Genomic DNA, 57671 nt, shown 5'->3' with positions numbered 1-57671 from the left:
TCGTCGGACATGTCGCGCAGGTAGGCCCGCCGGGCGAAGAACGCGTCGACCTCCGACCCGGTGGGCGCCTCGTTGGCGCCGGTGACCTCCTCCAGAATCTGCTCGGGCGCCTCCCCGGGCCGCGGCACCCGCAACGAGATCATGCCCATGCCGACCCCGGCGATGCCCTGTTCGGTGAACCAGTCGAGCCACTGCCCGCCACGCAGCGCTTGGCGCTCCAGATCCTCCCCGGCATCGGCCAGCCAGAGCGATACGTAGCTGACCGGATCGGCCAGCTCACGTTGCACCACCCAGGCGTGCAGGCCGGTGCCGGCCAGCCAGCCGGAAACGCGCTCCCGCCAATCTGATCCGGAGCGCACGATCCAGTTGGCCATGATGTGCGCCGCGCCGCCGGGCAGCAGGTGATCACCCACCTGCTCGATCAGGTTCTGGCACAGGGCATCTCCGGCGATTCCGGAATCCCGGTAGAGGTAGTCCCGGGCACCGGAGCCCACCACGAACGGCGGGTTGGACACGATCAGGTCGAAACGCTCGCCGGCCACCGGTTCGAACAGGCTGCCGCACCGCAGATCCCACGACATGCCGTTCAGCCGTGCGGTCATCGCCGCCAAGGTCAGGGCCCGCTCGTTGGTGTCGGTGGCGACGATCTCGTCGCAGTGCGCGTTCATGTGCAGCGCCTGGATACCGCATCCGGTGCCGAGGTCGAGGGCGCGGCCGACGGGGTTGCGCGTGACCGCCCGGGCCAGTGACACTGACGCCCCGCCGATACCCAGCACGTGATCGTGGCGCAGCGGCCCGTTCCGCACCGCGGCGTCCTGGTCGGACACCACGTAGAAATCGCGCTGCCCGTCGCTGTGTGGCCGGATGTCCAGGGCCGCCCGTACCCGGTCACCGTTGACTTCCAGCACGCCGTTGCCGACCAGTGTCTGCAGGCTGCTCGACGGGAAGGCCGATTCGACCAACTCGGGGCTCTCCTCGGTGCCGAGCAGCATCAGCCGTACCACCACCGCCAGGCGACGGCTCTCGGCGGCAGCGGCCTGGGTGGCCCGCAGCGCCGGCCACCACACTCCGCGGCTCAGCGCGGCGTCGGCCTCGGCGCCCAGCAGGGCGGCCACACCGTCGGTGCTGTAGCCGGCCGATCGCAGATCGAGCCCGATCGCGTCGAGAAGGCCAGGGTCGACGCCTCCCTCAATCCCGGCTTCCGGAGCGCTCAAAACAATCCCATCTCTTCGGGCTCGGCCGGTTCGATGAGCTCGGGCCCGTTGTTGCGGACACTGTTGACCAGTCGCGACACCTCGCGCACGGCGATCCGGTCCAGATCACCGTGGCCACGCAGCAGCCCCTCGTCGATGGGGGCGTCGGGATCCATCCAGCGGTCCCAATCCGGGGCACTGATGGTCAGCGGCATCCGGTCGTGGATCTCGGCCAGCGGGCCGGCCGCGTCGGTGGTGATGATCGTGCAACTGAGCAGCGGCGGGGCGTCCTTGGGCGCGCCGGCCGGACGCCAGGTGGTCCACAACCCGGCCATGAACAGCAGTTCACCGTCGGCGCCGTACATGTAGTACGGGGTCTTCTTAGAAGAGCCGGCCTTCTTTGCGTCACTCCCCGGGTTCGGTTTCCACTCGTACCAGCCGTCCATCGGGATCAGGCAGCGCTTGTTCTTGGCGGAGTTGCGGAATGCCGGTGAGCTGGTGACCTTGTCGGCACGCGCGTTGATCAGCAGCGGGCCCTTGGTGTCGGGGCCGCCGTCCTCGGCTGTCTTCACCCAGGGCGGGATCAGCCCCCAGCGCATGGACCGGACGCGGCGGGTCGAGGAGTCCTCGGGCTCGCTGTGCCGTTTGACGACGCTGCTGATGGTGGAAGTCGGAGCCACGTTGTAGTTGGGGCCGGCACTGTAGTTGGCGGCGGGTGTACCGCCCGCGACATCCTTGTCCCCCGTGCTCGACGCGCTCTCGTCGATCGCCTGGATTTTCTGCGCCAGCAGCGCGGGATCGGTGGTCACCGCGAAACGTCCACACATAGAGCCCATGGTTGCAGAGTCGTGGGACAAGGCAGGATAGAGACCGTGAGTGCACGTGAGGAGCAGATGACGCACTGGCCGGCGCCGTCAGCGGCGACCCCGGTCGACGCCACCGTGACGGTGCCCGGGTCGAAGTCGCTGACCAATCGTGCGCTGGTACTGGCTGCACTGGCCACTCCGCAGGGCAGCTCGACGATCCACGGCGCACTGCGCAGCCGTGACACCGACCTGATGATCGACGCGATCCGCACCTTGGGCGTCACCGTAGAGCCGGCCGAACACGACGACACCGAGTTGACGGTCAGCGGCGGTATCGCACCGGCCACCGGTGCGCGGGTCGACTGCGGCCTGGCCGGCACCGTGTTGCGGTTCGTGCCGCCGGTCGCCGCGCTCAGCACCACCTCGGTGACGTTCGACGGGGACGAGCAGGCCCGGTCCCGGCCGATTTCCCCGCTGTTGGGCGGGTTGCGCGGGCTCGGCGTCGACGTGGCCGGTGACGGCCTGCCGTTCGCGGTGCACGGCCGCGGCGCCGTGGCCGGTGGCACCGTCGAGATCGACGCGTCGGGCTCCTCGCAGTTCGTGTCGGGGCTGTTGCTGTCGGGTGCCACGTTCACCGACGGGCTGACCATCGTGCATACCGGCACCTCGGTGCCCTCGGCCCCGCACGTGGCGATGACGGTGGCCATGTTGCGCGATGCCGGTGTGCACGTCGACGATTCGGTCCCGAACCAGTGGCGGGTGTCCCCCGGGCCGGTCGCCGCGCGGACCTGGAACATCGAACCCGATCTGTCGAATTCGACGCCGTTTCTGGCCGCGGCGATCGTCACGGGCGGAACGGTGCGGATCGCCGGGTGGCCGGACGTCAGCATCCAACCTGCCGACACCATTCTCGAGCTGCTGGCCAAGGTGAATGCCACTGTGCACCAACGTGGTTCACATCTAGAGGTCCGTGGCGCCGAAGGTTATGACGGGTTTGACGCCGACTTGCACGATGTCGGCGAGTTGGCGCCCACGGTGGCCGCGCTGGCTGCGCTGGCCCGCGACGGTGTCACCTCGCGGTTGCGGGGCATCGCCCATCTGCGTGGGCACGAGACCGACCGCCTGGCCGCCCTGACGGCCGAGATCAACGGGCTCGGCGGCGATTGCGCGGAGACCGAAGACGGCCTGCTCATCACCGCGCGACCGCTGCACGGTGGGACCTGGCGTTCGTATGCCGACCATCGGATGGCCACCGCCGGGGCGATCATCGGGCTACGGGTGCCCGGCGTCGAGGTGGAGAACATCGAAACCACGGCCAAGACCCTGCCCGACTTCCCGCTGATGTGGGTGCAGATGCTGGCGGGCGACCCGCCCCCGAGAGGGGAGTAAATCACCTTGGGAGCGCGGGAGTACGACGAGTCCGATGTCCGGATCAGACCGGGTAAAGGCTCTCGTCCGCGCACCAAGAACCGTCCCGATCATGCCGACGCCCGGTCGGCGATGGTGGTGACCGTCGACCGTGGCCGCTGGGGTTGTGCGCTGGACCGGGACCCGCATCATCGCGTGGTCGCCATGCGGGCCCGCGAGCTGGGCCGCACCCCGATCGTGGTCGGTGACGACGTCGACATCGTCGGCGATCTGTCCGGGCGGCCCGACACCCTGGCCCGGATCGTGCGTCGTGGTGAGCGCCGAACAGTTCTGCGCCGCACCGCCGATGACACCGATCCGACCGAGCGGGTGGTGGTGGCCAACGCCGATCAGCTGTTGATCGTGGTGGCGCTGGCGGACCCGCCCCCGCGCACCGGGTTCGTCGAACGCGCCTTGATCGCCGCGTATGCCGGCGGGCTGAAACCGGTACTGTGCCTGACGAAATCCGATCTGGCCGCACCGGAGCCGTTCGCCGCGCAGTTCGCGGATCTGGATCTGACGATCGTTACCGCCGGCCGGGAGGATCCGCTCGACGTGGTGGCTCCCATCCTGATCGATCAGGTCACCGTGTTCCTCGGCCATTCCGGGGTCGGCAAGTCCACTCTGGTGAATCGTCTTGTCCCAGATGCAGATCGGGCGACGGGCGAAGTGTCGGGAGTGGGCAAGGGCAAGCACACCTCAACCCAGTCGGTGGCGCTGCCGCTCGAGGGGGCCGGTTGGGTGATCGATACCCCGGGCATCCGCTCGTTCGGTCTGGCCCACATCCAGCCCGACGACGTGATCCTGGCGTTCTCGGATCTGGCCGAGACCATCGAAGACTGCCCGCGCGGCTGTGGACACATGGGGCCGCCGGCCGATCCCGAGTGTGCGTTGGACTCGCTATCCGGGCCGGCAGCCGCCCGCGTCGCGGCGGCGCGCCGTCTGCTGGTCATCCTGAAAGAGGCCTGACGATCGCCGGTTTGCCGGGCAGCGGCGCACTATGGTCGAGCCATGGCGACATATGTTCTCAGCGGTAGCGCCTCGGGGATCGGCGCAGCCACCAAGAAGCGACTGGAGTCCGACGGCCACCGGGTGATCGGCGTCGACATGCGCGACGCCGACGTGACCGTGGATCTGAGCACCTCGGACGGCCGCGCGGAAGCGATCGCGAAGCTCACCGAGCTCGCCGCCGACGGTATCGACGGTTTCGTGCCGTTCGCCGGGTTGGCCGCCGCGACGGGCCGTCCGGCCGATCTGCTCATTGCGGTCAACTACTTCGGCGCGATCGAGCTGCTGGAAGGCCTGCGCCCGTTGCTGGCCGGCCGGGAGACCGCGTCCGTGGTGCTCATCAGTTCGAATTCGACCACCACCCAACCCAATTGGCCGGTCGAGCTGGCCGAAGCCTGCCTGGCCGGCGATGCCGGCACGGCCAACACCATCGCCGCCAAGTACGGCGATTACGCAGCGCTGCAGGCCTATCCGGCGACCAAGGCCGCGCTGGCGTACTACGCGCGCACCAAGTCCGCGGAGTACATCACCGACGGCATCCGGCTCAACGCGATCGCGCCGGGACTCATCGACACCCCGATGACCCAGGAAGGGCGCAAGGATCCGCTGACCGGGGCGGGGATGGCGCAGTTCCTCAAGACCATTCCCGCCGGCCGGGGCGGACGGCCCGAAGAGGTGGCCGCGCTGGTGGCGTTTCTGCTGGGCCCGGAGGCGAGTTACTTCGTCGGTTCGGTGATCTTCGTCGACGGCGGCATCGACGCGGCGGTCCGCGGCAAGGACTGGCCGAAGGTCTGGGAAGTCGCCATGTGACGCGCGGCGAGGGTGCACGAAATGCCGGAAATCAGTGGCGTGTCGCCGGCAGACCCGCACGCTCGCGCAGCAGGGCGGCCTGCTGCTGTTCCTGCGCCTCGGCCGCCTTCTGCTTGGCCTCGGCAATGGCGGCGCGGCCCTCGGGGCTGGCCGCCGAGTTGCCCGGAGTCGTGGCGGTGGCCACCGCGGCGTTGCAGTTCAGGCTGAGCAGCTCGGTGTCGGTGACCGGGGAGAAGTCGTCGCCCTTGTGCCAGTGCGCCTTCTCCGCGTGGGTCACCACACAGTCGTCGTCGGACACCGAATCCCCCGAGCGGGCGGCGATCACGCCTTTCATCCCGGCATCGGCCAACTCCGATTCCACGTCGGAGTACTTCTGGCCGGCGTAGTCGTCGGCGGCGGCCACCCCGGTGGCCAGCACGCCCATCGGGGCGGCCGCACCGACCAGCACCACAGCCGCGGCAAGGATCTTCTTCACGAGCGAAAGCGTATGAACCCGGGCTGCCAGCTCCCTGGAAGCTTTCTGCCAATACGCCCAACGTGACGAAGGTGTCGAGAAATGAGTGATTTCTCGACACCTTCTTCACATTCGAACTGGGCTCAGCTGCGGCGCCAGCCCCGCACCGCCGCGATGGCCGTCTTCAGGCCGCGGCGACGCCCGGTGGTCGGATCGGTGACGCCGTACCCGTCGAGCGTTGTGAACATCCGCTCACTGCGGGTTTCCGGGGCGTTGTCGGCCGTGTCCTTCAGGAACCGGTCCGGCAGCGACAGTTTGGCGATGGTGCGCCAGGTCTTGCCGTACTGCACCAGGAACGGACCCGTGGTGTAGGGCAGGTCGTACTTGTCGCACAGCGCCCGCACCCGGATCGCGACCTCGGCGTACCGATTGCTCGGCAGATCCGGGAACAGGTGATGCTCGATCTGGTAGCTCAGGTTGCCGCTCATGAAGGCCAGCGCCGGACCTGAGTTGAAGTTGGCGCTGCCCAGCATCTGGCGCAGGTACCACTGGCCGCGGCTTTCACCGACCATGTCGGTCTTGGTGAATTTCTCTGCGCCATCGGGGAAATGGCCGCAGAAGATCACCGCGTTGGCCCAGACGTTGCGGATGACGTTGGCCACCGCATTGGCCTTCAAGGTGGACTTGAAGGTGGCACCGGGCGACAGCGACGTGAGCGCGGGCCACACCACGTAGTCCTTGGCCAGCTGGTGTCCGGCCTTGACGCCGAACTCGCGGACGCGCACCAGGGTGGCGTTGCGGTTGTCGCGGCCCTTGAAGATCTTGCCGAGCTCCAGGTGCTGCAGCCCCACGCCCCACTCGAAGCCGATCGCCAGCAGGGTGTTGAACAGCAGGTTGCCGTACAGGTTGAACGGCTTCCACTTGGCATCCCGGGTCACGCGGATGACGCCGTAGCCCACGTCGTCGTCCATGCCGAGGATGTTCGTGTACTTGTGATGCATGAAGTTGTGGGTGAACCGCCAGTGCTTGGACGCCCCGCTCATGTCCCACTCCCACGAGGACGAGTGGATCTCGGGATCGTTCATCCAGTCCCACTGGCCGTGCATGACGTTGTGGCCGATCTCCATGTTCTCGATGATCTTGGCCACGCCCAGGGTGATGGTGCCCGCCCACCACGCGGAACGCTTGGAGCTCGCCGCGAGCATCACGCGGCCGGCGACGTCGAGCGCGCGTTGCGCCGCGATGGTGCGGCGGATGTAGCGCGCATCGCGCTCGCCGCGGGAGTCTTCGATGTCTTGCCGGATCGCGTCCAGTTCTACGGCGAAATTCTCGATGTCGGCATCGGTGAGATGCGCGAATGCGGGAACGTCGGTTACTGCCATCGTCAGCCTCCTCTCAATGACCTACGGTAGCGTAACCTACGATCCCGTAGGTTACTAGCCAGTAAAGCTTACACATCCAGGACGCAGTCGCCGGAAGCGGCGGAAACACACGTCTGGATCCTGGTGCCCGGGTCGTGCTCGACGCCGGTGCGCAAATCGCGCACGTGCCCGTCGACCAGTCCCACCACACAGGACTGGCAGATCCCCATCCGACAGCCGAACGGCATCTGAATCCCGGCCTGTTCCCCCGCGTCCATCAACGGCGTCGCGCCGTCGACCGTGACCTCCTTGCCGCTGCGCTCGAACGTCACCGTGCCTCCGGCGCCGTGCGGAGCCGCCCGCGACACCGCGAACCGCTCCAGGTGCAGGTGCTCGGCGATACCGGCGGCCGCCCACACCCGCTCGGCGTCATCGAGCATGCCCTCCGGCCCGCACGCCCAGGTCTGACGCTCACGCCAATCCGGAACGACGTCGCCGAGGTGCGCCAGATCCAGCCTGCCTTCGGTCCGGGTACTGCGCAACAGCAGCCGGTAGCCGGTATGAGCATCGTGCAACTTGGCCAGCTCAGAAGCGAACATCACGTCGGATTCCGTTGGCGCGGAATGTACATGCACGATGTCGGTGATCTGGTCGCGGCGCGCCAGGGTGCGCAGCATCGACATCACCGGGGTGATCCCCGAGCCGGCCGTCACGAACAACACCGTCGCCGGTGCCGGATCGGGCATGACGAAGTTGCCCTGCGGGGCGGCCAACCGCACCACGGTGCCCGGGCGCAACCCGTCGACCAGATGCGTCGACAAGAACCCCTCGGGCATCGCCTTGACCGTGATCGCGATGGTGCGCGCCCCGGCTGCGGATGCCCGCTCCGGGGTCGAGGTCAACGAATAGGACCGCCAGCGCCAGCGTCCGTCCATCAGCACACCGATACCGACGTACTGGCCCGGCTGATAATCGAACGAGAATCCCCACCCCGGCTTGATCACCAGCGTCGCCGAGTCCGACGTCTCGCGCCGCACTTCGACCACCCGGCCACGCAGCTCCCGCGCCGACCACAGCGGGTTGGCCAGCTTGAGGTAGTCGTCGGGCAGCAGTGGCGTGGTCACCTGCGCGGCGATCCGGCGCAGCGCATGCCAGCCCGGGCGGCGCTCGGCACCGGCGATGGTGGGACGCACCGTGTCGGCCACACTGGCCGAGACCTTGATCGAGTTCTTGGCCATCAACCTACGGTACCGTAGGTTACCCGTCCGTAGCCAGTCGTACAGGCGACGCCGCAGGTCAGGGAGTCAAAGTGTTCTTGTAGGTGTGGCCGTCCTTCATGATCACGGTGAAATTGCGCTCCGGGTCGGCCACCAGGTCCAGGCGGGCCAGCGGGTCCCCGTCGACCAGCAGCAGATCCGCCAGGGCACCCTCCTCGACGACGCCGAGCTTGCCTGCGTACGGGCTGCGCTTGCCGGAGAGCGCCAACAGTTCGGCGTTGGTTGCAGTGGCCATCGTCAACGTCTCGGCCGGCGAGAACCACTTGCCCAGCCCGGCCAACAGCGCCCCCTGTTTCGGTGCCAGCTGCGGCGAGAACAGGATGTCGGTGCCGAAGGCCGTCTTGAGCTTGTACTTGCGGGCCAACCGGTAGACGTTGTCGACGCCGTCGACGATCTCCCTGGCCTTGGCGGCCTCATCGGAGCCCGGCGGGAACGCGCCGATCATCTCGGCCGGGATCGGTTGGGTGCTCAGCCAGATCTTCTTGTCCGCCATCTCTTTTGCCGTTGCCTCATCCATCAGATGGGCGTGCTCGATGCACGTGACCCCGGCGCGGATCGCCTGCTGGATGGTCTGCGGGGTGTAGGCGTGCACCGTCACATAGGTGCCCCAGTTGCCGGCGGCCTCGGTGGCGGCCCGCAGTTCCGGTTCGGTGAATGTGGTGACGTCGAGCGGGCTGTGCGGCGAGGACACCCCACCCCCGGCGGTCAGCTTGATCTGGGAGGCGCCCCGGAACAACTGCTCACGGGTGCGCAACCGCACCTCGTCGGGGCTGTCGGCAACCATGCTGCCGCCCATCTCCTCCTGCCTCGACGGCGGACCACCCGGACTGCGTGGCAGATCGGCCGGTTGCCGGAAGTCACCGTGACCGCTGGTGACGGTGATCATCGCGCCGGAGGGAAAAATCCGCGGCCCCTCGGTGACGCCCTCGTCGATCGCCTGCTTGAGACCGAAGCTCGGACCGCCCAGATCACGCACCGTGGTGAAACCTCGCATCAGGGTGTCGCGCGCCTCTGCGCCGGCCAGCAGATTGAGGTACCCGACATCGGAGGTCAGCAACTGCGACGCGGGCGGACGCACGAACATCGTGTGCCAGTGGTTGTCGATCAGACCCGGCATCAGCGTCCGACCGTCACCGTCGATCACCGTGGCCGCCGACTCTGCAGGCAGCGCCTCGGTCGAGATCCGTTCGATCCGGTTGCCCTTGATCCGCACGTTCGACGGTGCCGACAGCTGATCACTGTGGCCGTCAAAGATCCTGACGTTGCGGAAGTCCGTGACGGCCGGCCCCTGGCCCGGCGGTGCCGGCGGTGGAGCTTGCCGAGCCTGGCCCGGGACCGTCGACTCCGCGGGGGCGGCCGGAGAACCGTCGCCGGTCGAACACGACGCACACGCCAGGATCACGGCCATCGCGGCCAACAAGCCGAAGGTGCGCATGAAAATCCCTGTCGGTCAGAGCAGTTCGAGTAGGAAAGGCAGTTCCTGCGGGGCGTACCAGGCCAGGTCATGATCCTGGGCGTCGCCCACCGTGAGCCCCGCGTCCTCGTCCCCCAGATCCGCCTCGTCGATGGCGTCGACGGCCGCCAGCACCGCGGCCTCGGCGTCGGCGTTGTCGACGTACACCGCGACGACCGCGTCGATCGGCAGCGGCCCGGACAGCCGCACCACCGCGTCATCGAGATCGGGACGCAACGTCACCACAGCGTCCTCCCCGGTGTCGGCCACCACCACCGCGCGGCGCGGCGGCAGGCCCGAATCTGGCGGCACCCCGGCCAGCAGCCGCAGCGAGGCCAGCGCGGCCTCGCGCAACGCCACCTCGGCGAGTTCGTCGTCGTCGCCCTCCGAATAGGCCTCTCGCAGCGTCGGGGTGACCGCGAAGGCCGTCCCGTTCACGACGAGCAGATGACGGTCGGCGACAAGCTGTTGCAGGGCGACCAGGGTCGTCGGGATGTAGACGCGCACACCGCGAGGTTAGCCGCCGTCGGCGTCCTTTTTGGCTTCGGCCGGTTTCTCGTCGGCCCGTTTCTCGTCGGCCTGCGGGTCCTTCTCCACCGAGATCACGAAATCGTCGCCGTGCTGGGTGACGCCGCTGACCACCGCATCGTTGACCGCCTCCAGTGCGTACTCGCGGCGCACCACCAGCGGATCCCGGCGCAGATCACGGACCAGCGACACCGCCAGCCCGATCATCACCAGCACGAACGGCACCGCGACGATGATGGTGATCGACTGCAGCCCGTTGAGCGCGTCCGCCCCGCCGACCAGCAGCATCACCGCTGCCACCGCGCCCGTCGCGACGCCCCAGAAGATCACCGTGGGGCGGGTCGGCTTGATGGTGCCGCGCTCCGACAGCGAACCCATCACGATCGACGCGGCGTCGGCACCGGACACGAAGAAGATGGCGACCAGGATCATCACCACCACGCTGGTGACCATCGCGATCGGGTACTCGCCGAGCAGGCTGAACAGCTGCCGCTCCTGGCTGCCCATCCCGGCCAGGTCCACACCGTGCTCCTGCTCGAAGATCGCCGCACCGCCGAAGACGCAGAACCACACCACCGACACCACGCTCGGCACCAGCAGCACCCCGGTCACGAATTGCCGAATGGTCCGGCCGCGGGAGATCCGCGCAATGAACATGCCGACAAACGGAGTCCACGAGATCCACCACGCCCAGTAGAAGATGGTCCAGCTCGTCAGCCAGGTGCTGACCACTTCGCCTTCGGCGCCGGTCCGGGCCGCCATCTGCGCCAGCTGGTCCACATAGCTGCCGATGGAGGTCGGGATCATGTTCAACATGAACATCGTCGGTCCGACCACGAAGATGAACAGCGCCATCCCGACCGCGAGCACCATGTTGATGTTGGACAGCCACTGAATTCCACGTGCCACACCCGACACCGCGGACAGCACGAACGCGATGGTGAGGATCGTGATGGTGCCGATCAGGATGGCGTTACCGGTCTCCCCGATTCCGGCCACGATGTGCAGGCCGCTCCGGATCTGCAGCGCGCCCAACCCCAGGGAGGCAGCCGATCCGAACAGGGTGGCGAAGATCGCCAGCATGTCGATGACCTTGCCCCACGGCCCGTTGACATGTTTGCCGAGCAACGGTTCGAACGCCGCACTGACCAGCTGCAGCCTGCCCTTGCGGTAGACGCCGTAGGCGATGGTCAGGCCGACGACGGCGTAGATCGCCCATGGATGCAGCGTCCAATGGAACATCGTGGTGGCCATCGCGGTCTCCGCGGCCCGGGGGTTGCCCGGTCCCCCGGTCCCGGGCGGCGGCGAGGCGAAGTGCGACAGCGGCTCGGAGACCCCGAAGAACATCAGCCCGATGCCCATACCGGCGCTGAACATCATCGCCACCCAGGACACCGTGCGAAACTCGGGCTCGTCGTCATCGCGGCCCAACGGGATGTTGCCGTATCGGCTCATCGCCAGCCAGATCACGAACACCACGAACCCGGACGCGGTCAGGACGAACAGCCAGCCGACATTGGCCATCACCCAACCCAGGGCGTTGGACGACGCGGTCGCAAGTGACGCGGTGTCGACGAATCCCCAGACCAGGAACGCGATGGCGATCGCGGCGGTCACCCCGAACACCACCCAGTCCATCCCGGCGCGGCGGGTATACGCCTTCTGCTCGACCGGAACATCGAGCACAGGGTGGTGGGGCACCACATCGCCGGTCGGCGACTTCAGCGCCTTCTTCGTTGTTTCCTTGACTTCTTGCGTGTGCTTGTCAGATCTACTTTTTCGTGTCTCCGTGGCCATGGTGAATTCATCAGACCGCGAACCGAGCGCGAGGTCAAATACCTGGACTATTTGCCAGAGCCTGCCCAGAAACTACTTAGCCGCGTCCAATAACTCGTCGAGCGATTCGCGCAGCAGGCTGGGTAGCACGTCCACGTCGCTCATCGCGTCGCGGTCGGCGTTGATCCCGAAGTACAACATGCCGTCGTACGAGGTGACCCCGATGGCCAGCACCTGGTTCTGCAGCAGCGGTGGCACCGCGTACGTCTCGAGCAGTTTGGTGCCGGCGATGTACATCTGTTTCTGGGCCCCGGGCACGTTGGTGATCAGCAAGTTGAACAACCGTGCCGAAAACCCGGTGGCCACGCGAATACCCATGGCGTGCAACGTCGGTGGGGCAAATCCGGACAGCGTCACGATGGTGCGCGCATCCACCAGACTGGCTGCGGTGGGATGCGATTCGGTGGCGTGGGCGATCTGGGACAACCGCACCACCGCGTTGCCCTCCCCGACGGGCAGGTCGACCAGGAACGGCGACACCTCGCTGATGGCCTGCCCCGGACCGGTGGAGTCCAGTTCCTCCTCGGGGTAGACCGACATCGGCGCCATCGCCCGCACCGCGGTGGTCGGTGTCACCGGCTCGCCCCGGGAGAGCAGCCAGTTGCGCAGCGCCCCGGCCACCACGGCCAGGACGACGTCGTTGACGTCGCAGTGGTACCGGGCCCGGACCAGCCGGTAGTCCTCCAGCTTGTGCTGGGCGACCGAGAACCGGCGGTTGCGCGAAACCGTGGTGTTCAGCGGACTGCTGGGTGCGGTGCCGCGGGCCACCGTGCGGGCCACTTCAGCGACCCGACGCCCCACCGCTGCCAGCTCGCTGCCGCTGGTGACCACCTCGGTCACGGTGTCGCGCAGGGCGGCCAGCTGACTGGTCGGCCGGGTGATCCACTCCCCGATCGCGCCCAGGACCAACTGGCGGTCACTGGGTTCACGAGCCGGGATCCAGATGTCCTCGCCGAACTCCGGGGACTTCTGCGTGCGGTCGGCGATGACGTGTCCGATCTCGAGCGCGGACATGCCGTTGACCAACGCCTGATGGGTTTTGGTGTAGATCGCGATCCGGTTCTTCGCCAGCCCTTCGACCAGATACATCTCCCACAGCGGCCGGGTCCGGTCCAGCGGCCGCGAGCCCAGCCGGGCGATCAGGTCGTGCAGTTGGGCGTCGCTGCCCGGCGACGGCAGCGCCGAACGCCGGATGTGATAGGTGATGTCGAAATCCCGGTCGTCCACCCAGACCGGGCGGGCCAGGCCCAGCGTCACCTCACGGACCTTCTGCCGGTACCGCGGGATCTGCGGCAAACGCTGCTCGACGGTCGCCAGCAAGGTCTCGTAGCTCAGCCCGGCCCGGGGTTTGCGCAGGATCGACAACGACCCGACGTACATCGGCGTGGCGGTGTTCTCCAGGTGGTAGAACGCTGCGTCGGACGCCGACAGCCTGCTCACCATGCGGCGCCACCTTCCCCATCAGTCGCGTTGAACCCCGTCACGGTAACCGGCCTGCTCGTCGGTGCGCAGCACGGGTGCTGCCGCGCGTCAATTTCCGATGCGCTAGGCCGCTACGGCCGAGAGCTCCCACTGCCCACCGCCCCGCAACTGCAGCCGGGACCGGTGGTGATGGTCGATCGTGGACCGGTGTCCCACACTGACCACCACACACTCGGGTAACCGCTCACGCACCAACGCATACATGGCATCTTCGAGACCTTCGTCCAACGCGGACGTCGACTCATCGAGGAACACCACGGCAGGACGCACCAGCAGCACCCGCGCGAAGGCCACCCGCTGTTGCTCGCCCAGGGACAGCACCGACGCCCAGTCGGCCGCCTCCGCCAGCCGTTCGGTCAGGTGTCCCAACGCCACCGCGCGCAGCACGTCGCACAGTTCGCTGTCGGACACCTCGGCAACCGGAAGTGGATACCCCACCGCGGACCGCAGATCCCCGAGTGGCAGGTACGGCAGCTGGGGCAGGAACAGCGTGGCCCACCCGCCCGGATACCGCGCCGATCCCGTCGTCGCGGGCCACAACCCGGCAAGGCTGCGCAGCAGGGTGGTCTTGCCGCACCCCGACGGCCCCTTCACCACCACACTGTCGCCCGGGGTCAACAGCATGGTCAGACCGGTGACCAGCGGCCGGCCCTGCAGGTCGCTGACCTCGACGTCGGTGAGCGTCAGGATGTCCGCCGCGGCGCCGACGGACATCCTCGGGAGCGCCCGGGCCCGGCTGTCGCCCTCGAGCAGCTGGTCGATCCGCATCAGGGCCGCCCGGTAGACGGTGAATTCGTCGTAGCTGTCCCGGAAGAACGACATTGCGCCGCAGACGTTTCCGAATGCCGCGACGGTCTGCAGCAGACCGCCGAGAGTGATCTGTCCGGCGAAGAAGCGCGGCGCCTGCACGATGTAGGGAATCATGCCGGTCGTCACGTCACCGACACCGCGGTTCCAGCCGTTGAGCCGCAACTGGGCAAACACGATGCGCCACATGTTGGCGATGATCTCGGCGAACCGGGAGTGCAGCAGTACCCGCTCACGCTCTGCGCCCCGGTAGAACGCCACCCGTTCAGCGCTGTCGCGCAGCCGGACCAATGCATACCGGAAACTGGCACTGAACCGTTCGTTGAGGAAGTTCAGCCGCACCAGCGGACGGCCGATCCAGAACGCGATCACGGTCACGGTGATCGAGAAGGCGAACGCCACGAACACCATGGCCCGCGGAATCACCCAGTCGCCCAACTGCAATGGGCCCGAGAGTTGCCACAGCACCCCGGTGAACATCACGATCAACAGCGACTTGCTGACCGCCCCGATGCTGAGGTCCACCGACTTGGTGGTGAAGGTCTCGACATCGGTCTGGATGCGCTGATCGGGGTTCTCCACCGGGGGCTCCAGAAACCGGTTGCGATAGAACGCGTCACCGGTCGTCCAGTCGTCGACCAGCCGGGTGTTGAGCCAGATGCGCCATCGGATCGCGAAAACCCGGCGCAGGAAGAGGTCGACGACGGTGTACCCCACCGTGAGCGCCACCAGAATCCCACTGATCGCAAACGAGGTGAGGAACGCCTGGCGCGCGGCGTCGAGCTTGGCCGGGTCGTGGGTGGCCAGCGCCTCCGAACCGGCCTGTACCGCGTTCATCAGGTCGGCGTACTGATAGGTGAAGATCACCACCACCCGGGCTGCGTACACGGTGTGCCAGAGCATGAACGCCAGCAGCGCCCAGGTGCGCCAACTCGCGACGCCGGTGAAGAACGCCGCGTTGACCCGCCAGAACTGCCGGCCCCACCGGGTGTATCGCGCGATCAGCAGCGCCACCGCGAGGAACGCCACCAACGTGATCCCCCACGCCTGCAACGTCCACACCAGCGAGCGCAGCGGCTCGGCCGGCCAATCGATGCTGGGCTGAACCATCTGGTCACGCTAACCGCGATTGGTGCGGCCGAGGGCGGCGAATCCGTGCGATCATCGACAGGTCTGCACCTCTCCAGCGGATCCGTCCTGTCGTCGTTCACTGCTGGAGTTGTCGTGCCCACACCGGAAACCATCCCGACGCTGCTGCCGCTGACCGCCCCGGTCATCGACTGTGAGCCGCCCGCCGTCACGCTCGGGGCCATTGCCGCGCCGTCGGCTGCCGAATTGCCCGCAGGCCCAACCTGTCCGGCCCCGACGGTGCTGCACCGGCCCACCCCGCACCGGTCGCGACCGGCCGGGCAGGTGCCGGATCCGGAGTTACCGGCCGGCGCCGCGCAGTTCGCCGACGTGGCGTTGCGTCGTGTGCTCGAGGTCGTCGACCGCCGCCGGCCACCGGCACAGCTCAAGCCGTTGATGAGCCACTTGCTGCTCGACGCGGTGGTCTCCGCCGCCACGGCGCACCGCCAGCCCACCCCCACCCGGCTGCGCCGGGTGGGGCTACGTCGGGCTGCCCAGTCGGAAGCGGCCGAGGTGTTCGCCACCTACACCTGTGGCGTGCGGGTGCGTGCCATCGCCGCGCGTATCGAATTACGCAGTGGCCGTTGGCAGTTCACCGCGCTGCAAGTGGGTTAGCCCTTCCGGTGCGACTTCGACGGCCGGCCGGTCTTGGCCTGCTTCCGGGCCGCCTCGCGACGCTCCCGCCGGGTTCCGCCGGACGACGCCGAATGCCGTCCGCCGCCGCCGGAGCGCTGCACCTCGGCACTGCCGTCCTCGGCCGGGCCGGTGTAGGTCAGCGGCGGTGCTTCGTTGTCGATGCCCTTGGCCCGCAATGCCGGTGCCGGCCGCTCCTTGGTCGCCACCGCGCCCGACTCCCCCGCGGTGGCCGCGCCGGCCTGCGCTGCGGCGGCCGCAGCGAACTCGGCCAGCCCGCTGGGTGCGGCCACCGGTGCGACCTGGGCGCTGGGCGGTGCCGGAGCCGCCTCGACCTGAACGTTGAACAGGAAGCCGACCGACTCCTCCTTGAGCGCGTCGAGCATGCCGACGAACATGTCGTAGCCTTCGCGCTGGTATTCGACCAGTGGGTCGCGCTGGGCCATCGCCCGCAGCCCGATGCCCTCCTTGAGGTAGTCCATCTCGTAGAGGTGCTCACGCCACTTGCGGTCGATCACGTTGAGCAGCACGTTGCGCTCGAGCTGGCGCATGGCGCCCTCACCGGCGATCTCCTCGAGCTGCTTCTCCCGGTCGGCGTAGGCCCGCTCGGCGTCGGTGACCAGCGCGTCGAGCAGCTCGTCACGGGTCAGCTCGCCGGGCTCGCCCACCGCGTCGGAATCGATGAGATCGTGATGGTCGATGCCCACCGGGTACAGCGTCTTGAGCGCATCCCACAGCTTGGCCAGGTCCCAGTCCTCGGCATAGCCCTCGGCGGTGGCACCGTCGACGTAGGCGGTGATCACGTCGACGAGCATGTCGTGGGCCTGCTCCTGGAGGTTCTCTCCTTCCAGGATCTTGCGGCGCTCCTTGTAGATGACCTTGCGCTGCTGGTTCATCACCTCGTCGTACTTGAGGACGTTCTTGCGGACCTCGAAGTTCTGCTGCTCGACCTGGGTCTGCGCGCTCTTGATCGCGCGGGTCACCATCTTGGCCTCGATCGGCACATCGTCGGGCAGGTTCAGCCGGGTCAGCAGGGACTCCAGCGTCGCGCCATTGAACCGCCGCATCAACTCGTCGCCCAGCGACAGGTAGAACCGGGACTCGCCCGGGTCACCCTGACGGCCCGAGCGGCCGCGCAGCTGATTGTCGATACGCCGCGACTCATGGCGCTCGGTGCCCAGCACATAGAGCCCGCCGGCCTCGACGACCTTCTCGGCTTCCTTGCCGGCCTCTTCCTTGATGGCCTTGAGGGTGTCGTCCCAGGCCGCCTCGTATTCCTCGGGCGTCTCGACCGGGTCCAGGCCCTTTTCCCGCAGCCGCTTGTCGGCCAGGAAATCGGCGTTGCCGCCGAGCACGATGTCGGTACCGCGGCCGGCCATGTTGGTGGCCACGGTGATGGCGCCGAGCCGGCCCGCCTCGGCGATGATGTTCGCCTCGGACTCGTGGTACTTCGCGTTGAGCACGTTGTGCGGAATCTTGCGCTTGGTGAACTGCCGCGAAAGGTATTCGGACCGCTCCACGCTGGTGGTACCGATCAGGACCGGCTGGCCCTTCTCGTAGCGCTCCGAGACGTCGTCGACGACCGCGATGTACTTGGCTTCCTCGGTCTTGTAGATCAGGTCGGACTGATCGGCGCGGACCATCGGCTTGTTGGTCGGGATGGGCACCACGCCCAGCTTGTAGATCTCGTGCAGCTCGGCGGCCTCCGTCTCGGCGGTACCGGTCATGCCCGACAGCTTGTTGTACAGCCGGAAGTAGTTCTGCAGTGTGATGGTGGCCAGGGTCTGGTTCTCGGCCTTGATCTCGACGTGCTCCTTGGCCTCGATGGCCTGGTGCATGCCCTCGTTGTAGCGGCGGCCCAGCAGTACCCGGCCGGTGAACTCGTCGACGATCACGACTTCGCCGTCGCGGACGATGTAGTCCTTGTCGCGCTGGAACAGCTCCTTGGCCTTGATGGCGTTGTTCAGATAGCTGACCAGCGGGGAGTTGGCGGCCTCGTAGAGGTTCTCGATGCCCAGCTGGTCCTCGACGAACTCGACGCCCAGCTCATGCACACCGATGGTGCGTTTCCGGATGTCCACCTCGTAGTGGACATCCTTTTCCATCAGTGGGGCCAGCCGGGCGAACTCGGTGTACCAGTTGGAGGCGCCGTCGGCAGGGCCGGAGATGATCAGCGGGGTCCGGGCCTCGTCGATGAGGATCGAGTCGACCTCGTCCACGATCGCGAAGTTGTGGCCGCGCTGCACCATGTCCTCGGTGGAATGCGCCATGTTGTCGCGCAGGTAGTCGAAGCCGAACTCGTTGTTGGTGCCGTAGGTGATGTCGGCGGCGTACGCCGCCCTGCGCTCTTCAGGGGTGAGGCCGGAGAGGATCACGCCCACTTCCAGGCCCAGGAACCGGTGCACGCGGCCCATCCACTCGCTGTCGCGTTTGGCCAGGTAGTCGTTGACCGTGACGACGTGCACACCCTTGCCGGCCAGCGCATTGAGATAGGCCGGCAGCACCGCGGTCAGGGTCTTGCCCTCACCGGTCTTCATCTCGGCGACATTGCCGAAGTGCAGGGCCGCGCCACCCATGATCTGCACTTCGAAGTGCTTCTGGCTCAGCACCCGCCAGGCGGCTTCGCGGGCCACCGCGAACGCCTCGGGCAGCAGGTCATCGAGGTCTTCCCCCTCGGCGACGCGCTTCTTGAACTCGTCGGTCTTGGCTCGCAACTCGGCGTCCGAGAGCTTCTCCATGTCGGAGGCCTTGGTGTCGACATAGTCGGCGACCTTCTTGAGGCGCTTGACCATGCGGCCTTCACCGAGACGGAGCAACTTCGACAGCACGCTAATTTCCCCTGTGGGTTCGACGGATCCCGTGGGCGGGATCGCACGGGCTTGTTGGGCTCCATCGTAGGTGACCGGCCGAAGTCGCTGGTCATACTCACCCGTACTCGGCGCGGTAGGCGCCGCGTGAACCGAAAACGCACCCCGGATCGCTCCGGGGTGCGGATTCGCGTCGGCCGCCGGTCAGGCCAGACGGATCAACCCGTAGTCGTAGGCGTGGCGCCGGTAGACCACCGACGGCCGGTCGCTCTCCTTGTCGTGGAACAGGAAGAAATCGTGGCCGACCAGCTCCATCTCGTAGAGGGCGTCGTCCACCGTCATCGGCTTGGCCGGGTGTTCCTTGATCCGCACGATCCGGCCGGGCTCATGGTCATCGAGGCCGTCGGCCAGACCGGAATCGGCCGTCGCCGTCGGCTGGTTCTCGAACAGCGTCTCCTGGGCGGTTGCCTCGGCCAGCGAGACCGGCGTCTTGTCGCCGTAGTGGATCTTGCGCCGGTCCTTGCTCTTGCGCAGCCGGGCCTCGAGTTTGCCAGCCGCCGACTCCAGGGCGGCGTAGAAGCTGTCGGCGCAGGCCTCGCCACGTACCACCGGGCCGCGGCCCCTGGCGGTGATCTCCACGTGCTGGCAGTTTTTGCGCTGACGGCGGTTGCGTTCGTGGTCCAGTTCGACGTCGAACAGGTAGATGGTGCGGTCGAACCGCTCCAGACGGGACAACTTTTCCGAGACGTAGATGCGGAAGTGATCGGGAACTTCGACGTTGCGACCCTTCACCACAACCTCTGCGTTTGGCTCCGGGGTGGTGTCAGTGACCTGCTCGTCGGGGTCCACCACCATGGTGGCGCTTGAATCCGGGGAATGGGTTGACATACTCGGCAACTCGTTTCTCTCAGTTGTCACACGCGGTGCGCGTGCCGGACTACTTCAAGGAATCGCGACGATGGGGCTGCGAAAGTTTGCTCCACCCATCGGCGCAAGGTGTCGGATACTCACCTCCTACCGTTATGCGGTGAAGTGGCGCTCGTATTCGTGAGCGCTGCCGTGAGTCATTCACGGGTCGTTGCTGCCGACGGTAGTCCGTGTTCACCCACTCGTGCCACCGAATTCGCGGACGTGTTTTCAGTTCTTCATGTCGGTTTGACCACAGCGACACGTGTGCCCGTCACGCATGCGCAATCGCCAGCACCGCGGACACCTGCGCCCCGGCCTCGGTCAGCATCCGGACCGATTCGGCGGCGGTGGCCCCGGTGGTGACGATGTCGTCGACCAGGACCACTTCGCCTGCCACACCGCCGACCAGCCGCACCCGCCCGGCGATGTTGCGTTGCCGCGCGGTACTTGAGAGGCCCACCGAGTCACGCACCCACGGCCGCAACCGCAGCACCGTCGCCACACTCACGCCGGGCAGACCGTCCGCGGCCAGCGTCGCCAGCCGACGCACCGGGTCACCGCCGCGACGGCGGGCGGCGATCCGGCGGGTCGGTGCCGGCACCAGCGTCACGGGTGTGCCGACCATCCCCCAGACCAGCAGATGATGCAGGCCGGCCCGCAGCGCGTCGGCCAGCGGGGCGATCAGGTCGGCGCGGCCGCGTTCCTTGGCCGCGACGATGGCCTGCCGACGGACCCCGGCGTGGCGCCCCAGCGCGAACACCGGAACTCCCGGATCGGTGCGCGGAGTGAACAGATGCGGCTGATCGTCGGCCACCCGCAGCTGTGCCGCACACGAGGCACACCACCGGGTCGACGGGGCGCCGCAGCCACCGCACTGCAACGGCAGGATGAGGTCGAGCATGCCGGCAGTCTGCGCGTGCGGGGTGACATGCGCCGGCGCGCGTCAGCCGGGCAGCACCGGAAGCGAGCCCGGCACCATCAGCGGACGCACCTCGACCCACCCGGTGTTCTCGTCGGCCGAGGCCGACAGCTGCAGCACCCCACGTTGATCGGCGACATAGACTGTCGACGGATTGGCCGCCACCGTCCCCACCGGGCCCACGAGATTGCGGCTGGGGCCGTCCGAGTTCACCCCGTCCAGGTTGACGTAGGACACCGGATGGTCGGGATCGGTCCGGCTGACCACGATGTCGTCGCCGGTACGCCAGGACAGCGAGACCACGGAGTTGCCCAGACCGAACCCGAGGCGCCGCGGATAGGTGAGCAGGAACTGGCCCTCGGGAGTCCGCTCGACCCCGGCCAGGATCACCTGCCCACCGATCACCATGGCGGCGCGGGTGCCGTCGCGGGACAGTTGCAGCTCGGTGATCGGGCCCGGGAACCGGCTGATCACCGCGGCGGTGTCCACCGGGATGCGGGCCGGCACACCCGAGGCGTCGCGGATGGCGCGCACCACGTTGACGTTGTCGACCACCACCCACACCGCGGCATCCAACGACCAACTGGGCCGGCTCAGGGTGCGGCCCTCGATGGCCATGGCGGTGGGTCCGCCCAGCGGGCCCATCCACAGCGAGGCAGCGGTGGCCTCCGGCGCGTCCGGCAGCACCACGACCGAGGCCGCGTCCTGACCATTGCGCGATATCGCCGCCGACATCTGGTGCGGCGCCGAGCCGAAAGCGCCGGGCACCCTGGTGGTGCGCTGTCCGTCCACGCCCACCAGCGAGCCACCCACCAGCGCGTGCAGACCGGCCGCCGCACCGGGCACCGCGCCCGGATCGGCCGCCGCGACGTCGGAGGTTTCCCAGCCGTCGGCGAATCGGTCATCCAGTGGCGCGCCGTCGGCGTTGATCACGTAGGGGCCACCGATCCCGGCCCGGGACAGGGTCCAGATGATCTGTGCCGCAAGGAGTTGTCGGCTGTGCGGATCGGTCGTCGAGAGGTTCTCCAGGTCGATGCGAGCGCCGCCGTAGCCGCGGCCCACCCCGGTCTTGCCACCGTCGGCGCGGGTGACCGGCCCGCTCAACCGCAGCGGAGCGTCGAGCAGGTTGCGCACCGTCCTGGCCAGTTCCGGGCGCGGCCCGGCCACGAGTTTGGAGATCAGTTCGGTGGCCAACTGATCGGGATCGGAGACCGCGACATAGCGCGGATCGGGCACCACCGTGGTCCCCGTCGGGTCGACGAAGTACAGGGTGTTGCGCTTGTAGGTGGCCTGAAACTGTTGCCAGTCGAGGAAGACCCCGTTGGGCAGCTTGTCGATGCGCCAGCCGGCCGGGGTCTGGACGAGCTCGATGGGGCCCGGATCGGGCAGCGCGCCCTCCCCCGTCTCGAACACCCCGATGTCGGACAACGAACCGAGGATGTCTGCCTGCATGGTCACCGAAACCCGGTCGGAACCACGGGTTTCGACGAACACCACCCGGTCGATCAGCAGTGCGCTACCGGCGTCGTCCCACGAACTCGACGCCGACTCGGTGAGGAACTGCCGGGCGGCCAGGTGCCGGTTCGCGGGATCGGCTGTGGCCTTGAGGAATTCCCGCAGCAACACGTCCGGGTCCATGCCGGGCGCCGGCTTGGGCAGGTTCGGTGGCGCCGGCCGCTCTACCGTGCCGATCGCTTGCGGCGACGAGGAATTCGGAATTCCGGCGCATCCGGACACCACGATCAGCAGACCCACGAACACCACCGTCAGCAGGCGCTTCACGCGTTCTCCTCCGCCGGCTCCCGGTTGGACCGCCGCCGGGTACCTTGCTGCGGCGCAGCGGGTTTCACTGCCGGCTTGAGAGGCAGCGGGCTCGTCGTCACCTTATGACCACGCACCAGCGGAAGCGTCAACCGGAAACAGGCGCCCTTGCCCGGCTCGCCCCAGGCCTCCAACCGGCCCTGGTGCAGACGCGCGTCCTCGATGCTGATGGCCAGGCCCAGGCCGGTGCCGCCGGATCGGCGCACCCGCGACGGGTCCGACCGCCAGAACCGGCTGAACACCAACTTCTCCTCGCCGGGGCGCAGTCCGACACCGAAATCGCGCACGGTGACGGCGACGGTGTCTTCGTCGGCGGCCATCCGGATACGCACCGGTTTGCGTTCGGCATGGTCGATGGCGTTGGCGATCAGGTTGCGCAGGATGCGTTCCACCCGACGCGGATCGACCTCGGCGATCACCTCGGCCGCAGGCATGTTGACGTCGAGTTCCACTTCGGCATCGGCGGCCAGATGCCCGACGTTGTCCAGCGCGCTCTGCACCGTCGACCGCAGATCCACCGACTCCACCGACAACTCGGCCACACCGGCGTCGTGTCGGGAGATCTCCAGCAAATCGGCCAGCAGGGTTTCGAAGCGGTCGAGTTCGTTGACCATCAGCTCGGTGGACCGGCGCAGGGCGGGGTCCAGATCCTCGCTGTGGTCGTGGATCAGGTCGGCGGCCATACGCACCGTGGTCAACGGGGTGCGCAGCTCGTGGCTGACGTCAGAGGTGAAGCGGCGCTGCAGGTTTCCGAACTCCTCGAGCTGCTGGATCTGCCGCGACAGACTCTCGGCCATGTCGTTGAACGACACCGCGAGCCGGGCCATGTCGTCCTCGCCGCGTACCGGCATCCGCTCGGTCAGGTGCCCCTCGGCGAACCGCTCGGCGATCCGGGAGGCCGAGCGCACCGGCTGGACGATCTGACGGGCCACCACCAGGGCGATCGCCGCGAGCAATCCCAGCAACACCACGCCACCGGTCGCCATGGTGCCGCGCACCAGCGCGATGGTGCTTTCCTCGTTGTTCAGCGGAAAGATCAGGTACAGCTCAAGATTGGGCACAGACGAGGACGTCGGACTGCCGACGATCAACGCCGGGCCGGAGAATCCGTCGGTGGCGACCGTGGCGTACTGGTAGCTGACCTGGCCGGCCTTGACGAAGTCACGCAGCGCGTTGGGCACCTGCTGCACCGGCCCGGCCGCTGCCGCCTCACGTGGCCCGTCACCGGGGACGATGAGCACCGCATCGAACGCCCCGGCCACGTCGGCCCGGGCGTCGGCCTTGCGGTCGATCAGGGTGTTGCGGGCCAGCTGCAGGCTGCTGTCGAGCGACCGGCTCTCCTCACCTCCGACGATGCCGCCGACCGTGATGCGGGCCCGCTCGACCTCCTCGGTGGCCGCCTTGACCTTGACCTCAAGAATCCGGTCGGTGATCTGGCTGGTCAGCACGAAGCCGAGAACCAGGAGGACGGCGAGCGAGAGCCCCAGCGTCAGGGTGACGACCCGCAACTGCAACGAGCGCCGCCACACCAGACTCAGGGCCCTGCCGAGCGTCCCCAATCCGCGCAACACCGGGCCGGAACCGCCCCAACGCCCACGGATGCGTCGTCGAGAGCCGAAGATCACGGCCACCGCCGAGCGGGGTGCCATCTGATCACGGCGACGGCGTGCCATCTGATCACGGCGACGGCGAGCCGTCCGATCACGGCGGTCCGGCCTTGTATCCCACTCCTCGAACGGTCAACACCACCTGCGGGTTCTCCGGGTCCTTCTCGACCTTGGCCCGCAACCGCTGGACATGCACGTTCACCAAACGGGTGTCGGCGGGGTGGCGATATCCCCACACCTGTTCGAGCAGCACATCACGAGTAAACACCTGCCGTGGTTTGCGTGCCAGCGCCACCAGCAGGTCGAACTCCAGCGGTGTCAGCGAAATCTGTTCACCCTGACGGGTCACCTTGTGAGCCGGCACGTCGATCTCCACATCGTTGATCGACAGCAGCTCGGCGGGCTCGTCCTCGTTGCGGCGCAGCCGCGCCCGCACCCGGGCCACCAGCTCCTTGGGTTTGAAGGGCTTCATCACGTAGTCGTCGGCTCCGGATTCCAGGCCCAGCACCACGTCGACGGTGTCGGTCTTGGCGGTCAGCATGACGATCGGCACGCCGGAATCGGCGCGCAGCACCCGGCACACGTCGATCCCGTTCATACCGGGCAGCATCAGGTCGAGCAAGACCAGATCGGGCCGTAATTCCCGGACGGCGGTGAGCGCCTGGCTGCCATCGCCGATGACCGCGGTGTCGAATCCCTCGCCACGCAACACGATGGTGAGCATCTCGGCCAGCGATGGGTCGTCGTCGACGACAAGGATCCTTTGCCTCATGGTGTCCATGGTGTCACCCGATCGCGATAAAACCGGGCTACCACACGCGGGTTTCTCCGCTTTATGTGCTGTTGAGGCGTCCGGCCAAGGCGCTGGGGTCCACATCGGGGCCCGCGATGGCCCACCGGCCACACCAGTCGGCGGCCGCCAGTGCCGCGTAGACCGCGCCAGTGCGCTGTTGCAGCCCACCGTCACGCTCATAGGCATCCTTGGCGCGATCGGCCTCGGTGTTGGCCCGGTGCTCGGCCCGCCGGGCGGCCAGTTCGGTCGGGACGTCGAGCAGGATCTGCCAATCCGGGCGGGGAAGTTTGAGCCGGTCGTATTCGAGCTCGCGCACCCAGGCCACCGCAGCTCCGTCGGCACCCTGGTGCAACCGGGCCGCGCTGTAGGCGGCGTTGGAGGCGACGTAGCGATCGAGGATGACGACGTCGTAGGCGCCCTGCAGGTGCTCGATCTCCTCGCGCGCCCCGGCCCGGTCCAGTGCGAACAAGGCGGCCATCGCGTAGACCGAGTCGGCCAGGTCGCCGTGCGCGCCGTGCAGCGCTTCGGCGGCCAGATCGGCGGGCACCGATTGGTGGTAGCGCGGGAACGCCAGGGTGCCGACGGACGTCCGATCGGTTTCGAACGCCGCCCGCAGGCCGTTCGTCAACGTTCGTTTGCCTGCGCCGTCGACACCCTCGATCACGATGAGCACAGCAGCAGCGTAGATGGTTGCCAACCGCGGGGCCCGGGTCGCCGGGCGCGACGTCCGGCCGCCGTTTCGAGCGGACCCGGCAGTTCCGGCAAACATAACCCTGCTTATTTTTACTTCCGGTACCGTCGCTCGGTGCCCGAGATCGTTGACGGATGAGGTAGTGGGATGCACCAGGACACAGCGCCGACCGCGGAGCTCGCCGCAGCCACTTTGGTGGATCTGCTGCGCCGGCGCGCCGACGCGTATCAGGACAAGGTCGCGTTCAGCTTCTCCTACAACGGCGACGACGAGCACCGCACCCAACTGACCTATCGGGAACTGGACCTGCGGGCCCGGGCCATCGCGTCGGCCCTGCAACAACAGGGTGCGGCCGGCGAACGCGCGCTGGTGCTGTGTCGCCCGGGCCTGGACTCGATCGTCGGATTCTTCGGCTGCATGTACGCGGGCGTGATCGCGGTGCCCGTACACGAGCGGTTGGCCCCGCGGCTGTCGGCGGTTGTTCCCGACGCCCACGCCCGCTTCGCGCTGGCCACCGCCGAGACCCAGGACAAGATCAAGTCCGCGATCGACGAGCTCGGCGAGGGCCGCGACCTGCGGTGGATCCGCACCGACGAGATCGACGGCACCGGCGCGGCGCACAGTTGGGTCGCCCCCGAGGTCGACCGGGACGCCATCGCCATGGTGCAGTACACCTCCGGCTCCACGACCGCCCCCAAGGGCGTCGCCCTCACGCACCGCAACCTGCTGCACAACATGGAGTCGATCCGGCAGGTGTGGCACGGTGACGACACCGCGACCAGCGTTTTCTGGCTGCCGTCGCATCACGACATGGGGTTGATCGGCGCCATCTTGTCGATGCTGTACGTCGGCTGCACCACCCACCTGATGTCGCCGGCGGCCTTCGTCAAGCGCCCGCTGCGCTGGCTGGAGGCCATCTCCCGGCACCGTGCCACGTTCACCTGCGCACCGAACTTCGCCTACGACCTGTGCGTCGAGAACAGCACACCCGAGCAGCGGGCCGCGCTCGACCTGTCCAGCCTGACCACGGCCATGAATGGCGCCGAGCCGGTTCAGGCCACGACCCTGCAGGCGTTCGCCGAGGCGTTCGCGCCCGCCGGTTTCCGGCCCGAGGTGTTCTGCCCGGTGTACGGACTCGCGGAGGCCACGCTGCTGGTGTCCGGCGGGTCAGACTCGGCACGTCCGGTCGTCCTCCACACCAATCGCCTTGGGCTGCAAGATGATCGCGTCGTCGACGTGGCACCCGAACACCCGTCGGCCATCGCCTTGGTGAGCTGCGGCCGACCCCAGGGCGGTCAAGAGGTGGCGATCGTCGACCCGGTGACCCATCGTCGATGTGGCGCCGACGAGGTCGGCGAGATCTGGATCGCCGGCCCCAGTGTGGGCTGGGGTTACTGGGCACGGCCGGACGAGACCACCGAGACGTTTGCCGCCGTTCTGCCCGATGGCTCGGCCGGGGCGTTCCTGCGTACCGGCGACCTGGGATTCCTGCGCTCAGGCGAGCTGTTCGTCACCGGGCGCTGTAAGGATCTCGTGGTCATCCGCGGCGGCAACTACTACCCCAACGACATCGAACGCACGGCGCAGGCCTGTCACCCGGCGCTGGCCTCCGGCCGGGGTGCGGTCTTCGCGATCACCCCCGGTCTTGGCGCGGTCGAACAACTGGTGGTGGTGCAGGAGCTGGCGCGCGACCGGGATCCGGCGGCCGACCTGCCCGCCGTGGCCGGCACAATCCGGGCGGCGGTCGCCGAACGCTATGGGATCCAGCCGAATTCGGTGCTGCTGGTGGAGCACCTGTCGATCCCGACCACCTCCAGCGGCAAGATCCAGCGCGGCCGGTGCCGACAGCAGTTCCTCGATGGCGAGATCGCGCCGGTGGCGCACTGGCGCACCGCGTCGGCGCTCGACGACCTCGCCAAAGCGCAGGAGCTCGAAGCGGCGATCAAGATCGCTGATCTCCTGCAGGCAGAGGCAGCGCACCAGCAGCCCGTGCAGCAGGCCGGAGTCCACTAGCCCGACTAATCACCGTTTGCCACGGACACCCTCACACGAGGGCGTCCAAGTCCGCGGCAGCACCGTCGTCCGGCAGCCGATCACCAGACCGTCGGCCGGCTTCGCCATCGCGCACCGCGCCACGCCCGGCCACGCCGCGCGTCGGCGCAGGCAGCCGTGCGTGGCGGAACTCTTGTTGCAGCACAAGATATTTCGCGACAGAAAGCCCGCCACACGGCCATTTACCCACTCGGATACCACGGAGTAGAGGCTGAGTGTAGCCCACCGCCACCCGGGGTGGGCTACACGCCCCGGCTACCGCCGCGACGCCACACCTGAGCCAAACATGAGAAAAACCTTAAATATTTGCCGACTCACCTATATGGCCTAGATAACAGGCCTTTTACGGCACCCCGGAAGTTGCCCAGCGCACCTGGCGCTCAGCCCGCCAAAAAATTTGCCCGAATTTTGCTTACGCAACCACTTGCAAAGGTCTACTGTCTGGCCCAGTAATTTACAGATTCGAAAGGAGATGCCGTGCATCTCGCTGCTCAGCCCCACAACGACCGTGGTGCGAAGCAAGAAGTGACCCGCCAGTGGCTCACCGCCGGTGTCGTCATGGCCAGCGCCGCAATGATCGCCGCCACCCCGGGGCTCTCCCCCATTCCGGCCGGTATTCAGAACGACATTCACGCCGACGCCGTGCGCCTCACCGCCGGTTGGGACCCGCTGACCGCATGGCAGGCGGCGTTCGACACCGCTGCCGCCGGTGGCACCACCCTCGCCGACAACTTCCTGTTGGCCCCGGGCGTCGGGCTGCAGCAGGCGATCGTCAACCAACTGGGCTACGCCAAGCAGCTGTTCGATGACCCGGCGAGCTTCGAGGCGGTATCCCAGCAGTTCGCCGCCAACGCGATGAAGGTGATGACGGGCCTCACCCTGATCGGTGCGGACGACGACACCAAGGACGCGGTCCTCAAGCACACCCTCGGCGGCATGCACGGTATGGCGCTGGACATGTTCCCGTCATTCCTGGCCGAAGGTGTTGACGCCGAGGCCTTCTCGGCCGTCATGAGCGTCCTGGCCTCGCCGCTGAGCGGCGTCCTCATCGGATTGGCCGGCCCGGTGGCGAGCCCGGCGGTGGCCCTGCTCAACAGCGCCGTGGCGATTTCGGAGGCGCTGCAGGCCGACGACGCGACCACCGCGCTGTCCACCCTGCTGAACGTGCCCGCCGCGATGGTCGACGGCTTCCTCAACGGTGCCAATCTCAACCTCGACGCCCTGGCGCCGATGATCAACGACGCCGGCCTGATCAAGGACACCGTCACGATCGCCGGGCTGAACGTCGCATTCGGCGGCCTGCTCACCCCGGGCTCCACGGATCGCAGCACCTACGAGTACACCGACGAGGACGGCAACAAGGTCGAGATCCCCGCGGTCGGCGGATCGATCTTCAACAGCCTCGGCTTGGACGTCAAGCTCGGCACCCTCGGCATCTCGGTGGAGGGTGAGGCAGTCGGACCGATCGGGGCCCTGCAGGGCCTGTCGCAGACCGTCGGCGCATTGCTCGGCAACGGCTGGGACGAGTGGGACGGCAAGGGCAATGCCCCGGCGCCGAAGCCCCCGCTGTTCGGTCTGCAACCGCTCGCCGCCGGTGACATCTTCAGCGACACCGCGGAAAGCGCCGGCCTCACCAAGCTTCGCGACATGCTCAAGGGCGCCGCCATCGACAAGATCGTCAAGCAGCTGCAGGGCGTCGGGACCGAGGCCGAAACGGCCGACGCCGCGCCCGACACCGTCACGACCGACGAGGGTGCGGCGGCCATCAGCCCGACCTCCGACAGTGTCGCGGCGGCCACCGAGCTGACCCACGCGACGACGAACAAGACCGTGACCGTGTCTGTGCAGAAGCCGGAAAGTTCCACTGCCGCAGAGACCGTGGCCGCACCGGCAGTGGATGACGAGACGGACACCGCCGACGCCGCAACGGACAAGGTGGCAACGGCCGAGAAGTCGACGGCACCGACGGAATCGACGGATGAGGCCACCGACGACGACGCCGCTGCGACGACGCCGAAGTCCCAGGTTCGCGCGAAGCCCGATACGACCGAGACGAACTCGTCGCGCGGCGGCCAGCGTGGCGTGGTCAAGGGCTTCAAGGACGCTGCCAAGAACGTCCGGGGCGGATTGAGCGGGCACACCGGACGCAGCTCGACTGAATCCAGCTCCAGCTCAACCGGTTCCAGTGCCGGCAGCTCGAGCGCCCACAGCTCGCGCTCGGGTGCTTCCAAGTCGCACAGTGCGGCCAAGAACAACCGCAACAAGCACGACAAGGACTGACGCGCCATCCACGCCGGTGGGCTCCGCTACGGCGGGGCCCACCGCGCGGCTTTCCGGCTCAGGTGTCGTGCTCGGCAGGGTCGGCGACGGCTTCGGTGGAGATGGCGCTGGCCGGCAAACCGATATCGCGCCACGGTGGGCAGACGCGGAAGCGCCCGGAAACCGAGGTTTCCGGGCGCTTCGGCGTCTGCTCGCGCTACTGGGTTGGCTCAGTAGCGGTAGTGCTCCGGCTTGTACGGACCTTCCACGTCCACACCGATGTACTCGGCCTGGTCCTTGGTGAGCTTGGTCAGTGTGCCGCCGAGAGCCTCGACGTGGATGCGGGCCACCTTCTCGTCGAGGTGCTTGGCCAGGCGGTAGACCTCGTTGTCGTACTCGTCGTTCTTGGTCCACAGCTCGATCTGGGCGATCACCTGGTTCGAGAAGCTGTTGCTCATCACGAATGACGGGTGGCCGGTGGCGTTTCCGAGGTTGAGCAACCGGCCCTCGGACAGCACGATGATCGACTTGCCGTTGTCGAAGGTCCACTGGTCGACCTGCGGCTTGATGTTCAACCGGGTGGCACCCGAGCGCTCCAGCGCGGCCATGTCGATCTCGTTGTCGAAGTGGCCGATGTTGCCCAGGATGGCCTGGTCCTTCATCGCCTTCATGTGCTCGAGCAGGATGATGTCCTTGTTGCCCGTCGAAGTGACGACGATGTCGGCGTTGCCGATCGCCTCCTCCACGGTCACCACGTCAAAACCGTCCATGAGTGCCTGCAGGGCGTTGATCGGGTCGATCTCGGTGACCTGCACGCGCGCGCCCTGGCCGGCCATCGACTCGGCGCAGCCCTTGCCCACGTCGCCGTAGCCGCAGATCAGCACCTTCTTGCCGCCGATCAGCACGTCGGTGCCGCGGTTGATGCCGTCGATCAGCGAGTGCCGGGTGCCGTACTTGTTGTCGAACTTGGATTTGGTGACCGAGTCGTTGACGTTGATCGCCGGGAACGCCAGCTCGCCCGCGGCGGCGAACTGGTACAGCCGCAGCACGCCGGTGGTGGTCTCCTCGGTGACACCCTTGACCGACGCGGCGATCTTGGTCCACTTGTCCTTCTCGGTCTCGAAGCGCTTGCGCACCAGCGCCAGGAAGACCTTCCACTCGGCCGAATCGTCGTCCTCGGCGGGCGGCACCACTCCGGCCTTCTCGTACTGCGCACCGCGCAGCACCAGCATGGTGGCGTCGCCACCGTCGTCGAGGATCATGTTCGCCGGCTCGCCGTCCCAGGTGAGCATCTGCTCGGCGGCCCACCAGTACTCCTCCAGCGTCTCGCCCTTCCAGGCGAACACCGGGGTGCCCTTGGGCTCCTCGGGGGTGCCGTGCGGCCCGACGACCACGGCGGCGGCCGCGTGATCCTGGGTGGAGAAGATGTTGCAGGAGGCCCACCGCACTTCGGCGCCCAGGGCGGTCAGGGTCTCGATCAGCACCGCGGTCTGCACGGTCATGTGTAGCGAGCCCGAGATCCGCGCCCCTTTGAGTGGCTGCACGTCGTGGTACTCACGACGCAGCGCCATCAGGCCGGGCATCTCGTGCTCGGCCAGGTTGATCTCCTTGCGGCCGAACTCGGCCAGCGACAGGTCGGCGACCTTGAAGTCGATCCCGTTCAGGCTGTCAGCCTTCAACTCAGTCATGTAGAGCCCTCTTTCAGTCGTGATTGCTTGCCAGCGCACGCGGACGGCCAGCGGCAACGCCACATGCAGATACCTCTAGCCTGCGGGCTCGCGGGACAGGCGCTCATGCGTTTTCGACAGCGGCGGCGCACTGACAGCTAGGGGGTATCAATGACACCGTAGCGCTCGGCGTATGGCGTCATCAGTCGGGCCAGGTCACCGGCCACATCGTGGTCGGATTCCGGCGGCATCGACACGTAGCTCATCGCCAGCCGCACGATGGCCCGGGCCAGCACGCCGGCGTCCTCGTCGCTGGCCTTCATCCAGCTGTTCTGGAAGGTGCCGGTCAGCCGGGCCGAGCATCGGCTGATGATCGGCCCGCTGCCGGTGGTGATGATCTGCAGCAGGTCGGGCTTGGAGGCGCCGGTGAGCAGGGAGATCACCAGCGGGTCGGCGGCCGATTCGAGGAAGAAGGCCCGGAACCCCTCCAGGAAGGCCGCGTGCACATCGCCGACGTTGTTGTTGATGGCGTCGTCGACCGCGTCGACGAGTCGGTCGGCCAGCCGCATCGCGTAGCCCTCGGCCAGACCCTGCCGGGAACCGAACTCGTTGTAGATCGTCTGACGGCTGATCCCCGCGGCCTGGGCCACGTGCGAGAGCGTGATGGCCGACCAGTCGCGGGTCAACAGCAGATCGCGCATGCCGTCGAGGATCGAATCGCGCAGCAGGACCCGCGACGCCTCCGCATAGGGGATGCGTTGCCTGTCTCGCGGCCGACTCACACGCGCGACAATATCGTGTTCCGGTCCGCTTTCGAGCGCGTCGCCCGAAGCGGTCAAGGACGCGCGACCTCTACCATCTCGAAATCGGTCTTCGCCGCACCGCAATCGGGGCAGCTCCAGTCCTCGGGAATGTCGTCCCAGCGGGTACCCGGGGCGATGCCGTCCTCGGGCCACCCCTTGGCCTCGTCGTACTCGAATCCGCACTGCACGCAGACGAACAGCTTGTAGGGCTGGTCACTCATCGCTTTACTCCCATCGGTTCGAAATCGATCTTCTCCCGCACCGCGCAGTCGGGGCAGCACCAGTCATCGGGTACGTCGTCCCACCACGTTCCGGCCGGGAAGCCTTCGCGCGGAGCACCTTTCGCTTCGTCGTAGACGTAGCCGCACCCGGGACATTCGTACGCGCTCATGCGGCGTCACCGGCCCCGTAGCGTGCCAAGACTTTTTCCCTCAGCCGCGGCTGGATGTTCACCTTGGTGATGTCACCGTCGTAGTGCTCCAGCACCCGGTGGTCCATCACCTTGCGCCACAACGGCGGCAGGTAGGTGAGTCCGATCAGCGACGCGTATCCACTGGGGAGATTCGGTGCGCCGTCGATACTGCGCAGCGTCTGGTAGCGGCGTGTCGGGTTGGCGTGGTGATCACTGTGGCGCTGTAGGTGATAGAGGAACAGGTTGGTCACGATGTGATCGGAGTTCCAGCTGTGCACCGGCGCGCACCGTTCGTAGCGACCGCTCGCGGTCTTCTGTCGCAGTAGCCCGTAGTGCTCGAGGTAGTTCACCGATTCCAGCAGGCTGAACCCGTAGACGGCCTGGATGAGCATGAACGGGACGACACCCCACCCGAAGATCGCGATCAACGCACCCCAGAAGACCACCGACATCGCCCAGGCGTTGAGCACATCGTTGGACCAGTGCCACGGCGACTTGTTCTGCCGGCGCAGCCGCTGGGCCTCCAACTCCCAGGACGAGCGCAGGCTGCCGAACACGCTGCGCGGCAAGAATTCCCAGAAGGTCTCGCCGAAACGTGCCGATGCCGGGTCCTCGGGCGTGGCCACCCGCACGTGGTGCCCGCGGTTGTGCTCGATGTAGAAGTGGCCGTACCAAGTCTGTGCCAGCGTGATCTTGGACAGCCAGCGCTCCAGCGAATCGCGCTTGTGCCCCATCTCGTGCGCGGTGTTGATGCCCACACCGCCGAGCACCCCCACCGACAGGGCGATGCCGATCTTGGCCGGCCAGCCGAGCCCGCCGTCGAACCCGAGCCAGCTCAGGTCGGAGGCGGTGAACAGGTAGGCACCCATGATCACGCTCGCGTATTGGAACGGGACGTAGATGTACGTGCAGTACCGGTAGTACTTGTCGTTCTCCAGCTGTTCCATCACCTCGTCGGGCGGGTTCTGGCCGTCCGGCCCGAACCTCAGGTCCAACAGCGGTAGCAGCACGTACAGCAGGATCGGACCGATCCACAGCGGGGCCTGCGCGGCGAGATGCCAGCCGGCCTGGTTGAGCGCCCAGACCAGGGGCAGCATCACGAAGATCGCAGTCGGGGCGATCAGTCCCATGAGCCACAGATGACGCTTCTTGTCCCGCCATTGCCCGACGCCTGCGACGTCGGGTCCGCTCGTGAGTTCGGCCACCACGATGAGCCTCCTTGTGTGAGTGGTGTCACTGCAATGAGTTGACTATAAACGTCTAGATGTCGCCTGTCTAGACATTCAGCTATAGTTTGTAAACCCATCAGGGTGTGCGGGGTCACAACGCAGGCAGGGCGTTGTGTGCTGCGAGGGCAGATCGACGGTTGGAGGACGCAGCTTCGCCGCCGCGTCTGGGCGGCGTGGTGCTTAAACGGTGGCGACGTCCCGATTGGCCAGCACCGAATGCCGGCGGCCGTAGACGACATAGACGAGTACGCCGACGGCCATCCAGGCCAGGAACCGGATCCAGGTCAGCCCGGACAGGTTGAGCATGAGCCACAGGCAGGCCAGGATCGCCGCGACCGGCAACACCGGCACCCACGGCGCGCGGAAGCCACGCTGCAGATCAGGCCGCGTACGGCGCAGCACGATCACCCCCGCCGACACCAGCACGAAGGCGAACAGCGTGCCGATGTTGACCATCTCCTCGAGCCGTCCCATCGGGAACACCGAGGCCGCGATCGCCACCAGCACGCCGACGATCAGGGTGATCCGCACCGGGGTGCCGTGACCACCGGTGACGGCGAGTTGACGCGGTAGCAGCCCGTCACGCGACATCGCGAACAACACCCTCGTCTGCCCGAGCATCAGCACGATCACGACGGTGGTCAGGCCGGCCAGCGCACCGATCGAGATCACCTTCGCCGCCCAGTGCACCCCGTTGGCCTCGAACGCGGTGGCCAGGTTGGCGTGGCCGTCGGGCACGTCGCGCAGCACGGTGTAGGACACCATGCCCGAGAGCACCACCGACACCGCGACATAGAGCACGGTCACGACGCCGAGCGAAGCCAGGATTCCGCGGGGCATGTCGCGCTGCGGATCGCGGGTCTCCTCGGCCGTGGTGGCGACGACGTCAAAGCCGATGAACGCAAAGAACACGATCGACGCGCCGGCCAGAACGCCGTACCAGCCGTAGTGGCTTCCGGCCGCCCCGGTCAGCAGGGAGAACAGCGACTGGTCGGCCCCGCTGGTGCCCGCACCAGCCTCGTTCGGCGGGATGAACGGGGTGTAGTTGGCGACCTTGATGTAGAAGGCGCCGACGATCACCACCAGCAGCACCACCGACACCTTGATGATGGTGATCGCCAAACTGAAGTGCGCCGACAGCTTCGTGCCGACCGCCAGCAGGATCGTGACGAACACGATGATCAACAGCGCGCCCCAGTCGAGGGCCAAGCCGCCGAAATCGGCGATACCGCCGCCGAATCCGAACACCGTGCCCAGATAGCTCGACCACCCCTTGGCCACCACGGCTGCCGCGACGGCGAACTCCAAGATCAGGTCCCAGCCGATCACCCAGGCCACGAACTCACCGAAGGTGGCATAGGAAAAGGTGTACGCGCTGCCGGCCACGGGCACCGTCGAGGCGAACTCGGCGTAACACAACGCGGCCAGGCCGCACGCCACGGCCGCGATCACGAACGCGATCGAGATCGCCGGGCCGGTCAGGTTGCCTGCCGTGGACGCGGTGATGGTGAAGATGCCGGCGCCGATCACCACTGACACACCGAAAACCGTCAGATCCCACCACGTGAGGTCCTTGCGGAGCCGGGTCGACGGCTCATCGGTGTCAGCAATCGACTGCTCGACAGATTTGACTCGCCGAAGGGCAGACATTGTCGTTGCCTCTCATTTTGGCCCGGTTCAGGCCATGTTCCCATTGCGGCGTCGTCCGGCAGGCGCGACTCTCCCACATTGTCACGACGAGCCGGCGGTGAGTGGCAACGGCACCGGGACCAACCCGGGACGGATAACGGGACCGGCGGGATCAGTCAGGCTTGCGGAACGTGTACACCCGATACTGAGCAAAGCCGAGCTTGGACAGCCACTTCATCCAGCGCGTACCAACGACCATGGTCTTCCGGCTGTCAGGCGGCAGTTCCTCGCGAAAGAACTTGAGCAGGAAGGGGTACGTGGGCATCGTGTTCTTCCGGATGTTGCGATTCTCTTCGAGCTGGAGTCCCGCCCGCCTGCCCATGGAACGGTATGAGCGCAGCGGAAGGTTGCCCAACGTGCCGTAGGACTTGGCGATCCGGGTACGGATCACCATCCAAAATGGCGTCTTGCCGAAGAACGACATGGTCGGGACGAAATCCGACACCGCCAGGTAGCCGCCCGGCTTCAGCACCCGGGCGGCCTCGGAGAGAAACTTCTCCCGCGACGGAAAGTGGAAAATGCACTCGACCGCCAGCACCCGGTCAAAGGTGTTGTCCTCGAACGGCAGCCGGCAGGCATCCGCCTCGACCCAGCCGATCGTGTTTCCGTTGGCGCCTTCGGTCTGGGCTTCGGCGGCCGCCAACTGCCGTGCATCGATGTTGAGGCCGGTCAGGTCCATGCCGGAATGTTCGGCGTTTATCTGCTGGATGGTGCCGCCGAATCCGCAGCCGGCATCCAGCAATTTCTGACCGTCGCCGACCTTGGCGGCCTTCAACAGCTCCCGATTCATCTGCTCCATCGCGGCGACATAGTCGACCTGGGTACCTTCGGCAGTCCTCGGATTCTCCCAATAGCCCCAGTGCACCTGATTTTCCCACAGTGCACCGGCCGCACCGCCGTCCTGCCTTTCGTGGATCAACAGGTCGAAGTAGGGAAGCTCAGCCATTGGTAATCCTTACGTGTAAATTGTGTGGTCGTTTTCCGGGGCACCTGGCCGCCCTAGAGCGTCGGCATGAATTCGGCAAGAGAAATGATCATCAGCCAAACCAAGGCGAGTCCGATCAGTCCGCCGACTGGAATCATGACGATGCAGATCACCACCCAGACCAACAATCTCGGCCATTCGAAAGGCTGATTCCCCACAACGCCGCCAAGACGCTCCCGCAACGCGTGGTAACCCGCCCACAGGACCGCCGCAGTCGCCGCCACCGAGATGATCCGCAACCCGTCCGGGGTTGCGAAAAGAGCAACGCCGGCCATGATCGCCATGGCCGCCACCCGCAGCCAGACGACGGTCCGAGCGTCTACCAGGCGCGCCACCGGCGAGCTTTCCAACAATCGGTTCGGTTCGCTGCGATACCGCGGGATGCGGCCGTCGATGCCCAATACCCGCCAGATCCAACGTGACCATATTGTCCGAAGCCCGAGATGGTCGGCCACCCGCCGGGAGTCCGCCGCCGCCTCCGCCAACATCTGACGTGAGTAGCCACTTCGCCAATACGCCGATTTGAACGTCCGGCGCGGCACGCCGAACTGCCGGGCGAACGTCCTCGGCGGGGTGAGTATCTCCCCCATCAGCCAGCGCAGAAAAAGTGGGAACATGAGCGCATATGCGGCCCGCCTGAGGCGGCCAGCATCTCGCACACGCTCGACCAGATGATCATCGGCAAAGGTGATGTGACGAGCTTCTTCGGCCAAATGAATGTAGCTGATTTTGTTCAGCAACGGAGGTATCTGCTGAGCCCGACGCTGCCACAACGTCTGCTGAAAATGAATCGGTTGTTCTCCGCAAAGTACCGCGACGATATGCAGGACGCTGGCGTAGCCACCGATGAATCCCAATATCGGGCCGATCACCCGGGAAGCTCGCCGCATCCCGGGAACATCCTCACCGGTGCGGTTGACGAACTCCTGGAACATTTGGATGTGATTACATTCGTCGGTGACTTCGTGCATCAAATACTGAAAAACTGGATCAGAATTCGGCAGTTTTCCGGCATAGTGCACGACCCCACGAATCAGCATCATTTCGAACTGAATGCCGACCTTCGCAGTATTGGCGACGATCCAGCGGCCCATGTCGACACGCTTTTCCATCGGCTGCTCGGCGTACCAGTCAGTGGCGGCGAGCAGGTTCGTGTCCGGTTGCAGCTGCCAGCGAGGGTCGTTCTTGTCGAGGACGTACTCGGGAGCGTCCCAGTCGATGTCGGTGAACGGGTCGAACCGGCGCCGGACCGTCGCATGAGAGAGGGCCTCCACCTTCTCCCGGTAGAGGTCCTCTGGTGTGCCGTCCGTGTCGCTGACCGTCGTCATTGTCCGATCCGTGGTGTGATGTAGCTCGCTGAGGATACCAACACGAGAGCCACATCACAGCACCCTTGGGCGGCGATGTCAGGCAGGCATTCTGTCCCGCCCGAACAGCCAGGATCCGTCAGATCCCGACGGTCACCCGGAACAGTTTCGTCGGCTCGGCGGCGGTCAGCCGGATCGGACCGTCGGCGGCGGCCACCCAGGCCGCGGCACCGCGCTCCAGGGTCAGCTTGTCATCGTCGGCATAGACCACCGCGGCGCCCTGGGTGCACAGCAGCAACTGCGGACCGTCGTGATGGGAATGCACGTCGATCTCGTCACCGATCCGGTCGTCGTCGACCGACAGCACCGAGACGGCGAACTCCTGCGCCGGTGTCCGATAAATGGTTTCCGCAGCATCGGTGACGGTTTCCGGACGCAGCCGGTCTTCGGGCGTGGGAGTGAAGTCGAGGACCCGCAGCAGTTCGGGCACGTCCACGTGTTTCGGGGTCAGCCCGCCGCGCAGCACGTTGTCCGAGTTGGCCATCACCTCGACACCCACGCCGTGCAGGTAGGCGTGCAGGTTTCCGGCCGGCAGGTAGATCCCCTCCCCCGGCGCCAGGCTGATGCGGTTGAGCAGCAGCGAGGCCAGCACACCGGCATCACCCGGGTAACGCTCGCCGAGCTCCAGCACGGTCTTGACTTCGGCCACGAATTTCTTTGCCCCGGAACGGATGTAGTGCACCGCCCCGTCGAGAACAGCCGGTACCAGAATATCGAGGTCGGGCTGCGGCGCGGTGATCCAGGTGGTGAACAACGCCCGCAGCCCGTCGGCGTCGGACTGGTCCGAGAGCAGGTTGATGAACGGATCCAGGTCCGAAACCGCCAGCGCCCGCATCAACTCCACCGTGCGTTCGACCGGGCGGAACCCGGCCAGCGCATCGAAATGCCCTAGCGCAACCAATAATTCAGGCTTGTGACTGCGGTCGCGGTAGTTGCGGATCGGCGAGGTCACCGGAATCTCGAGCCGATCCTCGCGGTCGAACCCCTCGCGGGCCTGCGCAGCACTCGGGTGAGCCTGCAGCGACAACGGCTCGTCGGCAGCCAGCACCTTGACGAGGAAGGGCAGGGTGTCGCCGAATCGACCGATCGTCACACTGCCCAACTGCCCCTCGGGGTCCTCATGGACAGCCTGCAGCAATGACTCTTCGCCGTGCTCGGTCTGCAGCCAGGCAGGATCGCCCGGGTGGGCACCGAACCACAGCTCGGCCTCCGGATGGATTGTCGGACTGGGTCTTCCGGTGAAATCGGCGATGGCTGTACGCGAACCCCAAGCATAGGTCCGCACCGCTCCGCGTAGCAGATGCACTTGCTTATCCTCGAACCAGTTTCAAATACACGGCCGTCATCTCCACCCGGACCGCCAGAATCGCCAATTGCTGTTCGGGACGCCCCGGCTGCAGCGCCGTCCCGGCCGATTCTGGCACGTCCTCGGCGCCGACCACCGCGATGTCGTCGAAACCGCTGACCCGCGCCCCGACCGATTGCCGTTCGGTGTCGGTGACCAACACGAACGTTCGGGTGCGGCGCGGCAGCGGGCCGTCAATCTCCTCGTCGTGGAACAGCGATCGAGCCGCGGGGACACCGATCGCCCCGCTGCCCGTCGCAGCCAACACGTCGCCCACGCCGGCGGCGGCCATCACCTCGCCGGCCAGCCGCAGCATCACGGCCGAGCCGTGCCGGGCCAGCGCCAGGGTGGCCGGATTGTCGCCGGCCAGCACGACGGCACTGCCCGACATCCGCTCGGCCCAGGTCTTGGCCGGATTCGTGAACAGTTCCCGTCCGGCACTGTTGCGCAACGCTTCAGCGTCCAGCTCGTCGGCCAGCGCGGCCAGGTCCACCCGCATTCCGGGGTCCACCACATGCAGTGCCGCCAGGCCGGCGGCCAGGTATCGGGTCAGACCGAAGTCGTCGGGCACCCACAACCGCGGTGCCAACACCACCGCCCGACCGGCCGCGACGTCACGCAGCGGCCCTTCCTGGGGTGCCACGATCAGCACCCGCGCCCCGCGGCGCACCCCGGTGGCGGCCGCGTTCACCAGAGCCGGATCGCCCGGATCGTCGCCGGCCACGATCACGACGTCCAACGCACCCAGCCACGGCGGGGTCTCGGCGGCCACCACGATCGGTGCCGCCAGCGAGGCGCCGAGCGCGCCGGCCAAGATGGCACCGGCATGTTCGGCAGTGCCGCGACCGGCGACCCAAATCACCGTGCGCGGTGGATGATCGGCGCGCAACGGGTCCAGCATGCCCTCGGCCAGCGCCGCGGCCGTGGATCGAACCTGGGCGCCGGCCATCGCCGCGGCGCGGAGCAGACCGTTGCGATCAGCGGCGAGGAGTCCGTCACCGTCGTCCAGATCGACAGTGGCGTCCACGGCGTTCACGGCACCCGCTCGCTCACCGAACGAATCTGCGCCGACACCCGCTCGACGAGCGCGGCGACATCCTCGGTGGTGCGAGCCTCGACATTCAGTCGAAGCAGCGGTTCGGTATTGGAGGTCCGCAGGTTGAACCAACTGCCACCGCCGAGGTCCACGGTGACGCCGTCGAGGTGATCGATGGACTGGATGGAGCTGGCGAACGATCTGAGCACACTGTCCACACACGCCGGCGCATCGCTGACGGTGAAGTTGATCTCGCCGGAGGACTCGTAGCGTTGATAGTCCGCCATGAACTCCGAGAGCGGACGGTCCTGCTCGCCCAGCGCCGCCAGCACGTGCAGGGCCGCGAGCATGCCCGAATCGGCGCCCCAGAAGTCGCGGAAGTAGTAATGCGCCGAGTGCTCTCCGCCGAAGATCGCACCGGTTTCGGCCATCAGCCCCTTGATGTAGGAGTGTCCGACCCGCGACCGCACCGGAGTGCCGCCGCGCTCGACCACCAACTCCGGCACAGCCCGCGAAGTGATCAGGTTGTGGATCACGGTGGCGCCGATCTCGCGGGTGAGCTCCCGCGCAGCCACCAGCGCCGTCACCGCAGAGGGCGACACCGGCCGGCCGAGCTCGTCGACCACGAAACAACGGTCGGCGTCCCCGTCGAACGCCAGCCCGATATCGGCACCGGTGGCAAGCACGTGGGCCTGCAGGTCCACCAGGTTGGCCGGGTCCAATGGGTTGGCCTCGTGATTGGGGAAGGTGCCGTCGAGCTCGAAGAACAGCGGCAGGACGGTGGCCCCCGGAATGGGTCCGAGCACTGCCGGCGTGGTGTGGCCGGCCATGCCGTTGCCCGCGTCGACGGCGATCCGCAGCGGACGCAGCTCGCTGAGGTCGACCAGGGACCGCAGGAAGGTGCCGTAGTCGTCGAGCACATCGCGGTCGGACACCACACCCGACCGGCCATCGTGGGACGGCACGCCCGCGATCACCTCATCGGCGATGACGGACAGCCCGGTGTCCTTGCCCACCGGCTTGGCCCCGGCCCGGCACAGCTTGATCCCGTTGTAGGCCGCCGGGTTGTGGCTCGCGGTGAACATCGCACCCGGGCAGTCCAACTGGCCCGAGGCGAAGTACAGCTGATCGGTGGAGGCCAGCCCGATCCGGACCACATCCAGGCCCTGGGCCGTCACCCCGTCGGCGAACGCGGCCGCCAACGACGGCGAGCTGGCCCGCATGTCGTAGCCGATCACCACCTGCGTGGCGCCCTCGGTGCGCACCAAGCGGGCGAACGCCCCGCCGACCTCGGCCACGAATGCCTCGTCGAGTTGAGAGCCGACCAATCCGCGGACGTCATAGGCCTTGATGACACCGTGAACAGCCGCCGCTGGCCGAGACATATAGCTCCTTGTGAAACGGGATCGTTGGCGCCAGCCTAACCGTCGCGCGGCACCCACACGTTCACTACCAACGGCCGACCTGTTGTCTGGTCACCAGGTCTAGTCACTGGGATCTGGCAACACCCGCAGGTGACCGCGACGGCGCCCGTTGGTCTCCGACGGACGCGCCGGCGGCGCGATCACCGCGCTGGCGCCCACGCCGGCGCCGGGATCGGAAAAGCCGGCCACCACACCACCGCGCGGCGCCCCGCCGGGTTGGCCTTCGCGGACCGCGTCGGCCAGCGCCACCAGGTCATCTTCGTCGGGATGGGTGGGCAGCGGCTCGGCGTGGCGCACCAGCTCCCAGCCACGCGGTGCAGTGATGCGGCCGGCGTGGCCGACGCACAGATCCCAGGAATGAGGCTCGGACACCGTGGCCAGAGGTCCAACTACCGCCGTGGAGTCGGAGTAGACAAAAGTCAGCGTCGCCACGGCATAGTGCGGGCACCCGGGCCGGCAGCAGCGACGGGGAACATTCACGCAACAGAGATTACTGTGGACGCTCGCTGCGTGGTGCCGGACACGCGCAGCCGTCGGGTGCCCGATCCCGAACCGTTACGATCATCGCCGTGGCCCAGCGAAACCCATGGCGATCGCGGCGCGGCCGTGACCCTCGCGGGCCGCTGCTCCCCCGGTCGGTCCCGGGTTGGCGAACTCGGGCCGAACGGTTCGACATGGCGGTGTTGGAAGCCTATGAGCCGATCGAGCGCCGGTGGGCGTCACGGCTGCGCGAACTCGACGTCGCGGTGGATGAGATTCCACGGATGTCCCCGAAAGATCCGGACAGTGTGCAATGGCCACCCGAGGTCATCGCCGACGGGCCGATTGCGTTGGCGCGCCTGATACCCGCTGGGGTTGACGTCAGAGGAAATGCGACCCGGGCTCGAATTGTCTTGTTCCGCAAGCCCATCGAGCGCCGGGTCAAAGGATCCGATGAGCTGGCAGATCTGCTGCATGAAATCCTGGTGGCGCAGGTGGCCACCTATCTCGGTGTGGAACCGTCAGTCATCGACCCAACGATCGACGACGACTGACGCCGCGCGCCCGCTACCGGCGCTCCGCCGAGAACGTCAGATGATGCCGCGTTTGAGGCGGCGACGCTCCCGTTCGGACAGTCCTCCCCAGATGCCGAAACGCTCGTCGTGCGCAAGCGCGTACTCCAGGCAGGCATCCTTGACTTCGCATCCCTGGCAGATGCGCTTGGCCTCGCGGGTAGACCCGCCCTTCTCCGGGAAGAAGGCCTCCGGGTCGGTCTGTGCGCACAGCGCACGTTCCTGCCATTGGTCGTCTTCTGATTCCGGATCAACATCAAGGTGTTCGGGAACCAAACTCAGTTGGGGACGTCCGGTATCCCCCAGCGGTGTCGGTGCCGTGTTGATGTGCGGTGCGTTGTCTACCGAGCCGAGTAGCCGGCTGTCAAACCGGACCACACGATCGAAATCGCCGCTCTCATAAGACATTATCCCCCGCCTCCTCACTCGGTCTCGTAGATCCTAAGTGGAGCCCCACTATTGTGATGTGCGGTCACCCCATTCGAACAGATGATCGAATCTCGGTCCGCGACACCGGAATCGGTCACCAACCGCGAAATGACACATCTGTGATTACACACGTGTTAGCTGCCACGGTCAAGCGCCAAGACGGGATTTCATACCATCTCGTAATGTCAAATCGGCGCGTCGCGACATCGGCGTGTCCTGCTCGTGACGACGTCGTTTCCATCCGCACGCCCTGACCGCTTAGGGTCGGACGTTGTGAAGATCACCGTTCTCGTCGGCGGCGTCGGAGGCGCCCGGTTTTTGCTGGGAGTACAGCACCTGTTGGGCCTCGGTGGCTTCGGCGGGACCGACAGCAAGCATGAACTCACCGCGATCGTGAACGTGGGCGACGACGCCTGGATGCACGGCGTCCGGATCTGCCCCGACCTCGACACCTGCATGTACACCCTCGGCGGCGGCATCGACCCCGAACGCGGGTGGGGCCACCGCGATGAAACCTGGCACGCGAAAGAGGAACTCGCCGCCTATGGCGTGCAGCCCGACTGGTTCGGCCTGGGCGACCGGGACCTGGCCACCCACCTGGTCCGCACCCAGATGCTGCGGGCCGGCTACCCGCTGTCCCAGGTCACCGAGGCGCTGTGCAAGCGCTGGTCACCGGGAGCGCGGTTGCTGCCGGTCAGCGACGACCGCAGTGAGACGCACGTGGTGATCACCGACCCCGGTCCAGGAGATCAGGCCGGGACCCGCCACGCCATCCATTTCCAGGAATGGTGGGTGCGCTACCGCGCGCAGGTACCCACCCACAGCTTTGCGTTCGTCGGTGCAGAGCAAGCAACCGCGGCGCCCGGGGTCACCGAGGCCATCGCCGAGGCGGACGTGGTGTTGCTGGCACCGTCGAATCCCGTCGTGAGCATCGGGCCGATCCTGCAGATCCCGGGAATCCGGGCCGCGCTGCGCTCGACCCCGGCCCCGGTGATCGGCTACTCCCCCATCGTCCACGGAAAACCGTTGCGCGGCATGGCAGATGAGTGTCTGCGGGTCATCGGTGTGGAATCCACGTCGCAGGGCGTCGGCGAGTTCTTCGGGGCCCGTTCCGGAACCGGCCTGCTCGACGGCTGGCTGATACACGAGGGCGATCATGCCGAGATCGAAGGCGTGCAGGTGCGCGCCGTACCGCTGCTGATGACCGACCCGTCCACCACTGCCGAAATGGTGCGCGCCGGTCTGGATCTGGCAGGCATCACACTATGACCTCCGTGGTGAATGCGGAGCACGGTTCGGCAGATCGGGTCGAAATTCTGCCGGTGGGCGGCCTTCCCGAATTCCGGCCCGGGGATGACCTGGCGGCAGCCCTCGCCGACGCGGCGCCGTGGCTGGCCGACGGGGATGTCCTGGTGGTCACCAGCAAGATCGTCTCCAAGTGCGAGGGCCGCATCGTGTCCGCGCCGTCGGACCCGGAGGAGCGGGACACGCTGCGGCGCAAGTTGATCGACGGCGAAGCGGTGCGGGTGTTGGCGCGCAAGGGCCGTACCTTGATCACCGAGAATGCCATCGGGCTGGTCCAGGCCGCCGCCGGCGTCGACGGCTCCAACGTCGAGGCGACCGAGCTGGCTCTGCTGCCGACCGATCCCGACGGCAGTGCGGCAGCCCTGCGCGAACAGCTGCGTGAGCGACTCGGCGTCACCGTCGCGGTCGTGATCACCGACACCATGGGCCGCGCCTGGCGCAACGGGCAGGCCGATTTCGCCATCGGCGCGGCCGGACTCACCGTGCTGCACGGCTACGCCGGCGCTCGCGACCGGCACGGCAACGAGCTGTTCGTCACCGAGGTCGCGGTGGCCGACGAGATCGCCGCAGCAGCCGATCTGGTGAAGGGAAAGCTCACCGCCGTCCCCGTGGCCGTGGTGCGCGGCCTGAACCTGTCCGACGACGGCTCCAATGCGGGCACGCTGGTGCGCTCCGGCGAGGAAGACCTGTTCTGGCTGGGTACTGCCGAGGCAATCCAGTTGGGCCGCAATCAGGCTCAGCTGCTGCGCCGCTCGGTGCGCACCTTCGGCGACGAGCCGGTCGAGCCCGCACTCATCGAAGCCGCCGTCGCAGAGGCGCTCACCGCTCCCGCCCCGCACCACACCCGGCCGGTGCGTTTCGTCTGGGTCCAGGACCACGCCGTCCGCCACCGGCTGCTGGACCGGATGAAGGACAAGTGGCGTACCGATCTCACCGGGGACGGCCGTGATCCGGAGTCCGTCGAGCGACGCCTGCGCCGCGGTCAGATTCTATATGACGCACCCGAACTGGTGATTCCGTTCCTGGTCCCAGACGGTGCGCACAGCTATCCCGATGCGGCCCGCACCCAGGCCGAGCACACCATGTTCACCGTGGCTGTCGGAGCCGCCGTCCAGGCACTGCTGGTGGCGCTGGCGGTACGCGAGGTGGGCAGTTGCTGGATCGGCTCCACGATCTTCGCCGGCGACCTGGTGCGCGCCGAGCTGGACCTGCCCGGTGACTGGGAACCGTTGGGCGCCATCGCGATCGGCTACGCCGCCGATCCGCAGCCGCCGCGTGAGCCGGTGCCGGTCGACGGCCTGCTGGTACGGAAATGACCGCCGAGAGCCTGCACGCGTCAGCCGTCGACCTTCTCACCGCGTGGCAGACCTCAGATCCCGGTCAGGACACCCTGCGCCACGCTGTGCTGTCGTTTCTGGCCGCCCGCCCCGATGCCTGCCTGCGCTCATGCGTGCCGGGCCACATCACCGCCTCGGCATTGGTGCTCGACCACACCGGAACCCAGACCTTGCTCACTCTGCATCCGCGCTTCGGCCGTTGGCTGCAACTCGGCGGACATTGCGAGGAGACCGATGTCGATGTGCGGGCCGCCGCCTTGCGTGAGGCCACCGAGGAATCAGGCATTACCGGGTTGCGTATCGACCCGCAGTTGGCGGCGCTGCACGTGCATCCGGTGACGTGCTCGCTCGGGGTGCCGACCCGCCACCTCGACCTCCAGTTCGTGGTGCGCGCACCGGCCAACGCCGAGATCGCCTGCAGCGACGAGTCTTTGGACCTGCGGTGGTGGCCGGTGGCGGCGCTGCCCGAGGGCACCGACTTCGGTCTCCAACAGCTCGCCGAGACCACGCTTTCTGCCGCAAAATCCACCGAATCCCGCCAGAAAGCGTAGTTTCGGCGCGGTTTAACCCGGGGCCTGCGTGCAGTACGCGCGCCGGGCGGCCTGCAGCGCCACCCTGGCCTGATCGGGTGTCGCGGCGTACTGGCCGGCCATCTGGTCGATCACCGCTTGTGCCGGTGTCCCGGTGTAGAGCAGCCGGCACATCTGCCGGCCGACGGACAGCAGCTGGTCATCATCGCCGGGGAAGACCCCGCGGGTGGCGTTGAGATAGCTGTTGTCTTCTGCCGTCAACGGCACCGGCCAGGCTGCCGCCTGCGGGGCGGTGGCCCCAAAAAGCGTCCCCAGCACCAGCGCCGCCGTGACCGGCACCATCCGTAATCTCATGGCCAACCCCTCCCGTTCGCCTCTACAGCGTAAGCGAACCCACTTTTTCGCACGCCGAGACGGCGAGAACTCAGACGTCAGTCGAGTACCGGATACCACCGTCGGGGATGGCCACCCCGGGCCACACCCGGGCGCCGCGCAACAGCTCGCAGCGGGCGCCGATGTCGGCACCGTCGCCGATCACGCCGTCGCGGATCAACGCTCGCGGACCGATGCGGGCGCCGAAACCGATGATCGAACGTTCGATCACCGCACCGGCTTCCACCCGTACCCCGTCGAAGATCACCGCACCGTCCAGCCGGGCACCGGCACCGATCTCGGCGCCGCGACCCACCACGGTCCCGCCGATCAACAGGGCACCGGGCGCGACGGCCGCACCCTCGTGTACCAGGGACTCACCACGCTGACCGTCCAGTGCCGGCGACGGCGCGATACCGCGCACGAGATCGGCTGAGCCGCGGACGAAGTCGTCGGGCGTACCCATGTCCCGCCAGTACGACGCGTCGACGTACCCGCACATCCGCAAGCCGCGGGAGAGCACCTCCGGGAAGATCTCGCGCTCGACCGACAACGCCCGCCCGCGCGGAATCTGGTCGATGACATCGCGATTGAACACGTAGCAACCGGCGTTGATCTGGTCGGTCGGCGGGTCCTGGGTCTTTTCCAGGAACGCGGTGACGAATCCGTCGGCGTCGGTGGGCACACAGCCGAACGCCCGCGGATCGCTGACCCGCACCAGATGCAACGTGACGTCGGCCTGATGGGTGTCGTGCGATTCGAGCAGGGCGCCCAGGTCCGCGGCCGAGAGCACATCCCCGTTGAACACCATCGCGGTGTCGTAGCGCAGCCGGTCTGCCACGTTGGCGATGGCGCCGCCGGTGCCCAGCGCCTCGGTCTCGGTCACGTATTCGATCTCGAGCCCGAGGTCGGATCCGTCACCGAAGGCCTCCTCGAACACTTCGGCCTTGTACGAGGTGCCCATCACGACATGCTTGATGCCGGCCACCGCGATCCGGGCCAGCAGATGGGTCAGAAACGGGACCCCGGCCGTCGGCAGCATCGGCTTGGGCGCCGAGAGCGTCAAGGGCCTCAGCCTGGTACCGCGTCCCCCGACGAGAACGACGGCATCGACCTCCGCGGGATTTATCACGTCAGCGCCCTTTCGCCTGTTTACGTCGAGAACTTCCGACCACCAGGCCCGCACGTGCCGCCAGCGCGCCCCGAATTGTCCACCGCAACGGCGCCTGCCAGGGCGCCGGGTACCGATCGGCGAGGAAAGTGTAGGTGCTGCGGTGATGGGCGGCCAAGTTGCGGGCCGGGTCACGGCCGGTGGAGTGGCCCTTGTGGTGCAGCACCTCGGCCGAGGGCACGTAGACGTTCTGCCAGCCGGCGCGGACGATCCGGTCGCCGAGGTCGACGTCCTCCATGTACATGAAGTAGCGCTCGTCGAACCCGCCGACCGCGTCGAAGGCGGCCCGGCGCACCAGCAGACACGAACCCGACAGCCAACCGACCTCGCGTTCACTGGGATCCTGGCGGTCCTGGCGGTAGGCCGCCGTCCACGGGTTCGACTTCCACAACGGGCCGACCACCGCGTGCATGCCGCCACGGACCAAGCTGGGCTGATGGCGCGCCGACGGGTAGACCGAACCGTCGGGGTCGCGGACCAACGGCCCGAGCGCCCCGGCCCGGGGCCAACGGTCAGCCGCCTGCAGCAGCAGGTCGATCGAACCGGGCCCCCACTGCACGTCCGGGTTGGCGACGACAAAAAATTCCGAGCACTCCGCATCCGTTATCTGCGTCGCGCCGCGGTTGACCGCGCTGCCATAACCCAGGTTGCTGCCGGTGCGCAGCAGCTGCACGTTCGGGTAGCGCTTTTCGGCCTGCTCGGGGGCGCCGTCGGTGGACCCGTTGTCGGCGATGACAACCTTCACCGGGCGGTCGGTGGCCAACGACAGCGAGGCCAGGAAACGGTCAAGATGTGGCCCCGGCGAATACGTCACCGTCACCACCACGAGCGGGCGGGCCGCATCCTCAGTCACGGCGTAGAGGGTAGCGGGCCGGGGGCGGACTCATTTCCCACCGCTGCCACCAGCGCTTCCCGCCAATCCCGCAGCATCCTCAGGCCGGCCTCGGCGGTGCGGTGCACCGACAGCACGGTGTAGGACGGCCGGGGCGCGGGCCGCGGATGGCGGTCGCTGCCCACCGGGCGAACCCGCTCCGGGTCGGCGCCAAGGGCCGCGAAGGTTTCCCGCGCCAGCTCGAAACGGCTGGCCGAACCGGTGTTGACGGCATGCAGCACGCCGGGCCGCACGCCGCCGTCGACGATCTGCAGCAGGGCCGACACCAGATCACCGGTGTAGGTCGGTGACCCGATCTGGTCGGCCACCACGTCGACCGGTCCGTCACCAGCCGCCCGCCTGCGCATGGTGGCGACGAAATCGGCCCCGTCGCCGCCGCGGTAGACCCAGGAGGTCCGGACCACGTGCGCATCGGGCTTGGCGGCCAGCACCGCGCGTTCCCCGGCCAGCTTGGTGTGGCCGTAGACGTTGACCGGCCCGGGCTGCTCGTCGATCTCGTAGGGCGTGCGACGCTGCCGGTCGGCGCCGAAGACGTAATCGGTGGAGATGTGCACCAGACCGGCGCCGGCCTGCGCGCACACGGCAGCCAAGTGACCGGGCCCCAGCGCGTTGACGGCGTGGGCCCGTGACTGGTCCGTCTCTGCCGCGTCCACCTGCGTGTATGCCGCACAGTTGAGCACCACATCGCCGGACTCCACGAAATGCCGTAGCGCGTCGGCGTCGGTGATGTCACATTCCGCTGAGGTCAGCGGCAGCACCTCGCGGCCCTCACGGCGGCTCTGATCAGCTAATTCGCGGCCGACCATGCCACCGGCCCCGGTAATCACAATCCGTTGCGCCATGCGCCGAGTCTGGCACGCCGGTCGGCGTTACCCGGCTCACGTCCGAGCCGCCAGTAGCCTGGGCGGGTGCCTATTCCCCTGCTCCGCTCCGTCGCTGTCGCCGCAGCGTCGGCCGTGGTGCTCGGAACAGGGGTGGCCTGGACCCAGATCCGCTCGTTCGAGTCCGGCATCAACCACATCAGCTCGTCGGCGCTCGGCGAGGGCGGTGAGGACGGCGCCATCGACATCCTGCTGGTCGGCATGGACAGCCGCACCGACGCCCACGGCAATCCGCTGTCGGCCGAGGAACTGGAGACGCTGCGCGCCGGTGACGAAGTCTCGACCAATACCGACACCATCATCCTGATCCGGATACCCAACAACGGGCGGTCGGCCACCGCCATCTCCATCCCCCGCGACTCCTACGTCGAGGCGCCGGGGTGGGGAAAGATGAAGATCAACGGTGTGTTCGGCGATGTCAAGCTGGACCGGATGAAGCAACTCGTCGAGGTCGAGGGGGAGGATCCGGCCACTGCCGAGCCGCAGGCCACCGAGGCCGGCCGCGAGGAACTGATCCAGACGGTCGCCGGGTTGACCGGTGTCACGGTGGATCACTACGCCGAAATCGGTCTGCTCGGTTTCGCCCTGATCACCGATGCGCTGGGCGGCGTCGACGTCTGCCTCAAAGAGGCTGTCTACGAACCGCTCTCCGGTGCCGATTTCGCCGCCGGCTGGCAGAAGCTGGACGGCCCGCAGGCGCTGAGCTTCGTGCGGCAGCGCCATGACCTGCCGCGCGGGGACCTGGACCGGGTGACCCGCCAGCAGTCGGTGATGGCGTCGCTGGCCCACGAGGTGATCTCCAGCCGGACGTTGTCCAGCCCCGCCACGCTCGGGCGGTTGCAGAGTGCCGTGCAGCGTTCGGTGGTGATCTCCGACGGCTGGGACATCATGGACTTCGTCAAACAGCTGCAGGAACTGGCCGCCGGCAGCGTGGCCTTCGCCACCATCCCGATCCTGCGTGAGGACGGCTGGAGCGACGACGGCATGCAGAGCGTGGTCCGGGTCGATCCCAGCGACGTCCAAGAATGGGTGGCGGGCCTGCTGCAGGACCAGGACGAGGGCAAAACCGAAGAACTCAGCTATTCACCGGGCAACACCACCGTCGAGGTCCTCAACGCCACCGACATCAACGGCCTGGCCGCCGCGGTGTCACAGGTGCTGAGCAACAAGGGGTTCGCCCCCGGCGCCACCGGCAATCACGAGGGCGTTCCGCCGACTGCCAGCCAGGTGTTGGCCGCCAAGTCCGATGACCTCGGCGCCCAGGCGGTGTCGAAGGATCTCGGTGGGCTGCCGGTCAACGAGGACTCGTCGCTGCCGCCGGGCGCGGTGCGGGTGGTGCTGGCCGCCGACTACACCGGTCCCGGCTCCGGACTGGACGGCAGCGATCCGTCCGTGGGCATCGTGGATCCGGCTGCGGCCGGCGACAGCTACGGCGACACCGGTGAAGAGTCCAGCCCGCCGCCGCCTCCGTCGCCGATCCTCACCGCGGGTTCGGATGATCCCAAGTGCGTGAACTGATCGCCCTCGAGTACAACCAAGGGCTATGAGCACACTGAGCGCTGCCGTGCTGGACCCGTTGTTGTCGACGGATCCGGCCGGGCCACGGATCACCTACTACGACGACGCCACCGGCGAGCGCATCGAGTTGTCCACGGTCACCATGGCGAACTGGGCCGCCAAGACCGCCAACCTGTTGCGTGACGAGATGGGCGCCGGCCCCGGCACCCGGGTGGCGGTGCTGTTGCCCGCGCATTGGCAGACCGCTGCGGTGCTGTTCGGGATCTGGTGGATTGGCGCTGAGGTGTTGTTGGGCAGCGGTTCCGACGTTGCCGCCGACGTGGCGCTGTGCACCCGGGACCGGCTCGACGAGGCCGACGACGCCGTATCCGGCGGCGAGGTGGCGGTGCTGTCGCTGGATCCGTTCGGCAAGCCCGCCGCGGATCTGCCCATCGGGGTCACCGACTACGCCACCGCGGTGCGGGTGCACGGGGATCAGATCGTGCCCGAGCGCATCCCCGGTCCGGCGTTGGCCGGCCAGGCGGTGGCCGAGGTCCTGGAGGCCGCCCAGAATGCCGCGGCCGCACAGGGTTTCACGGGTCGTGACCGGGTGCTGTCCACCGCGGCCTGGGACAGCCCCGACGAGCTGATCGAGAACCTGCTGGCGGTGTTCGCCGCGGGAGCGTCGCTGGTGCAGGTGGCCAATGCCGACCCGGCCGCGATGGACCGGCGCCGCACGACGGAGAAGGTCACCCGCGGCTAAACGACGGTCAGGGTGTCGGGCTCGAACGGTTCCCCGGCCGCTTCGGCGAAGGCGTCCAGCGCGCTGGTCACCCTGTCGCGGTCGTCGACCGACAGACCGCGCAGCACTTTCCGCACCGCGGTGCGCCGGTGCCGGTTGACGCGGTTGACGATCGAGCGGCCCTCGGCGGTCAGCGTCAGCGTGACCGACCGGCGGTCGTTCGGATCGTTCTGACGGTGCAGGAACCCGGCCTTGAGCAGCCGGTCACAGATCCGGCTCGCGTTGGGCGCGCCGGTATCCAAGCCTGCGGCCACCGCGCCGAGGTTCAGCGGCCCGCGAGTGGTGATCATCATCAGCACCCGCAGCTGTGGCAACGTCACCAGATCGTCCACCTCGGCGACCGACGCCGCGGCGATACCGACCAGCGCGCGCGACGCGCGCATCACCGCGTCGATCTGGGCACCTGAAACATTTTCGGCTTCACGGCCGGTCACCGACGTCATAACTGGATGATGCCGGTAATCGTTGCCCGGGAGCAACTATTTCCGACCGGTTTATTTTTGTTGCTTCAGGGCAACCATTTACCCGACACGACGATCTCTCCATCGGCCGGAAAGGGTGGTGACGCAGATGCGCGCCCTGACGATCGCGCCCATGCACGCGGATTCACTGGAGATTTCCGAGGTTCCCGAGCCCACGCCGGGCCACGACGAGCTACTGGTGGACGGGCTGGCGCTCGGTGTGTGCGGCACCGACAGGGAAATCGCCCGCGGCGAATACGGGTGGGCCCCGCCGCACCGTGACCGCTTGATACTCGGCCACGAGTCGTTGGGCCGGGTCTCCCACGCGCCGCCGAACAGTAACTTCGAGTCGGGTGACCTGGTGGTCGGGGTGGTACGACGCCCAGATCCGCAGCCGTGCGGCCCCTGCGCCCACGGCGAATTCGACATGTGCCGCAACGGTCGTTACACCGAGCGCGGCATCAAGGAGATCGACGGTTACGGAAGCCGGCAATGGTGCGTGGAAACCGATTACGCGGTGCGATTGGACCCCCGCCTGGAACCGGTCGGCATGCTGATGGAACCGACGACCGTGGTGGCCAAGGCCTGGGAGCAGGTGCACCGGATCGGTGAGCGCGCCTGGTTCGAACCCAAGCGCGTACTCGTCACCGGCGCCGGTCCGATCGGACTGCTGGCGGCCATGCTCGCCGTGCAGCAGGGTCTGGAGACCCACGTGCTGGATCGCCACACCGACGGACCCAAGCCCGGCATCGTCGAGGCGCTCGGCGCCAGCTATCACCACGACGACATCGCCGAGGTGGCCGGCAAGCTACAGCCCGATGTGGTGATCGAGGCCACCGGGGCCGGACCGGTCGTCTTCGGCGCGATCGCCAACACCGCGTCCTATGGCATCGTGTGTCTGACCGGGGTGTCCCCGGCCGGACGCACCTTGCGCATCGATGCCGGTGACGTGAACCGGGAAATGGTGCTGGAGAACGACGCTGTCGTCGGCTCGGTGAACGCCAATCTTCGCCACTACCACCAGGCCGCGGCCGCGCTGGCCAAGGCCGACCTGGATTGGCTGTCCAGTCTCATCACCCGCAGGGTTCCGCTGGAGCGCGCCCCCGAGGCGTTCGACACCGAGCCGGACGATGTCAAGGTGGTCATCGATCTCGCCACCGGGTCGTGAGCATGGCCCCGATCGAAGACTATGCGTTGCTCGGTGATCTGCAAACCGCCGCGCTGGTCAGCCGATTCGGCTCGATCGACTGGCTGTGTCTGCCCCGATTCGATTCGCCGGCCTGTTTCGCCGCGCTCCTCGAGGACGACGACCACGAAACGGACGCCGGCAGTTGGCTGTTGGCACCGGCAGCGGGCGGCGCGGCCACCCGCCGTCACTACCGTGACGATTCCCTGGTGCTCGAATCCGTCTGGGAGACAGCCGATGGCACGGTGCGGCTCATCGACTTCATGCCACCGCGCGGCATCGCCGCCGATGTGGTGCGCATCGTCGAGGGCGTGCGGGGCCGGGTCCCGGTGCGGATGAACCTCAAGCTGCGCTTCGATTACGGACACGTGGTTCCGTGGGTGCGCCGCCGGGGTGACGATCTGACCGCGATCGCCGGACCCGACGCGGTGTGGCTGCGAACCCCGGTAGCGCTGCGCGGCCAGGGTATGGCGACCGTGGCCGAGTTCGAGGTGGCTGCCGGCCAGCGAATCCCGTTCGTCCTGACTTATCAGCTGTCGCATCTGTCGAGGCCGGATCCGGTCGACGCCGAGAAAGCGCTGGAGGAAACCGCACGGTACTGGGCACAGTGGATGTCGCGGTGCAGCTACACCGGTCGGTGGCGGCCGGAGGTGCAGCGTTCGCTGTTGTTGCTCAAGGCCCTCACCTACGAGCCCACTGGCGGGATCATGGCCGCGGCCACCACGTCGCTGCCCGAGCAGATCGGCGGCCCCCGCAATTGGGATTATCGCTACTGCTGGTTGCGCGATGCGACGTTCACTCTGCAGGCCCTGCTGGGCACCGGGTTTGTCGAGGAGGCGCAGGCCTGGCGGGAATGGCTGGTGCGCGCGGTCGCCGGCGATCCGGCCGACCTGCAGATCATGTACGGCCTCGACGGCCGGCGCCGGCTTCCCGAGTTCGAGCTCGATTGGCTTGGTGGATATGAGAACTCGCAACCCGTGCGGGTGGGCAACGCGGCGGCCGCGCAGTTCCAGCTCGACGTGTGGGGTGAGATCCTCGACGGACTGCACCTGGCCCGGGAGGCCGGCATGGAGGCCGACGACACCGCCTGGGATGTGCAGCGTGCGCTGCTGGATTACCTCGAGGGCCACTGGCGTGACGCCGACAGTTCGCTATGGGAGGTACGGGGCCCGCGTCGACAGTTCGTCCACTCCAAGATCATGGCGTGGGCCGGAGTGGACCGCGCCGTACGCACCGTCGTCAACCATCACCTCGACGGTCCGGTGGACCGGTGGCGCGCGCTGCGCGACGAGATCCACCGCGACGTGTGCACCAACGGCTATGACGCCGACCGCAACACCTTCACCCAGTCCTACGGTGCGCCGGACCTGGATGCCGCCCTGTTGCTGATCGGCCGGGTCGGTTTCCTGCCATGGGAAGACCCCAGGGTGATCGGCACCGTCGAAGCGGTGCGTGCGGAGTTGTGCCATCACGGGTTCGTGCTGCGGTACCACCCACAGAAGACCGACGACGGCCTCCCCGGCGGCGAGGGCGTGTTCCTGGCCTGCAGCTTCTGGCTGGCCGACGCGCTGGCCGGGATCGGCCGCACCGACGAGGCGACCGAGCTGTTCGAACGGCTGCTGGCCCTGCGCAACGACGTCGGGCTGCTCAGTGAGGAGTACGACGCCGCGGCGCACCGTCAGATCGGCAACACTCCGCAGGCCTTCAGCCTGGTCGGACTGATCAACACCGCCCGCCACTTGAGCGGTCATCGCACCGCGACGTCGGCCCGCGGTCACGAACAGCACGTGCAGACCCATGAGCGGCCCGATTAGTTGATTGACAACAACAATTGCGTAGGAACAACGAGATCGGGTATCCGGATCGCATCACCCATTGGCGCAGAGGAGGAACCCATGTCTGAGCGAACCGTCGCCGATTACCTGCTGCAACGCCTACGGGAATGGGACGTGCGCGATGTGTTCGCCTTCCCCGGTGACGGCATCAACGCCATCTTGGCGGCCTGGGGGCGGGCCGAGGACTGTCCTCGCTTCATCCAGGCCCGGCACGAGGAGATGAGCGCGTTCGAGGCCGTCGGCTACGCCAAGTTCAGCGGCAGGATCGGCGTCTGCATGGCCACGTCCGGGCCAGGGGCGATCCATCTGCTCAACGGCCTCTACGATGCCAAGCTCGATCATGTCCCGGTGCTGGCGATCGTGGGACAGACCAACCGCAGCGCGATGGGCGGCTCCTACCAGCAGGAGGTCGATCTGGCGAACCTGTACAAGGATGTCGCCGGGGCCTACGTCGAGACCGTCAACGTGCCCGAACAGCTGCCCAACGTCATCGACCGCGCCATCCGCACCGCGCTGGCCGAGCGCGTCCCCACCGCGCTGATCATCCCGGCCGACGTCCAGGAACTGCCGTACACCCCGCCCACCCACGAGTTCAAGATGGTGCCGTCGAGCCTGGGGGTCGACTGGCCCGACATCGCCCCCGACGACGCGGCGATCATCCGGGCGGCCGAAGTGCTCAACTCGGGCACGAAGGTGGCGATGCTGATCGGCACCGGCGCCCGCGAGGCACACGCGGAGGTGGCCGAGGTCGCCGAGCTGCTCGGGGCGGGGGCGGCAAAAGCACTGCTGGGCAAGGACGTGCTGTCCGACGAGCTGCCGTGGGTCACCGGCTCCATCGGGCTGTTGGGCACCCGGCCCAGCTACGAGATGATGCGCGACTGCGACACCCTACTCACTATCGGCTCCAGCTTTCCGTACTCGCAGTTCATGCCCGAATACAATCAGGCCCGCGGCGTGCAGATCGACATCGACGCGAAGCTGATCGGCATGCGCTATCCGTATGAGGTCAATCTCGTCGCGGACGCGAAAACCGCGCTGCGGGCCCTGATTCCGCATCTGGAACGCAAGCCGGACCGGTCGTGGCGGGAAACCATCGAGAAGAACGTGTCCCGATGGTGGGAGACGATGCATCTACAGGCCATGGTCGGTGCGCACCCGGTCAATCCGCTGCGCCTGTTCGCCGAACTGTCCCCGTTGTTGCCCGACAACGCGATCATCACCGCCGACTCCGGGTCATCGGCCAATTGGTATGCGCGCCAACTGCGGTTCCGCGCGGGCATGCGTGGCTCGCTGTCGGGCAACCTGGCCACCATGGGCCCTGGGGTGCCGTACGCGATCGGAGCGAAGTTCGCCCACCCGGATCGGCCGGCGATCGCATTTGCCGGTGACGGCGCCATGCAGATGAACGGCATGGCCGAGCTCATCACCATCAAGCGCTATCACCACGAATGGTCGGACCCCCGGTTGATCGTCGCCGTGCTGCACAACAACGACCTCAATCAGGTCACCTGGGAAATGCGGGCCATGGCCGGCGCACCGAAATTTACCGAGTCCCAATCTCTTCCGGATGTCGACTATGCCGCATTCGCCGCCGGCCTCGGCCTGGAGGCAATGACGGTCGACAATCCCGACGAGCTCGGCGACGCGTGGCGTCATGCGCTCTCGGCGGGGAAACCCACAGTGCTCGACGTCCACACCGGCCCCGACGTACCGCCCATCCCGCCGCACGCCACCTGGGAGCAGTTCAAGTCGACCGCTGCGGCGGTGCTGGAGGGCGACGAGAACAGCTGGGGCTTCATCAAGGAGGGCATCAAGGCCAAGGCGCAGGAATTCGTTCCGCGCCGCGGCAATTGATCCGGGGATCGTCATGCACGGATCAGCCACACCGGTCACCGACCTCATCGCTGCCGCCTACACCATCCC

The 57671-nt window shown here is 67.3% G+C and carries 51 protein-coding genes (2 of these 51 only partly in view); 16 read left to right on the top strand and 35 right to left on the bottom strand.

Going from position 1 to position 57671, the window contains the following annotated elements; translation table 11 throughout:
• Together FR943_RS09380 and FR943_RS09375 are read right to left on the bottom strand one after the other, a co-directional pair.
• A protein-coding gene (locus FR943_RS09380) for a DUF7782 domain-containing protein (protein WP_218045470.1) crosses the window boundary here: on the bottom strand, positions 1–1214 show its 5' portion. 304 nt of this gene lie to the left of the window's left edge; 1214 of the gene's 1518 nt are visible here — the first part of the coding sequence; its start codon is at positions 1212–1214; the stop codon falls past the left edge of the window.
• Positions 1211–2020 (bottom strand): SOS response-associated peptidase, encoded by an 810-nt coding sequence (locus tag FR943_RS09375; RefSeq protein WP_217156182.1) that lies wholly within the window; start codon positions 2018–2020, stop codon positions 1211–1213. Before FR943_RS09375 ends, FR943_RS09380 begins: the two co-directional genes overlap by 4 nt.
• A gap of 66 nt (positions 2021–2086) precedes the next feature.
• Here FR943_RS09375 and aroA point away from each other — a divergent pair, with 66 nt between their 5' ends.
• Genes aroA through FR943_RS09360 form a run of 3 tightly spaced genes read left to right on the top strand, consistent with a single transcriptional unit; the run spans position 2087 to position 5224 of the window.
• Complete coding sequence (aroA, locus tag FR943_RS09370; RefSeq protein ID WP_217156225.1) at positions 2087–3388, top strand: 3-phosphoshikimate 1-carboxyvinyltransferase; 1302 nt, start codon at positions 2087–2089, stop codon at positions 3386–3388.
• A 6-nt stretch (positions 3389–3394) separates the two neighbouring features.
• Entirely contained in the window at positions 3395–4375 is a 981-nt protein-coding gene (gene rsgA, locus FR943_RS09365; protein WP_217156181.1) for a ribosome small subunit-dependent GTPase A, read from the top strand.
• A gap of 42 nt (positions 4376–4417) precedes the next feature.
• Positions 4418–5224, top strand: coding sequence for an SDR family oxidoreductase (locus FR943_RS09360; protein WP_217156179.1), 807 nt, complete (start codon positions 4418–4420; stop codon positions 5222–5224).
• Between the two features lie 31 nt (positions 5225–5255).
• Here the strand turns inward: FR943_RS09360 and FR943_RS09355 are convergent, their stop codons facing one another.
• The 8 genes from FR943_RS09355 to FR943_RS09320 all read right to left on the bottom strand — a co-directional run bounded on the left by FR943_RS09355 (position 5256) and on the right by FR943_RS09320 (position 15532).
• Positions 5256–5699, bottom strand: a complete 444-nt coding sequence (locus FR943_RS09355; RefSeq protein ID WP_217156177.1) for a hypothetical protein — start codon at positions 5697–5699, stop codon at positions 5256–5258.
• Between the two features lie 122 nt (positions 5700–5821).
• The gene (locus FR943_RS09350) at positions 5822–7060 is read right to left on the bottom strand and encodes a fatty acid desaturase family protein (RefSeq protein ID WP_217156176.1); all 1239 of its coding nucleotides are present in this window, start codon (positions 7058–7060) and stop codon (positions 5822–5824) included.
• A 68-nt stretch (positions 7061–7128) separates the two neighbouring features.
• Entirely contained in the window at positions 7129–8277 is a 1149-nt protein-coding gene (locus FR943_RS09345) for a ferredoxin reductase (protein ID WP_217156174.1), read from the bottom strand.
• Between the two features lie 58 nt (positions 8278–8335).
• The gene (locus FR943_RS09340) at positions 8336–9751 is read right to left on the bottom strand and encodes a metal-dependent hydrolase family protein (protein ID WP_246584937.1); all 1416 of its coding nucleotides are present in this window, start codon (positions 9749–9751) and stop codon (positions 8336–8338) included.
• 15 nt (positions 9752–9766) lie between these two features.
• On the bottom strand, positions 9767–10276 hold the full coding sequence (locus FR943_RS09335) for a DUF6912 family protein (protein WP_217156172.1): 510 nt from the start codon (positions 10274–10276) through the stop codon (positions 9767–9769).
• 9 nt (positions 10277–10285) lie between these two features.
• Positions 10286–12094: a BCCT family transporter gene (locus FR943_RS09330; protein ID WP_217156170.1), complete on the bottom strand. Its 1809-nt coding sequence runs from the start codon at positions 12092–12094 to the stop codon at positions 10286–10288.
• A 72-nt stretch (positions 12095–12166) separates the two neighbouring features.
• Positions 12167–13576 (bottom strand): WS/DGAT/MGAT family O-acyltransferase, encoded by a 1410-nt coding sequence (locus FR943_RS09325; protein WP_217156168.1) that lies wholly within the window; start codon positions 13574–13576, stop codon positions 12167–12169.
• A gap of 102 nt (positions 13577–13678) precedes the next feature.
• Positions 13679–15532: an ABC transporter ATP-binding protein/permease gene (locus tag FR943_RS09320; RefSeq protein ID WP_217156166.1), complete on the bottom strand. Its 1854-nt coding sequence runs from the start codon at positions 15530–15532 to the stop codon at positions 13679–13681.
• A gap of 114 nt (positions 15533–15646) precedes the next feature.
• Between FR943_RS09320 and FR943_RS09315 the strand changes: the two genes are divergently transcribed.
• Entirely contained in the window at positions 15647–16165 is a 519-nt protein-coding gene (locus tag FR943_RS09315; RefSeq protein ID WP_217156164.1) for an Rv3235 family protein, read from the top strand.
• Here FR943_RS09315 and secA read toward each other — a convergent pair.
• The 7 genes from secA to FR943_RS09280 all read right to left on the bottom strand — a co-directional run bounded on the left by secA (position 16162) and on the right by FR943_RS09280 (position 25712).
• On the bottom strand, positions 16162–19011 hold the full coding sequence (gene secA, locus FR943_RS09310; RefSeq protein WP_217156162.1) for a preprotein translocase subunit SecA: 2850 nt from the start codon (positions 19009–19011) through the stop codon (positions 16162–16164). The genes FR943_RS09315 and secA overlap by 4 nt on opposite strands.
• A gap of 183 nt (positions 19012–19194) precedes the next feature.
• Entirely contained in the window at positions 19195–19878 is a 684-nt protein-coding gene (hpf, locus tag FR943_RS09305) for a ribosome hibernation-promoting factor, HPF/YfiA family (protein WP_218045468.1), read from the bottom strand.
• Positions 19879–20170: 292 nt separating this feature from the next.
• Positions 20171–20800: a ComF family protein gene (locus tag FR943_RS09300; RefSeq protein WP_217156161.1), complete on the bottom strand. Its 630-nt coding sequence runs from the start codon at positions 20798–20800 to the stop codon at positions 20171–20173.
• A 42-nt stretch (positions 20801–20842) separates the two neighbouring features.
• On the bottom strand, positions 20843–22600 hold the full coding sequence (gene lpqB, locus FR943_RS09295) for an MtrAB system accessory lipoprotein LpqB (protein ID WP_217156159.1): 1758 nt from the start codon (positions 22598–22600) through the stop codon (positions 20843–20845).
• Positions 22597–24264, bottom strand: a complete 1668-nt coding sequence (mtrB, locus tag FR943_RS09290) for an MtrAB system histidine kinase MtrB (RefSeq protein ID WP_217156219.1) — start codon at positions 24262–24264, stop codon at positions 22597–22599. Before mtrB ends, lpqB begins: the two co-directional genes overlap by 4 nt.
• A gap of 76 nt (positions 24265–24340) precedes the next feature.
• Positions 24341–25027, bottom strand: a complete 687-nt coding sequence (gene mtrA, locus FR943_RS09285; RefSeq protein ID WP_019343547.1) for a two-component system response regulator MtrA — start codon at positions 25025–25027, stop codon at positions 24341–24343.
• 52 nt (positions 25028–25079) lie between these two features.
• Positions 25080–25712, bottom strand: coding sequence for a dTMP kinase (locus tag FR943_RS09280; protein WP_217156157.1), 633 nt, complete (start codon positions 25710–25712; stop codon positions 25080–25082).
• Between the two features lie 165 nt (positions 25713–25877).
• Between FR943_RS09280 and FR943_RS09275 the strand changes: the two genes are divergently transcribed.
• Both FR943_RS09275 and gjpA read left to right on the top strand, forming a co-directional pair.
• Positions 25878–27743, top strand: coding sequence for a fatty acyl-AMP ligase (locus FR943_RS09275; protein ID WP_217156155.1), 1866 nt, complete (start codon positions 25878–25880; stop codon positions 27741–27743).
• A gap of 516 nt (positions 27744–28259) precedes the next feature.
• The gene (gjpA, locus tag FR943_RS09270; protein ID WP_217156153.1) at positions 28260–30062 is read left to right on the top strand and encodes an outer membrane porin GjpA; all 1803 of its coding nucleotides are present in this window, start codon (positions 28260–28262) and stop codon (positions 30060–30062) included.
• A 209-nt stretch (positions 30063–30271) separates the two neighbouring features.
• On the opposite strand, the gene ahcY is transcribed toward gjpA, so the two are convergent.
• From ahcY to FR943_RS09210, 12 genes are all read right to left on the bottom strand, one after another.
• A complete protein-coding gene (ahcY, locus tag FR943_RS09265) occupies positions 30272–31729 on the bottom strand; it encodes an adenosylhomocysteinase (protein WP_217156152.1) in 1458 nt (485 codons plus the stop codon).
• A 137-nt stretch (positions 31730–31866) separates the two neighbouring features.
• Complete coding sequence (gene alkX, locus FR943_RS09260; protein ID WP_217156150.1) at positions 31867–32490, bottom strand: TetR family transcriptional regulator AlkX; 624 nt, start codon at positions 32488–32490, stop codon at positions 31867–31869.
• 53 nt (positions 32491–32543) lie between these two features.
• Positions 32544–32732: a rubredoxin gene (locus FR943_RS09255; RefSeq protein ID WP_217156148.1), complete on the bottom strand. Its 189-nt coding sequence runs from the start codon at positions 32730–32732 to the stop codon at positions 32544–32546.
• Entirely contained in the window at positions 32729–32902 is a 174-nt protein-coding gene (locus FR943_RS09250) for a rubredoxin (protein WP_217156146.1), read from the bottom strand. The genes FR943_RS09255 and FR943_RS09250 overlap by 4 nt, the downstream gene beginning before the upstream one ends.
• Positions 32899–34131 (bottom strand): alkane 1-monooxygenase, encoded by a 1233-nt coding sequence (locus FR943_RS09245; RefSeq protein ID WP_217156144.1) that lies wholly within the window; start codon positions 34129–34131, stop codon positions 32899–32901. The genes FR943_RS09250 and FR943_RS09245 overlap by 4 nt, the downstream gene beginning before the upstream one ends.
• 201 nt (positions 34132–34332) lie before the next feature.
• Complete coding sequence (locus FR943_RS09240) at positions 34333–35802, bottom strand: amino acid permease (protein WP_217156142.1); 1470 nt, start codon at positions 35800–35802, stop codon at positions 34333–34335.
• Positions 35803–35953: 151 nt separating this feature from the next.
• A complete protein-coding gene (locus FR943_RS09235) occupies positions 35954–36787 on the bottom strand; it encodes a class I SAM-dependent methyltransferase (protein ID WP_217156141.1) in 834 nt (277 codons plus the stop codon).
• A gap of 53 nt (positions 36788–36840) precedes the next feature.
• Positions 36841–38154, bottom strand: a complete 1314-nt coding sequence (locus FR943_RS09230; protein WP_217156139.1) for an AurF N-oxygenase family protein — start codon at positions 38152–38154, stop codon at positions 36841–36843.
• Positions 38155–38272: 118 nt separating this feature from the next.
• A complete protein-coding gene (gene manA / locus FR943_RS09225) occupies positions 38273–39499 on the bottom strand; it encodes a mannose-6-phosphate isomerase, class I (RefSeq protein WP_217156137.1) in 1227 nt (408 codons plus the stop codon).
• Positions 39500–39503: 4 nt separating this feature from the next.
• Positions 39504–40574, bottom strand: coding sequence for a TobH protein (locus FR943_RS09220; RefSeq protein ID WP_217156136.1), 1071 nt, complete (start codon positions 40572–40574; stop codon positions 39504–39506).
• The gene (locus FR943_RS09215; RefSeq protein ID WP_217156134.1) at positions 40571–41959 is read right to left on the bottom strand and encodes a phosphomannomutase/phosphoglucomutase; all 1389 of its coding nucleotides are present in this window, start codon (positions 41957–41959) and stop codon (positions 40571–40573) included. The genes FR943_RS09220 and FR943_RS09215 overlap by 4 nt, the downstream gene beginning before the upstream one ends.
• A 99-nt stretch (positions 41960–42058) precedes the next feature.
• A complete protein-coding gene (locus FR943_RS09210; protein WP_217156132.1) occupies positions 42059–42478 on the bottom strand; it encodes a DUF3499 domain-containing protein in 420 nt (139 codons plus the stop codon).
• Between the two features lie 89 nt (positions 42479–42567).
• Between FR943_RS09210 and FR943_RS09205 the strand changes: the two genes are divergently transcribed.
• A complete protein-coding gene (locus FR943_RS09205; protein ID WP_217156131.1) occupies positions 42568–43032 on the top strand; it encodes a metallopeptidase family protein in 465 nt (154 codons plus the stop codon).
• Positions 43033–43068: 36 nt separating this feature from the next.
• On the opposite strand, the gene FR943_RS09200 is transcribed toward FR943_RS09205, so the two are convergent.
• On the bottom strand, positions 43069–43458 hold the full coding sequence (locus tag FR943_RS09200; protein ID WP_372448097.1) for a WhiB family transcriptional regulator: 390 nt from the start codon (positions 43456–43458) through the stop codon (positions 43069–43071).
• A 294-nt stretch (positions 43459–43752) separates the two neighbouring features.
• Here FR943_RS09200 and cofD point away from each other — a divergent pair, with 294 nt between their 5' ends.
• From cofD to FR943_RS09185, 3 genes are read left to right on the top strand one after another with little or no spacing between them, the layout of a single operon-like run.
• Entirely contained in the window at positions 43753–44748 is a 996-nt protein-coding gene (cofD, locus tag FR943_RS09195; protein WP_217156130.1) for a 2-phospho-L-lactate transferase, read from the top strand.
• Positions 44745–46100 (top strand): coenzyme F420-0:L-glutamate ligase, encoded by a 1356-nt coding sequence (locus FR943_RS09190; RefSeq protein ID WP_218045464.1) that lies wholly within the window; start codon positions 44745–44747, stop codon positions 46098–46100. The genes cofD and FR943_RS09190 overlap by 4 nt, the downstream gene beginning before the upstream one ends.
• A complete protein-coding gene (locus FR943_RS09185) occupies positions 46097–46672 on the top strand; it encodes an NUDIX hydrolase (RefSeq protein ID WP_217156129.1) in 576 nt (191 codons plus the stop codon). The genes FR943_RS09190 and FR943_RS09185 overlap by 4 nt, the downstream gene beginning before the upstream one ends.
• Before the next feature lie 12 nt (positions 46673–46684).
• Here FR943_RS09185 and FR943_RS09180 read toward each other — a convergent pair whose 3' ends face one another.
• The 4 genes from FR943_RS09180 to rfbD form a co-directional block, all read right to left on the bottom strand.
• Positions 46685–47005 carry a DUF732 domain-containing protein gene (locus tag FR943_RS09180; protein ID WP_217156128.1) on the bottom strand — a complete coding sequence of 107 codons (321 nt, stop codon included), beginning with the start codon at positions 47003–47005 and terminating at the stop codon, positions 46685–46687.
• A gap of 70 nt (positions 47006–47075) precedes the next feature.
• Positions 47076–48155: a mannose-1-phosphate guanylyltransferase ManB gene (gene manB, locus FR943_RS09175; RefSeq protein ID WP_308170513.1), complete on the bottom strand. Its 1080-nt coding sequence runs from the start codon at positions 48153–48155 to the stop codon at positions 47076–47078.
• 1 nt (position 48156) lies between these two features.
• The gene (locus FR943_RS09170) at positions 48157–49047 is read right to left on the bottom strand and encodes a glycosyltransferase family 2 protein (RefSeq protein ID WP_217156127.1); all 891 of its coding nucleotides are present in this window, start codon (positions 49045–49047) and stop codon (positions 48157–48159) included.
• Positions 49044–49928: a dTDP-4-dehydrorhamnose reductase gene (gene rfbD, locus FR943_RS09165; RefSeq protein WP_217156126.1), complete on the bottom strand. Its 885-nt coding sequence runs from the start codon at positions 49926–49928 to the stop codon at positions 49044–49046. Before rfbD ends, FR943_RS09170 begins: the two co-directional genes overlap by 4 nt.
• Before the next feature lie 66 nt (positions 49929–49994).
• Here rfbD and FR943_RS09160 point away from each other — a divergent pair, with 66 nt between their 5' ends.
• Complete coding sequence (locus tag FR943_RS09160; protein WP_217156125.1) at positions 49995–51485, top strand: LCP family protein; 1491 nt, start codon at positions 49995–49997, stop codon at positions 51483–51485.
• Positions 51486–51510: 25 nt separating this feature from the next.
• Positions 51511–52227, top strand: a complete 717-nt coding sequence (locus FR943_RS09155; RefSeq protein ID WP_217156124.1) for a TIGR03089 family protein — start codon at positions 51511–51513, stop codon at positions 52225–52227.
• On the opposite strand, the gene FR943_RS09150 is transcribed toward FR943_RS09155, so the two are convergent.
• Positions 52224–52709, bottom strand: a complete 486-nt coding sequence (locus FR943_RS09150; protein ID WP_217156123.1) for a MarR family winged helix-turn-helix transcriptional regulator — start codon at positions 52707–52709, stop codon at positions 52224–52226. The two genes, FR943_RS09155 and FR943_RS09150, sit on opposite strands and share 4 nt — an antisense overlap.
• A 127-nt stretch (positions 52710–52836) precedes the next feature.
• Between FR943_RS09150 and FR943_RS09145 the strand changes: the two genes are divergently transcribed.
• The 4 genes from FR943_RS09145 to FR943_RS09130 all read left to right on the top strand — a co-directional run.
• Positions 52837–53895, top strand: a complete 1059-nt coding sequence (locus tag FR943_RS09145) for a glucose 1-dehydrogenase (protein WP_217156122.1) — start codon at positions 52837–52839, stop codon at positions 53893–53895.
• Positions 53896–53897: 2 nt separating this feature from the next.
• Positions 53898–55727: a glycoside hydrolase family 15 protein gene (locus FR943_RS09140; protein ID WP_217156121.1), complete on the top strand. Its 1830-nt coding sequence runs from the start codon at positions 53898–53900 to the stop codon at positions 55725–55727.
• 81 nt (positions 55728–55808) lie between these two features.
• Positions 55809–57602, top strand: a complete 1794-nt coding sequence (locus FR943_RS09135) for a thiamine pyrophosphate-requiring protein (protein ID WP_217156120.1) — start codon at positions 55809–55811, stop codon at positions 57600–57602.
• A 13-nt stretch (positions 57603–57615) separates the two neighbouring features.
• A protein-coding gene (locus FR943_RS09130) for an enolase C-terminal domain-like protein (RefSeq protein ID WP_217156119.1) crosses the window boundary here: on the top strand, positions 57616–57671 show its beginning. The gene runs 1051 nt beyond the window's last position; only the first 56 of its 1107 coding nucleotides appear in the window; the start codon lies at positions 57616–57618; its stop codon lies off the right edge, out of view.

The sequence above is a fragment of the [Mycobacterium] fortunisiensis genome (genome assembly GCF_019050325.1).
Taxonomy (GTDB): domain Bacteria; phylum Actinomycetota; class Actinomycetes; order Mycobacteriales; family Mycobacteriaceae; genus Mycobacterium; species Mycobacterium fortunisiensis.
Note: the sequence above shows the minus strand (reverse complement) of the source record. Positions and strands in the feature narration are given on the sequence as shown.

Excerpts from the sequence above, each read along its gene's own strand:
- FR943_RS09375 (WP_217156182.1), bottom strand. The coding sequence starts at position 2,020 with ATGTGTGGACGTTTCGCGGTGACCACCGATCCCGCGCTGCTGGCGCAG.
- aroA (WP_217156225.1), top strand. The coding sequence starts at position 2,087 with ATGACGCACTGGCCGGCGCCGTCAGCGGCGACCCCGGTCGACGCCACC.
- FR943_RS09360 (WP_217156179.1), top strand. The coding sequence starts at position 4,418 with ATGGCGACATATGTTCTCAGCGGTAGCGCCTCGGGGATCGGCGCAGCC.
- FR943_RS09350 (WP_217156176.1), bottom strand. The coding sequence starts at position 7,060 with ATGGCAGTAACCGACGTTCCCGCATTCGCGCATCTCACCGATGCCGAC.
- FR943_RS09345 (WP_217156174.1), bottom strand. The coding sequence starts at position 8,277 with ATGGCCAAGAACTCGATCAAGGTCTCGGCCAGTGTGGCCGACACGGTG.
- FR943_RS09340 (WP_246584937.1), bottom strand. The coding sequence starts at position 9,751 with ATGCGCACCTTCGGCTTGTTGGCCGCGATGGCCGTGATCCTGGCGTGT.
- FR943_RS09330 (WP_217156170.1), bottom strand. The coding sequence starts at position 12,094 with ATGGCCACGGAGACACGAAAAAGTAGATCTGACAAGCACACGCAAGAA.
- FR943_RS09325 (WP_217156168.1), bottom strand. The coding sequence starts at position 13,576 with ATGGTGAGCAGGCTGTCGGCGTCCGACGCAGCGTTCTACCACCTGGAG.
- FR943_RS09320 (WP_217156166.1), bottom strand. The coding sequence starts at position 15,532 with ATGGTTCAGCCCAGCATCGATTGGCCGGCCGAGCCGCTGCGCTCGCTG.
- hpf (WP_218045468.1), bottom strand. The coding sequence starts at position 19,878 with ATGTCAACCCATTCCCCGGATTCAAGCGCCACCATGGTGGTGGACCCC.
- FR943_RS09300 (WP_217156161.1), bottom strand. The coding sequence starts at position 20,800 with ATGCTCGACCTCATCCTGCCGTTGCAGTGCGGTGGCTGCGGCGCCCCG.
- mtrA (WP_019343547.1), bottom strand. The coding sequence starts at position 25,027 with ATGGACACCATGAGGCAAAGGATCCTTGTCGTCGACGACGACCCATCG.
- FR943_RS09275 (WP_217156155.1), top strand. The coding sequence starts at position 25,878 with ATGCACCAGGACACAGCGCCGACCGCGGAGCTCGCCGCAGCCACTTTG.
- ahcY (WP_217156152.1), bottom strand. The coding sequence starts at position 31,729 with ATGACTGAGTTGAAGGCTGACAGCCTGAACGGGATCGACTTCAAGGTC.
- FR943_RS09255 (WP_217156148.1), bottom strand. The coding sequence starts at position 32,732 with ATGAGTGACCAGCCCTACAAGCTGTTCGTCTGCGTGCAGTGCGGATTC.
- FR943_RS09250 (WP_217156146.1), bottom strand. The coding sequence starts at position 32,902 with ATGAGCGCGTACGAATGTCCCGGGTGCGGCTACGTCTACGACGAAGCG.
- FR943_RS09240 (WP_217156142.1), bottom strand. The coding sequence starts at position 35,802 with ATGTCTGCCCTTCGGCGAGTCAAATCTGTCGAGCAGTCGATTGCTGAC.
- FR943_RS09235 (WP_217156141.1), bottom strand. The coding sequence starts at position 36,787 with ATGGCTGAGCTTCCCTACTTCGACCTGTTGATCCACGAAAGGCAGGAC.
- FR943_RS09230 (WP_217156139.1), bottom strand. The coding sequence starts at position 38,154 with ATGACGACGGTCAGCGACACGGACGGCACACCAGAGGACCTCTACCGG.
- FR943_RS09215 (WP_217156134.1), bottom strand. The coding sequence starts at position 41,959 with ATGTCTCGGCCAGCGGCGGCTGTTCACGGTGTCATCAAGGCCTATGAC.
- FR943_RS09200 (WP_372448097.1), bottom strand. The coding sequence starts at position 43,458 with ATGTCTTATGAGAGCGGCGATTTCGATCGTGTGGTCCGGTTTGACAGC.
- FR943_RS09190 (WP_218045464.1), top strand. The coding sequence starts at position 44,745 with ATGACCTCCGTGGTGAATGCGGAGCACGGTTCGGCAGATCGGGTCGAA.
- FR943_RS09185 (WP_217156129.1), top strand. The coding sequence starts at position 46,097 with ATGACCGCCGAGAGCCTGCACGCGTCAGCCGTCGACCTTCTCACCGCG.
- FR943_RS09180 (WP_217156128.1), bottom strand. The coding sequence starts at position 47,005 with ATGAGATTACGGATGGTGCCGGTCACGGCGGCGCTGGTGCTGGGGACG.
- rfbD (WP_217156126.1), bottom strand. The coding sequence starts at position 49,928 with ATGGCGCAACGGATTGTGATTACCGGGGCCGGTGGCATGGTCGGCCGC.
- FR943_RS09155 (WP_217156124.1), top strand. The coding sequence starts at position 51,511 with ATGAGCACACTGAGCGCTGCCGTGCTGGACCCGTTGTTGTCGACGGAT.
- FR943_RS09150 (WP_217156123.1), bottom strand. The coding sequence starts at position 52,709 with ATGACGTCGGTGACCGGCCGTGAAGCCGAAAATGTTTCAGGTGCCCAG.
- FR943_RS09145 (WP_217156122.1), top strand. The coding sequence starts at position 52,837 with ATGCGCGCCCTGACGATCGCGCCCATGCACGCGGATTCACTGGAGATT.
- FR943_RS09140 (WP_217156121.1), top strand. The coding sequence starts at position 53,898 with ATGGCCCCGATCGAAGACTATGCGTTGCTCGGTGATCTGCAAACCGCC.
- FR943_RS09135 (WP_217156120.1), top strand. The coding sequence starts at position 55,809 with ATGTCTGAGCGAACCGTCGCCGATTACCTGCTGCAACGCCTACGGGAA.